The organism is Pirellulales bacterium, assembly GCA_036490175.1.
GTDB lineage: Bacteria > Planctomycetota > Planctomycetia > Pirellulales > JACPPG01 > JACPPG01.
Genome location: DASXEJ010000071.1, coordinates 1 through 43,489, shown reverse-complemented (window position 1 = coordinate 43,489; position 43,489 = coordinate 1). Strand labels below are relative to the sequence as shown.

The following is a 43,489-nucleotide window of genomic DNA, read 5'->3' as shown; positions in this document are numbered from 1 at the left end:
AGAAGCGGGCGAGACGCTGGCTTTCAACCAGGATACTCCGGACCAGATTCAGCACACGGCGAACGCCGATAGTCTGCTGTTTGGTTACGGGCCGGAATGGCGCGACGGCTGGTCCAGCAACCGACAGACGGATCAACTGATCGACGTGCCGCCGTTTGACATCGACACTATACGCCATGCCGTCGATAGCTAGCAGCTTGAGGCGCCCGTCAGGCAGCACAACGCCGGCGAGATCGCGCTGCCAGACCGACAATTCACCCACTTCATTAAATGGCCCCGCCCACGTTTGCACGCGAGCGGAGCTTTTTTGTTTGCGCTCAACTCTGCGGCTCCATCGTTCTTGGCTCGGCGCCAGTACATTCATACCGATGGTTCACTGATCCGCTTTGTCGACGGTACTTTCCCGTTTCTCTCGCTCTTCGGCCTCGCGAGCTTTGCGTGCGGCAATCTCGGCGGCCATCTTGCGTTTATACTCACCGGTATCTCTCGACCAGGTGCTCCACCTGTCCAGGTCCTTTTGTGCTTCCGAAAAGGACTCTCCGTGAGCTTCGAGCCACCGAACGACGGCATCGTAGTCCGCTCTGAGTTGCGGCGTCCAGCTAGCTACGTCATCTGTGTGTGTTTTCCAGACAAGTATCATATGCGTCAACCTGGCGCTGCCACGCTTGTTGTAAACCATGTGGTCAGCACCTGCCTCCAGCAGCATCAGCACAAGGTCAAATTGACTAAACCCAACGGCGTGCATCATTGCTGTTTCGCCGCTGCCGTCTAAATGGTTGATGTCCGCCCCTTTTTCGAGCAAGAATTGGATCTTCTCTTTCTTATTGGGAACAGGCGACATAACAACCGTGAAAATCGGCGTGTCGCCTCGCCCCAATGCTTTTGTCTTCTGCTCAAGATTCGGATCGCCGCCATGAGCGAAGACCGCATCGAAATAGCCGGGAAACGTGGTCTCCGTCGCCATATGGGTTATGGACGTGCCTGACAAGATCTGCCCGCGCGTGCCAAAATCGCTCTCCACGATGACGTTCGGATTCGCTCCATGCTCCAATAATCGCTTGAAACGTTCTAAGTGATTGCCGGGAAAGGCCCACAAGAGCGGCGTCATCTTCCCTTTGCCTTGGGCGTTCACGTCCGCGCCGGCGGCGACTAGCCGATCAATCTCCGCAAGGTCATTCGCCTCGATTGCATCGCATAAGGCGACCACTTTCGGATCGTCGAAGTAATCTTTTGCCTTCCAGCCGAATTTCTGATGCCACGATGATGTGGGCAGCACGTTTACCACCTGCTGGCAGCCGCCGAACGCGACAATTAGGAAAGAAAACAACCATCTGCTTGTAAAGGCCATTGAATTGTCCACGCTATCATGTTCCCTAAGGATTTAAGTCTGACGAAAAATAGCTGTATCCCAATGCGTCTACGATGAATCCACCGAAGCCGTTTTCCCTGACCAGGAGGCCATAAAGCACACTCGTCATGCTATGAGCCTTGGCTTCGATAACAGCCTTAACCGCAAACCCAGCTGGGATTGCCCAGGGCTGCCCAATTATGATCGCCCCCGCTGCAGTTACTGCGATGCCCTCATCAAATGCACCATCGCGCTTGATTCGAGTACCAATCGCATCGGGGAGACTTGTTCCATCCTGGATATCGCTAAGTAAATCCCAATCGACGTAATAGGCATTGATCGTCGATGCCGCATTATTATACCGAGCGATAGATCCTGGATATAATTCGAGAATCGCGCCAGTGAGATTATTAGTTATCGGATCTTTATTAACGTCAAACTGGTATAGCGTGCTAATAGCCAAACCAGCGGCATTGAACGTGTCCGCCCGGAATCCTCCTACGACTGCGGCTGCGCTGGCCAATCCGCCGCCGAGTGAATGTCCGGTCACTATCAAGCTTTGGCCTTGGAAGGCCGGGACGCGCCCAAGCGCATCACCAATTTGCATGGCCGCTTTGTATTCCGGCCCAGCAAATCCGAACGGTTGTAAGACGTTAGTAGTCCAATCATTCCACTCATTTCTCCAGATATCGTCGTCGGTACCGGCGAATGCCAAAATGTACCGATTCTCACCAGCGGTATAGTCTCGATATATTGCGGCCGTAAAGCCGTCCACACCGTTGTCAGCGCTAGGTCCAAGTAGAGTCGCGATGGCGGCAGGTACGTCAAGGTCTTCCAGATCCTCTACACTGAGCAGCTTCAACCCATAGTCCTTCAAGTCCGTAGTATTTGTGTACACGCCTTGCGACGCCATCGCGTCACGAACGGCTTGTTGCGTCGCCAGTTGATAGAGGAACGAATTGCGGTCGGTAACAATGTACTGGACTGAGTCGGAGCCCACCTCGTTCCCATTGACGATCACTTTCGCCGTCAGTGATGCGGTGGGACGACCCGATTGGACGATCCCCGCCAGGGTGTCGACGATCGTGCTTTTGACGTCCCCGTCCGCGTAGACCAATATCTGGCCGGTCTGCGCATTATAATTCAGGTCCTTAAGCGAGTATTGGGTGTTGGGATAAATGCGGTTGCCGCCGGGTTGGTCGACAGCCGCCGCATTCCGGCTGGCATCAGACGCATTCGTGTCCCAGAGCGAGATCGATCCCGCGGGGTTGTTACCTGGTGTCCAGTCAAATTCGACATCGGTTGTGGCATCATTGGGATCGAGGCCAGCCGGCAAAGTCAAGACTACGGGAGTGACAGGCGTGGTGGAGGAATCCACCATGATCATCTTGCCCAGCCCGTAGGGGTTGTTCTCAAGCGTGTTCTCCCAGTTCGAGTTGTCAGGTGGCCCGAACGAATCGTTATTGTCAGAATCTATATTCAAGTCCACGCTCATCACGATCACATTGATCTTGTCGAGGACGACACGTGAGTCCGGTCGATCGTCGTCCGTGCTGAGCGCGACAAGCTTTATTTGAACGCCTGGATCGTCTTGAGAGAACGCATAGAGAAGTGGATCGCTAGTTTCAACGCCCTCGACGTATACTGTCTGCGCTGCCGACCCGTCGAGCAATGTGACGTCCGACTCAATGGGAGTCGTCTTGGCGCGATCCTTCCACACGTGAATTTTGTCCTCGGGAAACTCCAGAACGAAGCCCGGGGGCCACGAACCCGATGGAACAGGGAGAATGGAGCCAATGTTCAACTGAACAAGGTCCGGATCACCGCCGGAGATATTAGTCTCGTCTAAATCCGGAATTCCGTCTTGATTGTCGTCATCATTGTTGAGCGGCACGCCGATCGCATTGATCTTCGCATCAGAATCCGGCATTTGCGTGCCGTCAGGACGAACCACGTTCAGGGCAGCGCTTGCGACCGTTAGGTGCAACGTGTCAGTAGTTGCTGTATAGGACGAAATATCCTGTACAAATGTAGCGGATAATGACGTATCGCCGGGGCTTACGCTCGCGGACACTCCTTCAATTGAGATGGTAAGGCCGGAAAAGAAGTTAAACCAGTAGGTCGTACCGCTAAATATTTGTTGACCGCTAGCAAGAGCCTGAAATCCAGGATACGTGGCTAACGCGTACTGGGCCGAGGTATTAAATAGCCGTATGTTGTCGCTAAATGTGAACGTGATGCGGCCTGATGTCTGATTGCCAGATAATGATGGTATGCCGACGACATAAAGTGTCGCACTGCTGGTTGCAGGACCAGCGCTTAGATTAAGATCGTAGTTGCCACCAGCGTTTGGACTCAGGTTCGGCACAGGGTCTCCCAACGCGTTACGGTTGCCCTCCTCATATCCAGTGTCCAGAGGAATGACCAAGCCCGCCGGGCCGTCATACTCGTTATGTGCGCCAGCTTCCATCTCGAGGGAGTAGGTGTAGCCAATATTGTTATAAAGAGGTGTAAGGATGGGAGCAGGTAGACCGTAATACGGAGCGCCTGTTGGGTCGAGTTGAACGCCGAGCCGATACTCGTACAAAGTTCCGCTATTTACGTTGGTGTCAGTGTAAGAGGATGTCGTGACAGGCAACTGCGCAATCACATGCCATGGTGAGGAAGGACTGTCACGGCGCTCTATGTACCATTGATTCCATCCACGCTCTTGATAGTAGTTGCCATTGCCAGCATTCCCAGTGATATGTACGGCATTGCTCTGCGTTAACGTCAGGTACGGCGTTCCCGCCAGGCCGCCACCAACTGTCACTGTAATTGGGTCTGAAAATGCCGAAGGCTGTCCGGACAACGATACGGCTGCGACGCGTAATTCCTCAACAACCGGACCGACCGGTGAAAGATCTAGATTGCTAAGGGTTGAGGGTGACGTCTCGACGGTATGCCAATCTCCAGGGAGAGTACGTTCTTGAAGAATGTAACTAGCGACTGGCGAAGCCTCCTCCCAAGTGAGCTGATAAATGGCGGGCTGATAGATTAGGTCATGCGGAACCTCGACCCCATTGAAGGCCGTCACAGAGACTTGCTCGGTCGAATCGAGCGGTGCGGAGCCATCGTCGGCGACCCCAATCGTCATATTGTACGCGTGCGTCTCCTGCATCGTCGGAGTCCACGAAAAGACTCCGGTCGTCGGATCGATGGTTGCTCCATCTGGCACGTCGCCGTCGAGAAAGTAAGTCAATTGCTGGCCGGCGTCCGGGTCGGATGCAGACACCTGGAACGTCAGTGTCGTCCCGACCGAGCCAAATTGCGGGCTTACGTAGTTGATTTGCGGCGCGTGGTTTATTTGACCATCAGGCCCAGTGAAACCAGCGTCCTGGCCGGGATCGTAAATTTCGTCGGGCTGATTGTAGTCTTCTGACGAAGCCGGATACGTATCATTGCCATTGCCGCCCTCAAGTATGTCAGCGCCGCCGCCGCCAATCAAAGTGTCATCGCCATTACCGCCATTCAAGCGATCGTCTCCAGGCCCACCCATCAGACTGTCATTGCCGGAACCGCCGTTAAGGGTGTCGTTACCGTCCTGGCCATCAAGCTGACTACCTGACGGATTGGCGGTCAATGTATCGTCGTATTGCGTGCCGACAACATTCTGGATCGATGATTCAAGATTGCTGAGAGTCAACTGGCGTCCGTCGCTTGCGAGAATAACCTGCTGTGCATTATTCGTACTGAGGTCGACAACCACGCCGAGCCCTAAATCCAGCTTCGAGAAGTCGAGCGTATTTGAGCCGGACGGATCAGAGATGGTTTCGACCCCTTGGTCACTTGTCCCAGCGTATGTATACGTGTCATTGCCGACCGCGCCCTGAAGGGAATCAGTACCTGCATCCCCTTCGAGAACATCGTCACCATCCCCGCCTTGAAGCGTGTCGTTGCCGTCGCCGCCGTACAGTGCATCATCGGCCGCTCCACCTTGAAGCACATCATTCCCGGTCCCGCCGAGGGCGAGGACCGGTACGGAAAGTGTCTGGGTCGTCGTGAGGTTGTCGTTGCCTCCATGCAAGCGTGCGGCGATGCCGGTCGTGCTGCTCAGGGCGAAGGAGTAAAGAACCCCGTCGTCGAGAATCTGAATTGTATGAGGCGTCGGGTCATTTTCCGCAATCAGATTGTCGTCGAGTCCGTTGGCTATACCGTCATTGTTTAGATCACCCCCCCACGGCCCGGTATGCGTCGCCCAAGTGCTGAAATCAAGTCCGTTCACTATCCCGTCGAAGTTCGCATCTCCTGCCCAGCGCACGGTGATATTATTGACGGCATCGGTTCCTTGCACGTGAATCGTGCCGGCGGGCGTGATGAAAGCGCCGCCTTGGAATAGCATCTCGTTGTTTGACTCGTTTGACTCTGCTATTTGATGGCCATCGTCGAGCACGGCTCGTAGATAATAGTCGTCAGTGGTGTCATTCGCGTCGTATGACGAATCGGGTGCGAACTTTGCCGTGTGGGGCCCAGGCGTCAAGAGACTCGGGTCGCTCACCGAAAAGCTGGTCATCACTTGGTCATCAGCTGTACCATCTGTTGACCGGTAGACAGCGATTGAGAACGGGTCGACCGAATCTCCCGTCGGACTTGGCTTTACGACATAGCTGACATTGAAATTGTTGTTGGCGTCGGTTGTGAAACCTGTGATTGCTAGGTCGGCGAGCTGCGTTACGGATAGACTGGGCCAGTTGGCGGATGTTGCATCGTTAGTCGAGGAGAACGTTGCGGTGCCTGTCGAGCCGCTTTCGGCGGATATTCGTAACGTGAGCTGCGGAGCAACGGCATTGCCAGTGCAGGTGGCCATATATTTTCCGGCAACCATATTCAAATCCACCCCGTTGACGACGCCGTCCAGGTTGGCGTCACCATTTTCGTAGGTCCGTCCTGTGGCCAACCAGTTTCCGGCAATCGTATTGATTTCGAGACCATTGACAACATGATCGAAATTCAGGTCGCCCTGTAGTTCGCCATGCAGCGCGAGAAACGGCCCGACGTCTGCCGAAGTGACCGCGCCATCAAAATTGGCGTCGTTGCGATAGAGGATATCATTAGTGATCGTGGTCAGCGACCCATACTGGGCGTTGTAGGCCGACGGGTTCTGGAGCAATTCTTGAAAAGCGTCGAATTCCGTCTTCGCATTATCCACGTCCCCACTGAAATCAGCGTCTCCCACGCGCACTGCCTCACGAACTGCCTCGGTCACGTCAACCGTGTTGGTTCCTGTTTGAGCCTGGAACGTCGACACGGAATTTCCCGATGCGACGAATGAATTGTCGCCGTTGACCGTAGTACCGGTGACAGTCGACACCCAACTGGTATTTGGAACGGCCCGCGCGTCCAGCCACGGCGCGACCGAACTGACGGACGTTCCGTTGAGAGTTAGGGTCGCGCTGTCGACTTGCTGCGATGTAATACCCATCGAAGCGAGATTAAAGCGAATCAATGAGTCCTGCTGGAGTCCAGTGGCTTTGGAGACGTCCAGAGTCGTGTCACTGTTGTGAGCCATCGTACCCGATGGCAAATCAACGTACGTGTCAGCGGCTGGCCCACTGGTGGTGATCAACGCCGAGGCGGTGTTGCTGGTCGCCATCATGCCGAGATAATCTTGCGGCACCGAGACAGTGACGAGCGCTGGCCTGCCTAGATTGACGGCAAACTGATTGATGAGCTGCACCTGTCCCGATTCATAGAACGCCGAATACTGGTCTTGCTGATCGACCGTTTGCTGAAAGACGTCTGAGTTGATGTCCTTGCCCGACCACACGCTAAAATACGAATCGCTTTGCGAGACGGCCGCGTCGTACGCCTGCTTGGCTGCGGCGGCGAGCGTGGTGTCGGAGCTGGCCATGTCTGCCTGGATTTGATCGGCCAGCGTATACAGCGTCGCTCCCAGTTGATGTGCTTCGTCCTGTGATGGATCTGCAGCCAGGTCGCTGGCAACCTGGTCTATGCCGGCATAGACGTTCAGACGGTCCTGGACGTCAGCGTCGGTTTGTGTGGCCATGCTCGACAGCACGTCGAGCTTTGTGCCGACGTCGGTCACGGCGACGGGCGGCATCGCCAGTGGACTGGGAATATCGCTTAAGCTCTGGCCGAAATGGAGCACGGTCGCGACCATCATCGGGTGTTCGGTGACGTCACCTTGCGAGTCCACGGTTGCGCCGACTGGGGCATCCACGTCAGCGATGACCGACTGCGCTTCCTGCGTATGTTCGGTTGCCAAATCCGAGACCATCTGCGCGCCGGGCAGCACGACCTGGACGTCGTAGGTGGCCGTGTCCTGACCGTCGACATTCAGAACGACATCGAATTCGTAGAGCGTCTGCAAAGTGGTCGGGGCGGTTGGCGACATCTGCAGCACGGCTTCCAGGCCGTTCTGTGGATCGTTCACTGTCTGCACAGTGAAAACCTGCTGGGCCACGCTATCGGTGATCCGGAAACGCGCAGACGAATCGAGCGTGACTTGTGTGGGAGCCGGGATGGCGCCCAGAGACGTGTCGACCGTCATCAGCAGTCGCGACTCTAGCTCTTCAAGCCGCAGCCGCTTCGTACCGATCGGCCGACGCCCCTTGCGCCGATAGCCGGCCGTTTCCAGGGAGCGGAACCAACTCGTTGGTCTGATGAGCACGAATCTCTCCTGCAAAGAGGGCCCAATCGGGCACCCAATGCAGGAATGCGCGCATCGCCACAGACTGCGAATGTCGCATTTGTGAATCCTGCCCGAACGGCGAATAGAGAACCGCCCGCTCGCCGCATGAGGCCCGCTTACGTATCTGCAAGGTTATAGCGAGTCGACGGTCTGAAGGCAAGGAATAACTTGTGCAGATTACCTGATCGAACGCACGTGTTGGCCTTAGACGGGTCGCGCGCGGCAATCGCTAGGCTGTTCATTGAAAATGGCTGCGCGAATCCCACACGAAAGCTCTCCTGTACCTTCAGTAGCAGAACGCTGGTCAGGCCGTGACCGATAGATCGCTTCACGGGCGACCACGAACCGGCAGGTATATTTTGTACCCAGTGGTCGATTGAATGCGCTGGCCATCGGCAGCGAGCACGCCGGGTCCTGGTCGGCATGCCCCCTATGTGAAAACCTGCGAATAAATTCGCATTTGGGGCCAAACGGTCCCGGGTGTCGTGGTGTAGAGAGTTCACCCCGCCTACCCCCCGATGCATGCGTTCGCAGCTAGGGGCACGCCGATCCGGCAGGGTGCGCACGTTTTGATAATGGGGAAAGACATCCCCGACTACGGCGAGTTTTTTGGCAGAACCGCTTGAATCGCGGCTGCCGGATCGGATTGCCATGATTCTCGCCCGTGTTGGGCAAAAGGATTGGCCGCTCTGCGCTTTTTTGAAGGAGATGAAGGGCGGGGTCGATATTTGCGCAGGGGAGACATGGCAAGAACCCGATAATTGCGCAAAATGCCATCACTTGCTCAACGAAAAAAACGACGGTTTATTCGCAGTCGCGTGACACAACTTGAGGGAGGGCCGACGCCCCATCTGCAGGACCATACCGCGAATGTGCAGAAAGGTTCGCACGGCCTCACCGCGCTTGAAATCGAAGCAATTCACGAAGCTTTAGCGCGTACAAACCCGTGGTGGCGCGGAAGTCTTACGCAGCTGCACCTTAAAGCGATCCAGGATGAATGCGCACAGCTCTCCCCGTCCGAAGCCGCATTGATTCGTGTGGCATTGCGGGAGATTCCATCGGCGTGTTTGACGGTCAAGCGTGTTGAAGGCGACTGGCTTGAACCGCTTTGGCGCTTCTTCTCTAACCTGTCCGGTAGCGGAACCGATGTTATTCCGTCGAGGACGGTCGGTGATTTGCTCGTCGAATTTGACATCCTGAAACATTGCGCAAACGTCGACACGTCGGAGGAACGTTTTGCTGCGCTGCACGCCGCTGGTGACCGGAACGGTTTGATCCTGGCTGTAATGCCGCGCCTAAAGGGGTGGGTCAAAGAAGCAGCCAAAATCCCGCTAAAAAAAAAGCCTGAGCTATTCGGCGCTCTGGTGTCCCATTCATTATTACCGCTTACCGTAGCCGCTGGCACCGTAATCGCAGAGACGATGAATGATGGCGCGCACGTTTGGCGTTATCTACGCCGTGCCGTTGAACGTTCTGTGTATGACTTCTTTAACTTTTTGCGACCTCCAAACAGGCCGGACGTACGTACGTGCCAGAAGCGTATAGAGGCTCTGAAAGACGGGAACGAACCCAGACCAGCATCGGACATACGTCCCGATGACATGTCTCCGACCGTCAAGGACGATTACAACGGTTGCAAGCCCTGGGAACAGGGTTCGAGAATTGACTATTGTTCCGAAAAAAATGCCGATCTGTTTGTCGACACCAGCACAGATTATCGCGAGAAACGTTGGTGGCTTTCGCAAAAAGTCACTGAGGCGGCTCAGCTTCTTGCTCGTGACAACGTCGCCGTGGCCATCGACCATTTCTTGAAAAAAGGTTGTTGGACGGAGACCGCTGCGCATCTGAACATGCCAGAAAGCACCCTTCGAGATCACATTAAGAAGCTCGCACCCGATATTGAACGCTATTTAGCAGAAAACGACAGTTATGCCGTCGCGCGACTTAGAAACTACTGCCAAATGACGACTGCGTCCCAAAAAAGGCCGGCAGCCAAGCAAACGCCGAAATCAAGCAAACGGTCAGTCAATGGCAGATCGCAAACATCTTTAGAAAAATCCGCTTTGACGTCCGTGAAAATCGGAAAAGGGCGCATATCTTATATGGCGGGCAGCGGTAATACCTCTCGGACAGGCAAAATGGCCAGAGCCGGCAATACTGGTTCAAAGGCAACGGCTAGTAAGAATCAACAACCCACCAAATTGCCGGCGGGAAGTCGACAAGACGGCGCGAGTGGCATCCCCAAGCCAAAGTTCCGGGGCGTACCGTTGCCGTCAGCCGTCGTGCCTAGTGACGCAATCTGACGTCATGGTCCGTCGAACTTTCGCCAACAATACGGGGCCCGTGGGTTGACGTCGTAAATGCTTATTTTAAGGGCATTTACAGAGCCTTTTAACTTCATGTCAAGGGTGTCAACCCTTTAACAGACTTAGTTTCTAACCAACACATATAACTGCCAGTTGCTAACAGGCCGGTATGTATGTCGTTGTCTGTTGTCGTTTTACCCTTGCCAGGGTTGACGGCGGCATTTTCTTCCCCCTCTAAGTCATTGCACCGCCGTTACTTCCTTTCGTCACCCTTGCGTGACCATTGGCATGACGGCGGCGTGACGAAGGGACGACGGGCTCTCTGCCCGCATCGGAAGGGCAATTCTGCGCGGGGCAACGATCGTCTCGAAGGGGCAACGCGTTTCGTTCACATCTACCAGTTAGTCGTCGGAGCACAACATGAAGGTCTCAGAGGCAATTGGCACTCACCTAACGCAATGCGAATTTCCCGGGCAGGACCTACGGGAGCGCTGGACGCCGCAGATGGAAACGCAGGTTAACGTCCAGCCCGGCACAGCCGTCGAGGGGCGTCGAAACACCTATACCGATGGCGTCGAGACATGGCACCACCTGCGGATACCAAAGAACGCTGCCACCGAGCCGAGCTGGACCGATTACGATCTGCGGTTCAATTTAGCACAGCACTGCCAGGCCATCGGCATGACCGGCTGGCAGTACGTCGACCGCGTGAGCAAATTCGTCGGTTTTGACTTCGACGCTGTGGCAGGCCACGCGGCCGGCCTTTCTCCGGAAAGCTTAGCGGAAGTGACGGCCAAAGCACGCGACCTTGACTACGTGGAAGTCCGCCGCAGCACAAGTGGAAAGGGTTTGCATCTCTACGTTCTGCTCGACGACATCCCGACCGCCAATCATAGCGAGCATGCCGCGCTTGGCCGCGCCATCCTCAGCATGATGGGCAGCGACTGCGGTTTTGACTTCACTGCACGTGTCGACGTCTGTGGCGGCAATATGTGGATATGGCACGAGAAGCAAACCGGCACCAACGGACTAGAGCTAATCAAGCCGTCTGCACGGACGCTCAAACTAGCCGATCTGCCGTCCGACTGGCGAAACCATATCCCGATCCAGCAGCGCGCACGGGTCGCAATTGCGAACCTACCCGAGGGCGAGCTAGACGCCTTTGACCGGGTTTGCAGGTCGCAGCAACCAGTCTCACTCGATCAAACACACCACGCGACAATTGAAGAGCTAGCCAACAGCGGCTATTCCGCTGAATGGGTGCCTGAACACCACTGCCTGCACACGCATACGCTGGCTTTTGCCAAAGTATTCGACCCCGCGAAACACAGAGGCGTGTTCAAGACTGATTCATCTGGGTCGACAGCGATCAATTGCTTCGCATTCCCCTTGGAGGGGGGCGGTTGGAAAGTGGTGCGCTTCGGCAACCGAGTGCGCGAAGCCAACACATGGTCGCATGACGACTGGACGAGCTGTCTTTTTAATGCACCGTGTAGCCTGGAAACCGCAGCACGATACGCAGGCGGTGCCGAGCTACCCAAAGCGGGCGGCTACCAATTTTCCAACGCAACGGCCTTTACGGAAGCCCTCGCCGCGTTAGGTGAAGCACAGGACATACCCCAAGCCGTAGCTAACCGGCCGATTAATCTGCGGCGGAACTGTGACGGGCGACTGGTTGTCGAAGTTACAAGGCACGGCGACGGCGATCGGGCTAACGGCCAAATGAACGGTTGGGTGACGCAAAAGACCAAATGGCAACGTGTGTTTGGCGAACCGGCAGGGGAGAGCGCCGAAACGATTGTCCGTGAGTTGCTTGGGGAAAGCCTTGAAGGTCGGGCGTTTAATGATCCGCTGATCCTTGCAAAAATCCACCTGAAGAAGTGGGCAACAGACAAAGGAGAACAGACGCTCGCGTATTTTTGCGGTCAAACATACCGCTACGACTTGGTTGAGGGCTGGGAAGTTGTTAAGCCTGGTGAACTCGACCCCTGGATTCGTCAGACGGTTCAAGAAGTATTCGATCAAGTGGCAAAACAACGGGGAGTGACGCCATCCAAGGTTACCCGCGAACTAGTCACTGACGTGTTCAAGGCGATGCAAAGTTTGTGCGCATGCGAAATTTCGAAAACGGTGCAAGCGCCGTTCTGGCTACAGCCACACGACTGGCGCCCGGACGACGTACTTGTTTTCAAAAACGGCTTTCTAAATGTGCGCCGCTACATCGAAGGTCGCACGGACTATTTCATGCCCAAAACGCCAAAGCTGTTTTTCGAGCACGCGGCAAACTTTGATTTTCAACCAAATGGCCCCGCGCCGGTCGAATGGCACAGGTTTCTCGGCACGCTTAAGCAAGACGAGAATTGGTGCCTATGCCTGCAACAAATCTTCGGCTATTGCTTGTGGCGAGGCTACGACTTGCAGAAGTTCTTCATGCTCGTCGGACCACCACGGTCGGGCAAAGGGACGATTACAGGCGTGCTCAAAAACTTGCTTGGCGGCCAACCGGCGATCTGTAGCCCTGGACTAGAGGACCTGGTGAAAGATTTCGGCCTTGAACAGGCGCTTGGCAAGCGCTTGGCGATTGTTCCCGAAGTTACCCTTCCGCGACAGACCGCTGCAATCGTCGCAAATCTGAAAGCCTGGACGGGCGGCGATTCGATAACCATCAATCGCAAGTATCAAAAGAACGTGGGTTATTGTCTGAAGGGCACGCGCATCATTATGCAATCGAATGATTTTGTCCCACTCCCGGACAACTCGGGCGCATTGAATGCGCGGCTGATCCCTTTGAAACTGACCGAATCATACTGCGACAAAGAACGGATCGACTTAGCCGAAGCACTGGTACCGGAATACCCTGCAATCTTGCGATGGGCACTGGAAGGGCTGAAGCGTTTGTACGAGGCAGGCAAATTCACGCTGCCTGAATCGAGCAAAGAGTTATGTGACGACTTTCGTTCAGCGTCGTCACCGATTAAAGCGTTTGTCGGGGAATGTTGCGAGCTTGGAGAATATGCGGTTCAGAAGCCTGCTTTGCATAAGCTTTATCAACGATGGAAGTCAACGCGCGAAGATGCACTGGACCTTGATGACGGTCAGTTCGCCGTGCATCTACGCTCGGCCGTCGGGACAGTTACCACCACGAGGCAAAGCGCAGCAGACAAAAAACACGTGAAGGAAAACATTCCTATTACCGAGACACCCTACGATACAAAAACTCGCGCAAACGTATGGATCGGTATCCGGCCAAGACCGGCCTGGCTGGAAGAAACGTTTCTCGCGACGTGCGCGTAGGGCGCTTCCAGCGCGTCTGAGGACCAGTTGAGCTGGCTTCTACTCGTGCGCGTCACGGTTGCTAACCAATCGTCGGTCGCGCAAAAATGGCCCATTGCCAAAAGGTGGCACGGGGCCAATCACAAGGGGCAGTTTACGCCAGAACCAATCGGCGCCGCAGTGCGCGCCGAACTTTACCTAACACCTGAGGGGACAAATGATTTTGCACAATTCTGGAACACTTTCGGCGGCCGCGGTTGAACCAAACGCAGTTACGCGCATTGCAGGTTACGCGGCCGTCTTTAACAGCTACAGCAGCGACTTGGGCGGCTTTAAAGAGATAATCCGTCCCGGGGCTTTCAAACAGAGCCTAGCCGGCGGCGTCGACGTTCGCGCGCTTTGGAACCACAACAACGACTTGGTGCTTGGTCGGCTGTCGGCAGGAACGTTGCGTCTGCGCGAAGATTCAAAGGGACTGTTTTTTGACCTTTCGCCTCCGGACACGCAGGCGGGCCGCGATGCCATCGAAAGCATCCGTCGCGGGGATGTAACTGGCTGCTCGTTTGGCTTCAGAGTCCCGCGAAAAGGCGATTCCTGGCGATTGATGGACGGCGAGCGCATTCGAGAGATTCACGACGCGGACATTTTTGAATTGTCGATCTGCGCTTTTCCAGCCTATCAGCGTACCGAAGTGGGGATACGAATGGCCTCGCCACAAATGGAAACTGCGGCCTGTCGGCTGCGACTTTTAGAAAGTGATGACTGATTTCCCAAATGGGGCCGTTGCGTGGACCTGCGCTAATTCACGCACGGCAATTGAAACTGGCGCAAAAGGGGGCAGACATATGCCAACTAAGAAAACGACAGAGACAACTACGGAGCACGCAACAAGCCAGCCTACCGCTGGCGGCGTGCAGAGCATGGTTAGGACTTTGGCCGATTGGCTCGGCCTTCGTCCGCATGCGTCCTTGCATGATGACGAAGGTTACGCTGCGGCATGGCAAAAGCTTCAAGACCTAAATCAGCAAGCTGATAAAGTTCAAAGCGATTTGCAAGGGGCCTATGCGGTTCAGCGTCAAGCAACGACGTTCGTCGACAGCGAGGTTGCCGCTTTGCTGGCCGACAACACATTTACGCAGATGCCGGAATCCAATGACCAGAAGATAAAGACCCTTGAGCACCAGCTGCGCGTATTTCGAAAGGCGGTTGAACTGCAATCCCAAATCGTCACGAAGGCTGAATATGATGCAGGCCGCCGTTTGGTGGAAAAATACGGCCTGCGTACCAAGTACGAAGAGTCACTTCGGGATATCCACCGATGTTTAATCGCATTGGAGGCGGCTTGCCAAAATGAAACTGCCGTCAGGGAATCTGTGCATGCGATCAGTGGCGGCGCATATTGCCCGCCACAACCCTATCGCTGGCGGCCAGAACCGCTAGATGACATCAACGGACGGGGTTCGATCTGGCTGGCGCAAGCCCGCGAATGTGGATACACCATCTGAAGCATTTTCCATGTGCGCCGGGCGGCAGCGTTGCCGCCTGTGCGCGTGTGGCAAGAAAGGATCACATGAAAGACAAAGAATATACAGTTATCAGCAGCAACAATCGCGTTTTGCGTATGCTCGGCAGTTCCCGCGTTGAATGCAGCATCCAAGACCTGGAAAACGAACTGGCTTCAATGCGAGCTAAAGAACGCCGCAGCGCCGAAGTGTCCGATCGCATTGCGCAAGTCAATCAACAGCTAGCTGAATACCGAGGCATTTGTGAATTGCTTCGAAAGCTGGAAGCGCGGCAACGCACTGAACGAAAGGAAGCCTTTGAATGGCGATAAGATCATTGGTTAGTCAGCGGGCGCCAAAATTTAATCCGGAAGCCTTACGGGCCATTGCGTATACGGATGAACGTTCATGGGTCGTGCGCAACACTTACAATCCTGGCGTTCATCTTTGGTGGCGTACAAGTATGAACATTGTCGACCAACGCATGGCTGATGCCGGCCTCAGGTCCAAGAGCGCGCGTTCGGCGGCCAGGCAGGAGCTACGGGCCAACCCTGTACCAGCTGCGTCGTTGGACTTAGACAACTGGGACAAACTTGATGTGGTATGGCCGACGAGAATCCCCGCCATCGAAGGGGCTAGGTGAGGGTCTCCGATTGCTCGCTGTTGAACGTTGCTGTGCCAGTTCGGCGGCGCCGACGAGTTGGTTGATCTTCTCGCGCCCGCCTAAAGCGATCGCGCAAACTATAACTGGGAAACGTCGCATCAATGCGACAGAAAAGGACATTTCAATGATAGCCGCGGAAGGTGTACTGCTCACTGTGGGCGATCTTTCAACGAAGCTACAGGTTTCCCCTCGCCAAATCTACCGGCTCACGGACGGCGGAAAACTTCCCGCACCTGTCAAGGTCGGGGCCATGAACCGTTGGCGATCGGCAGAAATTGATACCTGGATCGCGAAGGGCTGCGCACCTGTTCGGTAGTCGCAAGCTTGACTTCAGGTGCGCTACGTGTGATAAAAAGCACATGACGCGCTCATCACAGATGTCGGACCTGTTACGACAAACTATCTGCGAAAGCGGAATTCCACTGCTGCAAATTGCGAATCAGACTGGCATATCCCGTGCTAGTCTGATTCGTTTTGCACGTGGTGATACTTCTCTACGCCTCGACATTGCGGACAAGCTAGCCGACTACTTCGGCCTTGTGCTCGTCCGCCAAAGCACAAAGGGTTTATTTCGTGGGAAACGTTCGACGAAAAAGCTATAGCAAACCGCTTCCGACTGGGGCTGTTGTGGAACTGCGGGACGAGAAGCGCGTGGCGCGTTGGCGCGATAGCAAAGGCAAGCTTCGCGCTGCTCCGGTAATAAAAGGTAACGACGGCCTCGATCGCGTGCTGTTGCGTGCGAACACTTACACGGCACAGTACCGCGACGCCACCGGGAATGTCCGCGAAGTACCTACTGGCTGCCGAGATGCGGCAATGGCGAGGCAGGTCCTAGGCAATCTCACCAAGCGTGTTGAAAATGTTCGGGCCGGTATTCACACGCCAGCAGAGGATGCCGTTATCGATCATCAGAAGGTCAGCATTGCAAGACATTTTGATGCCTACTCGAAATCGCAGACGGCCAAGGGACGGCATGCCGGGCGAATCAAAACAACGACCGCGCGTCTAAACCGGATCGCGAGCGATTGCAAGTTTGCGCGACTTGTCGATCTTGATGCCGTCGCGTTCGAGGCGTGGTTAGACGTCAGGGCAGGGGAGGGCATGTCTGCGGGAAACCGTAACGAATTCCGGCAAGCTATGCTTGGGTTCTGCAATTGGTGCATGAAGCCCACGGTACGGCGGTTGACCTTGAATCCATTCGCTGCCGTTGCAGTTGCGGACGCCCGTCTTGACCAGCGACGAAAACGACGCGCCATGACAGAGGTCGAATTGTCTAGGTTGCTAGAAATAGCCCGAGCAAGGCCGCTCCATGATGCTTTGACCGTACGTCGCGGTAAGCACAAAGGCGAGCAAGCAGCAAAGCTCTCAGAGGCATCCCGCGACCGATTGGAACGGATCGGTTGGGAGCGCACATTGATCTACAAAACCTTGCTCCTGACGGGACTACGTAAGGGCGAGCTAACGTCGATTACCCTTGGGCAAGTCGATCTAGGCGCAGCCCTCTTGAATCTGAACCCCGGCGACGAAAAGAACCGCGAAGGCAATGTGATTCCACTGCGTGGCGACCTTGTTGCTGATCTACGACTATGGGTCGACGACATGCGCCAGCATGGTTTGACCGCGGCTAGCACCCCGCTATTCACGGTCCCTGCCGGCCTGTTACGAATCCTCGACCGCGACCTGGTCGCAGCCGGCCTGGCTAGGGCGTACAAAGATCCGCAGACCGGCAAGACGAAGATCGACAAGCGCGATGAACGTGGGCGGACGATCGATATCCATGCTCTTCGGCACACGTTCGTCACGAACCTAAGCAAAGGGGGCGTGGCACCGCGAGTGGCTCAAGCCGCAGCTAGGCATAGCGATATCGGCCTGACGATGAACGTCTACACCGATCCCAAGCAGTTAGACGTGGTGGCCGCGCTGGCTACTCTGCCGTCACTCGAAGTGAAGCCGCACACGTCTGCGGCTAGTGACGAAAGCGCGCTTGTCACCGTGCTTGCCACGACTATTGTCCCTGCCTGCGTAACGGTGGCAAACAGTGTCAAAGAGGCGGTTGAGGCAGCTTCGCAGCACGTGGCGTCTACCGACGATGTAAGTGTAATCCCTGTCAACGAAAACAGCCCGCTGACAACAATTGTCAACGGGCTGCAAGAATGGAGCGGAAGGGAGTCGAACCCTCGACCTCTGCATTGCGAACGCAGCGCTCTCCCAACTGAGCTACCGCCCCCTCTGTCGGTCATGGGGCGGGCCACACCGACGGGACACTGGAACGGCTGAATTCTAGGTTTGGCGTCGCGCCTTGTCAAAAGCCCCTGCGCTGCCGGTATCCGGCGACGTCTACCAGGACGAAATCATGCGATCGGCACTCGCCACGACGAGAGAAAGGGCACGCGATTTCCATGGAACTCGACGCCACGCATCGTCAACGCCTGTGGGTTGTCGCAGCGATGGCGCGCAATGACTTGGGCGAGACGCGCAAAAACATGAACCTGTCGCCGTCAGCAAGTTATTGAGCTTTTCTTGCCAGGACCGATGGAGCGGGCGCAGGTTCTCGTTCCGCAGCGGGGGGCAACAGGTCCGCCAGTGTGATGCGGCTCAGTTCGGCACGCTCGGCTGCGGCCACGTCATTCAATGCGTCTTGTAGCTTGGCGAGCGTCTGCTCGGAAAGGGCAGGGCTCGAGGGCACACTGCCCACAAGAGGGCCTTCGATCGCCTCGATCAGGTCCAAGAGCGAAACTGCCTCGGGCCGGCGGTGCAACATATAACCGCCGACAACGCCCCGCGTCGACGTCAGAATGCCATGCGTTACCAAGTTGCGCAGAATTTGCAGCAAGAACCGCTCAGGCATCGAACTGGTTGCCGCCAACTGACTGCAGGGCACTGGCCCACCGGTTTTGGATTGCGCCAATTGCAGTGTGGCCTGGATGGCGTATTCCACAGTGCGCGAGAGCTTCATAATTGTGGCTCCCTGATTGCTAGTTTTTCAACGCACATGGGAACAGAACACGGTAACATCCGACCCTGCCTGAAACTGCCCCGACAGTTCGGCTGAGTTGTGTTTTTTTCTGTGTCTGCCCATTCACAAACGCGATTCGCACGATCTATCCGATCCTCCCCGCTCATGTGATACCCATTTCACATGGTCGAAAGCAATGTCGACCGCAGGGGAATTCTGGGAATTTGCTGTCGGGGCGGCATTAGGCCTGGCGACCGGCAGCCTCGGTTCGGGGCCCGCTGGCGGGGGTGGCCTGCGTTAGTGCGTGCCATACCAGCAGCGCTCCTCCGCACACCAGCAGGCTATCCGCAATGTTAAAGTTCGGCCAAACCCAGGGAGGCCATTGAAACAAGATCCAATCTCGGACGGCATTCATGCGCAATTGGGGGGCATCAGGCACTGGCCATAGGCCAAGTCGGTCGTGCAAATTGCCTAGCACGCCCCCCATAACAGTCGCTAATGCGATCGTCAGCAACCAATCCCGTGCCGCGCCGATGACAAACAGCCAATAACAAATTGCCAGAATGGCGATGAATGATGCAGCTGCAAACAGCCACACCATGCCTTGCCCCATGCCGAACAGGGCACCTTCATTGGTGCTGGTCTGCAGTCCGAAGTACGGCTCCCAAATCCACCAGACGTTAAACCGGTTGGCGTCCGGCATTCCCAGCCAGTGAAAAACCGAGCGCTTCGTCGCCAGATCGATTAAGCAACCCGTTATAGCAATGGCCGCGAACGCCAGATGTCGATTAATTGGCACCGCCGTCATGGTAGTTTCCTTACCAGAGGGGGACTAAAGTGCGTCAGTCGGGGGGAGAGACGCTGACCATCGAGATTCCGGCATTCCCTGCCATGACCTTAGGCCCGTTGCCTTGATTGCGTCAAGATCGCAACGAGTAGGAAAGCGTCGCCGCCATGACTCGTCCGTGGTCCGCCGACAATCTAGTGGGTCTCGCCCGAAACCCCTGCTAGCAAATAAGTGCGCAATCTCATGGGGGCCAAGAAACTGCCCTCGGTCAACATGCCACTCACGACTTACCGACGTTCAAGCTGCTGAGCGCATTTGACGCACAGGGGAGCATAGGGAATGGCGTTGAGACGCAATTTCGGAATTTTCACGCCGCATTCTTCGCACTGGCCATAGGTCCCTTCCTCAATGCGTTCCAAGGCGGACTCGATGGACAGAAGAGTGTCTTCTTCGTTCTCCATCAACGACAACGTGAATTCCTGCTCGAAATTGTCACTGCCCAGATCCGCCATGTGGATGGGCATGGTCGATTGATCACCTGCCCCGTCCGGCCGGTTCTTCTTTAATGCGGCGTTTGCCAGTTGGTTGACTTCACCCCGCAGCCGGGCACGTAGCGCCAAGAGGCGTTCTTTATAGACTTTCGACTCGACCTTCTTCATTTCGCGATATCTCCGGCAGAAAACTCCCCCTGAACTACCGGCGAGGAGTTCATAGACTCACCATTGTAAAATGGGCCAAATCGACTGTCAAACCGCGCATTTGGCCGATCGTATCGACCGCATGGGCCCGCCCATTCGGACACTCGTGCTATGGACGTCAAGTAGACCGTGGCAAGGTTAGCTTGATGGTCTGCTAGTACCGGCGTAGACTGAGCTGTTCCCCCGTCGTGGGGTGCGGCAAATCGCGGGAGGCACGAGCAATTAGCGTGGTAGCCAAGACCGATCTCGCCTTCCAAAAGTGCATCTCCCCGCGCTGTGGGACGACCTATGGAATCGACGAGGTACGGGTCCAGTGCGCGGTATGCGGCGATCTGCTCGACGTCGTCTATGACTGGGATCGGGCTCGTCCCCCCCAGTCGCTATCGCAATTCGAGCAGAAATGGTCACGCCGCTACGACCGGCTGTGCTTCAGCGGGGTGTGGCGTTTCTACGAGCTGCTGCCGTTCGCCCCGCCCTCGCAAATCGTCACGATCGGCGAGGGGCAGACTCTGCTGCAGCCCGCTCCGAACGTAGCTCGTTTTGTTGGCGTCGAGCCCGACGGTCTGTTTCTGCAGTATGAGGGCATGAACCCTTCGGGCAGCTTCAAAGACAATGGCATGTCGGCCGCCTTCACCCACGCACGTACGATCGGCGCCAGTCGCGCAGCCTGTGCATCGACCGGCAACACGAGTGCCTCTCTGGCTGCCTATTGCTCGGTCACTCGGCTGATGAAGGCTGTGATCTTTGTCGGGTCGGGCAAAATCTCGTACGGCAAGCTTTCGCAGGCGCTTGACTATGGCGCGCTGACCGTGCAGATCGCCGGCGATTTCGACGATGCGATGGCCCGTGTCAAGGAAGTGTCGCAAGAGCTGGGAATCTACCTGGTCAACAGCGTCAATCCGTTCCGCCTCGAGGGGCAGAAGACGATCATGTACCGCGTCCTTGAGGCACTGCGGTGGGAAGTGCCCGACTGGATCGTGGTGCCCGGCGGGAACCTCGGCAATTCGAGTGCCTTCGGCAAGGCCTTCGCCGAGCTGCGCGAAATCGGCCTGATTGATCGCATTCCGCGGCTCGCTGTGATCAATGCCGCCGGTGCCAATACGCTGTATGAACTGTACGAGCGGCGCGGTCTGCGTTGGAACAGTGGATCTCCCAATCTGGAATCGGCCGGGCGTTATTACGGCGAACTCGACCATGCGGGGCGACGTGCTTCAACCATTGCCAGCGCTATCGAGATCAATCGACCGGTGAATCTTAACAAGTGCCTGAGGGCACTCGAAACCTGCGACGGAGTAGTGCGCGAGGTGACCGACCAGGAGATCATGGATGCCAAGGCCCAAGTTGGCGCCGGGGGACTGGGGTGTGAACCAGCCAGCGCCGCCAGCGTCGCCGGCGCGCGGCTGCTGCGGCACGAGGGAATTATCGGCACGGCCGAGCGAGTAGTGTGCATCCTAACCGGCCATCAACTAAAGGACCCGACCGCCACTGTCGCATATCACACCACGGATCAGGACAAGTTCAACGAAGTACTTGGCAGCCGAGGTGTGCAACGCGCGGCCTACGCCAATCGCGCCGTAGCGGTGCCCAACGACCTCAACGAGATCGTCAAGGCGATTCAGTTATACAGTTAGCGGCGAGGGCAGCCCCCATAAGAGATGACGAACGTCGATAGACGAAGCGCTTTGGCCATGCGGATTTCTTTCGGCATTTGTGCTTCGACATCAGACATTCTCACCCAACGCCCTCGCCTCGACACTTCGCAACAACCAAAGAAATAGTCCCACAGCCCCCTCGCACGCATGTCCTCCACAAAACTCGCTATCCATGGTGCTGCCGGTCGGATGGGTCAGCGATTGATAGCGCTCGCAGCTTTAGACCACAATTTCACTATCGTCGCGGCAATCGAGCGAGCAGGTCACCCGAAGCTGGGCGAAGATGCCGGCCTGCTCGCCGGCGCTGGCAAGCTGGATGTTCCCTTGTCGGCCACACTCGATAGGGTGGCCGATGTAATCATCGATTTTTCCAGTCCGGCCGGAACGTTGGCCATCGTCAAGACATGCTGCGAACGAAAGGTGCCGCTGGTGGTTGCCACTACTGGCCTTGAGGCCGATCAGCTTCGCGAAGTCAAAGAGGCGGCCAGCGGGATGCCGCTCTTATGGTCTCCTAGCATGAGCCTGGCCGTGAATCTGGCCATGAAATTGTCGGCCGTGGCTGCCGGCGCGCTAAAGGATCATCCCACCGGAGCCGACGTCGAGATCATCGAACGGCATCATCGCTTCAAGGAAGATGCCCCCAGCGGCACGGCGCTTCGATTCGGCGAGATCATTGCCGCCGAGATGGGCCAAAGCAATCAGCAGCACGGTCGCCACGGTCGGCCGGGTCAGCGCCCGCATAATGAGATCGGCTATCACGCGGTCCGCACGGGAGATAACCCGGGCGAACATACGATCATCTTCAGCCTGCTGGGCGAAACTCTGGAACTGACCGTGCGCGCGACGAACCGAGATTGCTATGCGCACGGCGCTCTATCCGCCGCCAGATTCCTAGTCGGCAAACCGGCAGGTCTGTACGGCATAAGCGACGTCCTAGGGCTATAAGTCACGCTGGTTGCCAAATTCCGTTGATCGTACGGCATTCCGAATTCATCATGGTCGTTGTTTCATGGCGAAGTGCGAAGAAGGCTATCTGTGCGACGTGTGCGGCGGCGACGTCGAAGAAATCACCGATAGCGATCTATACCTTCGCTACGTGATTGGCATGATTGATCCCGAGACACTTCACACCACGGCTGAGCGCCATGTGCGCTGCAATCCGGCGCTCGCGCAGTTTGTCGTCGACAACGAATTCGCGCCTGTGGTAGTCGAGGGGCCCTTTGACAAGCGCTCACTTGATCGTATTTACGTCAAGGAACGCGAGACCTTGGTCACCCGCGGCTGGCGACGATTGCGCGAGCTGGCAGGGCAGGAGGGGCTGGCCATCATCGACTATCCTTTGCCGGAAGTCCGATCGAGGAACGAGCAGCGCGCACTTTGATAGCGCGATAAGCCGCGGCGATTGCTGACACGTCCGGTCAGTCTGATTACGGATTCTCGAATGTTCCGCGACGAATTTGCCAACGATCGTAACGCTGCCGGCGGCCGTTTTTGGCCATTCGGATTTCGCTCAGTAGTGCGTCATTCGTCCTTTGACATTTGGCGTTATATTATCCGCGTTCGCCGCCAGCGCCAGGGCCCCATGCACGACCATTTCTTCGCCGAGCTGCGCCGGCATTATCCGGTAGGTGCCACGAAATGGCGGAAAGACATAGCGCTCGACCTCACGGCACACGGGAACGAAGAACAGCTCTTCTCCCATTAGGGATACGCCGCCACCGATCAACACGGCCGCTGGCGCAAGAATTGTGATCATTTGGGCGATAGCCCAGCCAAGCACGCGCAGCGATTCTTGCAGGCTTACCATTGCGAGCTGGTTTCCAGCTGAGGCCGCCTCACCCACAATCTTGGCCGTAAGCAATTCCAAGTTTCCTCCACAGCGGGCCACCAGATCGCGCGCATTGCGATCGTCGGTCGAGGGCAATTGCGCCAACCGCCGGCGCATCGTCGCCGCGATGCCAGGCCCAGCAGCATGCGATTCGAGCGTGTCGTGAGGATCCGTCGCCTTGACGCCGGGGCGCAAGTGACCGAGTTCGGCCGCGCCGTGCCCGCCACCTCGGTAGACGTGTCGATCGACGATAAAGCCACCGCCGATGCCGGTGCCAACGGTGATGTAGAAGATCGGGTTGTAATTCCTGCCGGCTCCGTAATGCGCTTCGGCCAGGCCTCCTAGATCGGCGTCATTTCCGAGCACGGCCGGCAGGCCCAACTCGCGTTGACACCACTCGGCCAGAGGGAAATCATCCCAGCCGTTGACCTGGTGGCTCTTCACCGTGCGCAAGCCAGTAGCGTCGATCGGACCACCAAAGCCGAAGCCAACGCGGTTGACGGCGTGTTTTACGATCAATGCTCGCGCCGCCGTACGAATTTGCGCTAGAATTCCTTGCGCGCCGTCGGCGCCTATTACGTCGAGCCGTACCAATTCGATTAGCGGGGGCCCAGAGCCATCGCCAACGCCTAGCTGCAACTTCGTTCCACCAATTTCAACGCCCAAGAACATGGAGCCGGCCGTCCAGTTGGAATGATGCTATGTGATCAAGCCTTTGTGGCTTCGGCCGAAGCAGTCCTGCAAGATCAAACCCTGTGGCATCGTTTAAAAGCCCGCGTTTAATCGGTCGCGCTAATCCACGGGCAACGCACTACACTAAAAAGCAGTACGCACTAAAAATTCGTTGTGGCCCGTGGACGACGTCATTTGCTGGCGGCAGTAGGTACACTGCCCGCCGAATGGCGACCTTCGTGGTTGATGCGGGCAAAGACGTCGTTCAGAACCCAATGAAATACGCACAGATGAATGCTCTCGACCATGCCCATATCGTCGAGCGGGACCTGCAATCCGGCCTGTGCCATGCCGCGCAGTTTGCCGCCAGCGAAACCGGTTAGCCCAAATGTCTTCAGTCCGTGCCGGTTGGCCCAGTCGACCGCGGCCAACACATTGGGGCTGTTGCCCGATCCGCTGATCGCGAGCACCACGTCCCCCTTGCTGCCGTAGTTCATCAATTGCTGTACGAAAATCTGGTCGTAGCCCACATCATTGCCGACGGCCATAATCCAGCCCAGGTTGTCAGTCAAGCTGAGCACCTTGAGTCGTTTCTTGGATTCATCTTTCAAATGGTGCTCATGCAGGCTGCTCTTGCCGAGGTCTTCGGCGAAGTGCGAGGCAGTAGTGCCCGAGCCACCATTGCCGAAAATAAAGACGAATTTTCCGTCTTGCCAGGCTCCGTAAATCAGGTCCGCCATCTGGCGGATTTCCGCGTGGTCGACGCGGTCGATCTCGGCGTGCAGGCGATCAAGGTACGGACCGACGTCGAGTTTGGCACCTAGCATGAGCAATCATTCTCCGGGCACTGGTGTTTCGTGCTGCCAGAAGAGCCAGCAGCGAACAACGCTAGTTTAATGTGCCGGCCGCAGACGGACCAGCGGCGCGTATTGGCTCGTCACAGCCCCTGTCCGGTGACGCCTGTGGCTATGTATCTTCCAAGGCCCGGCGATGCCCTTCGGCGACGTTGACAAACCAAGCCAGTCCGCCGCCCACGACGAAGAATACCAGCAAGCTCAAGATGGCCAGGTGCGGCTGGCCGGTCCACGCCAGGATCGAACTGAATAGGATCGGACCGGCGAAGCTGGTCGCTTTGCTCGACAAATTAAAGAAGCCAAAGAACTCGCCGCTTCGACTGGCCGGAGTCATCAGCCCCATGATGGCACGGCTGACACTTTGAATGCCCCCCATTACCAGCGCCAAGACGGCCCCCATGATCCAGAATTGCAAGCGCGTGTTGATGAAAAACGCGGCCAGCAACCAACCAATATAAACCACGATGCACATCATCAGGGTCTGCTTCTCGCCAAGTTTACCCGAAAGCCAACCGACGAATAGTGCGCCCGGCATCGAAACGAATTGAATCATTAGCACCACAAAAACCAATTCGCCGGCACCGATATGCAGTACTTCCTTGGCAAACACCGTGGATTGCGTGATGATCGTCGCGACGCCGTCGTTGTAAATCAGAAAGGCGATCAAAAACAAAAATAAAACGCGGAAATGACGCACCCCGCTGAGGGTTTTGCTCACTTCGCGCACGGCCCGAGCGGCCGTGGCGGCAAGCGATTCGCGCCCCGCGCGGGGCTTGACACGATCGCGCAGAATCAACAACGTAGGCAGGCTAAACAAGCCCCACCAAAGCCCCATGATCAGCAGTCCTAGTTTCAAGCGGGGGACCATCACGGCATCGCGCGATTCGAGCGGCTGCCCCTCTACCGGGCGCAGACCGAAAGAAATCTCCTCAGGTAGATCCTTTTCCGGGATAGCTTTGCTCTTCGCTGTCAGTGCGGCGCGATTGTAACTTTTGAACTCGTCCTCGCTCGTGACCCAGATCGAGCCTGCCTGTGCGGCAGAGTCCGCGGTGCCGAAGTCGAACAAGAGCGGTCTAGACAACGGCCCTCCCGAAATGCCAACGCCGGCCAAAGCGGCTTGTTCGATAGTCCCGGGTCCGGTTAGTTGCAGCGATAACTTGTCACCAGTGAGGGTAACCGGGTAGTCATAGGCCAGAACTTCGCCGCGCGTTGTGCGTACAGTCTCGACACGCTTTCCATTTAGTGACACGTCTATGGGGCCGTGCGCTTCGCGCAGATCTCCCACCGTGATGGTGACCGAGTAATCGCCAGGCGGCAGCGCCACGTCGAAATCGATCTCGTGGCCGATGGCGCAATCCCCTGCCAGATTCGAGGGCAGTCCCAGCACATCGCCGTACTGCACTACTAGCACGCCGATTAGCAGGGCCAGTCCGCCGCCGACATAGCCCATTGCAAAGCCGTAGGCCGAGACGCGATTCATCGATTTTTCGTCAGCAATCTCAGGCAGGAACGCATTGTACAGTCCCCACGCCAGCTCGAAGCTCAGACTGGTAACGAAGAACAGACCGACGAACGCCCATGACATTTCCACGGGCAGAAAGTACATCGCCACACTGGCGAGGGCGCCCGCCAAGGTCATCACACACAGCCAGAATCGTTTGCTGGCATGCGCGTCGGCTACGGCTCCCAGAATGGGCGAGAGCACAGCCGCGAACAACGTCGAGATGCCGATACCATACCCATACGCAATTTGGCCCGGCGCGCCCGGCAGCACGACCTGCTGCAAGTACAACATCAAGATCGTGATCTGGAACGTGGAGTACGCGCTATTCGCCCAGTCGTACATCGTCCAGGCGAAGACTTCGATTCCCTTCACCGGGCTGGCTGATTGCGATGCGTCGGGGTGGCTCAAAGCGCGAACCTGCGGATGGTGCGAAAAGATGAGGTGGAACCGCCGCATTATGCGACACTACCGCCAACTGGAGCAAGCCGGGTTTGTAATTGTCAGTGCGGATTTACCGCAGAGACAAGGAGGCACGGACCAAATTTACAGGCTAGGAGCAGATTAAATTCTTCGATCGTCGCTGAACATGGAATTGCCGAACGCTCCGCGCCAACCGATGAGTAAAACGTTGCAGGTTGCGGCATCCACCATTCGACTCATCATTTACGTCTTGGAATTCATTATGTCCCGGCATAGCGATCAAGCGCCTCGCGGTTCAATTCAATTCCAAGACCTGGGCCCGTGGGGATGCGTAACATTCCGTCAGCATCCAGAGCAAATGGGGGTGAAACGATTTCTTCGACGTAAGGCACCCCAACCTGAAACTCGACCCAGCGCGCAATCGGCAACGCCGCCACTAGTGCTAGATCCGCTGCCACCCCCACACCCGTGTTCCAACCGTGGGGCACAAGTAGTACGCCGTGATCGTAGGCCAGCCAACCGAGTCGCCGCGTCTCGCTCAGACCGCCGCATTTGGTTATGTCGGGCTGAATGATGTCCAGCGCCCGGCCGGTGATGAAGGGCACGAAAGCCTGCCGTCGTGTGAGCACTTCGCCACTGGCAATTAGCACGGGCGAAGTTGTGCGCAGCTCGCGAAAACCCTCCACGTCATCGGGACGCAAGGCCTCTTCGAACCACACGATGCCGTAGTCGCCTAGCATGCGCGCCGTCTCTCGCGCCCATGTCACGCCGTGCGGCCAGAACTGCTCACTGCCGCCGGCGTCGACCATTAGCTCGACGTCGTTGCCTACGGCGTCGCGTGCCGTCTTGATCAACACTTCGTCCATCTGCCGGCTGACGCGGCCAAACGGGCGCCAGCCCATTTTGATGGCACGAAAACCGCGAGCTCGCTGTTCGAGCAGCTTATCGCGCAACTGCGGTGGATCGTCGAATAGGATCGAAGCATATGGTTTGATTCGATCGCGATAGTTCCCACCGAGTAAGCGCGAGACAGGTTGACCGAGGGCCTTGCCGCATAAGTCCCACAAGGCGATATCCAGACCGCTAATCGTATGCTCAACCGAACCTCCGCGGCCGAGCCAGAACATGGATTGCCGCAGCTTCTCGGCCACACGATCCGGTTCCAGCCCGCTCTCGCCGATGAGGTGGGGCCGCAATAGATCGAGCGAACCCTCGACCAGAGCCCGCGTGGTATAGCAACTACCCAGACCGGCGATGCCCTCATCCGTGCGGAGTTCGACCAGCGTATTGTACTGTACGTTGGGGTCGGTTCCCCCTGGCCAGCCGTGATCGTGCGTTGCACCGCAGAGTGGAATGGTAATGACTTCGGTAATTTTCATATTTGTCATTCAGCGGGGGCGGCGCGTCGTCGGTATTCGCAAGCGCGTTGAAACACTTGCGAATGCCGAGCATACTCAGGGCGCCTTGGTGACTGCAAGTTGTTCGAGCCGACAGGGAATCAAATGACCAGCCGCGCCGCCACGGAATATCGCTACGAGAAACTGACCTGGCCCGAGGTCAACGACGCCGTCGATCTGGGCAAAGTATGCATCCTGCCGTGCGGTGCCGTCGAGCAGCACGGGCCGCATTTGCCGCTGGATGTCGACCTGATCTGTCCGACGCAGATTGCACTGGGGGCGGGCCGAGAGGTGCCGGCCAAGATCCTGGTGCTTCCGATCGTGGCCTATGGCTACACCGGACACGTGATGGATTTTCCCGGCACGATCAATAACGATTTCGAGCACTTCATGCACCATGTGCTCGATATAACCAAATCGCTCGCCTACCACGGATTCAAAAAGATCGTGCTCCTCAACGGGCATGGCTCGAACATGCCAAACCTCGATCTGGTCGCGCGGCGCACGAACCTCGAAACCGACGCGGAATGCATCTTGGCCGCCTGGTGGAATCTGCTAACAGTTGACAAGCAGTTTCTGCCGCGCTGGCGCCAGAGCAAATTCCCCGGTGGCTGCGCGCACGCCTGCGAACTCGAGACGTCGATGTATTTGTACCTCGATGGCGACAACGTCCGCAAAGACCGTATTGCCGACGGCACGATCAGCTTTAACGAGGAAAACAGCCCGTTCAATTGGGTTGATCTCTTCGCCGCTGGTCCGGCTCCGCTCATCTCATGGACTAGCAGCTACTCAGAGACGGGCGTTTTGGGTGCGGCGAAGCTCGCGACCGCTGAAAAGGGACGCGAAGCGTACGAAGAAGCAGTCAAGCAACTCGTGCAATTCGTGAACTATTTCCACGGACGCCCAGCCGATCGACGTCGGGATCACCATCGTCACCGTCCGACCATGCCGATGCCCTGGGGGCAGCGGCCGATAAAGTGATCCGTGTTTTCTGCCGGATGTTCTTGACGGTTCCGTGTCAGCCATGCGTTAACGCAGGAGGCCGCGCGCTCGGCGATCGTCTCAGCATTCTTTGAATTTGCCATAACGAGTTCCTATTTGAACGCGTCACCGAGTCAGCGCCGGTCTGTCGCAGACGTGGTCACTCGTCCGCGTACACTCGCGTGCTCTCTTCCTTGGTGACGGGCTTGCGAATTTCTTCGGTAATAATTTGCACGCGGACGCGCACGTCGCCTGGGCCACGTCCCTGGGCTTTGACGCGATAGGTCGTGTCGGCCTTGGGGGCCAGTTGTGCAAGTGGTTCGAATAGCACTCGCTGGCCATCGATTGTGTAGCGCGCCGGGCCCTCGCCGCCAATCGGTTTGAGCTCTTCGGGCAATAATGCCACGACTTGCACGTTGGTAGCCGTTTTTGTGCCCTGGTTGACCACGCGCACCTCGTAAGCTGTTTCGCCCCCCACTTCGATCGGATCGGCGACGTCGACTACTTCGAAGTTGATCGCGGCCACGCCTTCGACCAGGATTTTCTTTTCCTCCTGTGCCGAGAGGCCGCGCTCGGCGGTACTCTCGATGCGTACCAGTTGCTCGCCAATCTCAATGGGAACAGTCGTCAACGTCACGCTGCCCGTTTCATTCGCAGGCAGTTCATCCAACAACCATTGCACGGCGCGTGTACGCGGATCGTATTGGCCGGCATTGTTAGCTTCGACAAATTTGAGGCCGGCCGGCAAATGCGTAATCAGCGAGATTTCCTTGGCTGGCGCGGTGCCGGGATTCGACACGCTCACGGTATAGGTTGCCTGGCGATCGAGATATCGGCGGCCAGGACCTTCCATTTTCAACGCCAAGGCCGGAGCGATCACTTCGAGATCCGCCTGTTGATCGACGCGCAGGCTCCCTTCGCCAATCGCGCTGAGCATATTCTGCACGCGGCCAGCCTTGACCGCGTGCATTACCAGGTCCAACTCACGCGATTCGCCTGGCTTCAGCGTGCCGATGTCGTACTCCACCTCTGTCCCAGCTGGATGTTGCAGCAAATCAGGCACGGCCTCGCGTATTAGCACGCCCGTCGCCGCGCCTGTTCCAGTATTGGTGAGCTTAATCGCCATCTTCAAGTCTTCGCCCAGCAACACCTCGTGGGCCGCCTTTACGTCGAGCATTAGGACAGGCTTGGTGACCATGGTCCGCACGGACGATTCGGCCGCGAAGTGAACCGTAGCGACGCTCCCAACTTCACCTTCAGCGACCGGCATCAATTCCAATTCGACGCTGATTTCCTCACCCGGCTTGAGCGCGCCGAGCGACCACACGACCTCGCCTGAATTAGGCTCGGCGGCGCGGGGCGTCGTGCTCATGAGTTGAGTTCCCTTGGGAACCTGATCGTGAACCTCGACGTGGGCCGCGGCAACCTGGCCGGTGTTGCGAACCTTCAGCACAAATACTGCCGGTTTGCCAACCTGGATCTCGGGGGGCGCGATTTTTTCAACAGTTAGATGAGGCGTCTGCTGCCCTTCAAGATGCTTGCCACCGGGGCGGCCGGCCCCTTCTGAAGGCGCATCAGTTTGCGTCTGACGGGGCGAGGCGAAAGCGTCGCTGTCGCGCGGTGCAAAGTTATTATCGACCGGCGGCGCAAAGTTGTTCGTCGGCGCGAGCGACTGTCGGTCGTCTAGCGGCTCGTCCGGCAACAGCGCCGGCTCCCGCGATTTGACCGGCGTCGCCGATTGTCGATAACGATCCTCGGCCAGAGGCTCGCCGCGCAGAGAATTTCGCGGTGCGTCGTCTTGAATCTGATTGTCCGTTGTCTCAGGCATCAACGCACCCGTGGGCGGCTCGGCAGGTAAGTTTGCATCAGCCTCGGTAATATCGGTTTGGGTGGCCATTTGATCACCGCGACTTCTTGGTGCAGCGAGGGTCGGCTCGTTGCGGTCCGCCGCAGGTGGGAAAGGAGCGCCTTCGTCAGCGCTGGCGTCACCGGCATCATCGGGCGATTGGCCGGCGGTGGGCGCCTCGTCGTATCCCAGTGAGCGGATATTGGCGCGGCCCTCGGCCTGCTGCCGAGATGCTCCGTAGCGGCGCATCGCTTCGGCAGCCGTGGGAATAGTCTGTGAATCGGACGGTGGAACCATCGAGTTGCCAGCATCCGCCAGCGGCATATCGCGGCCCGCCGCGGCCTGTGCTGCAAATGGATCGGTGGCGGGCGCCGCGGTTTGCGTGTCGAGCGGAGCATAGCGATCCGACTGCGTGTACAACTCGGTCGGCTGCGGCATTGGCTTGACGGCCCGCTCGTCGACGTTCAGCCGCGCGGGCTCGTCAGACGCCACCTCGGCTTCTGTCGGACGCGTGCTGCGTTGCGCCTGCACCACGGCAAACGTGCCTAGAGAGAGTACGGCCGTTAGTGCCGACAGACGGATCATCATCCGCTTCATGACTTGAGTCTCCCGCGAATTTCCGATGTGAGCCAAACGCCCAGGCAATCCACCGCAGCCGCGTCTTTAAGATGGGAACGTTGACGCCGCGCGCACAAAACCACCGCAGCCATTGACCGCACTGTGCGAAGTTACGCACCGTTGGCCCAGCGGCTGCCAGGTTTGGAAAGGGGATTCGACGGGGGTGAAATACCAAATGCCGTCGGGCGCGCAAAGGGCAATTGTGCTAGCAAAAGTGGAACCGAGTCGAGGAGGCGAGGCCAAGCGTGCATCCAGAGAAAAGCCACTTTGGAGAGATAGGCAGGCTGCGTATGGATGTCGCCTGCTGGACGACAGTGACTGACGGATATACCGTGGCAGACTCCCTTCGTAAGACCTCTCGAGGATCCCTTATGAGCACTCGTGCCAACTATTACGTTGTAAATCGGCCTGCGGCCGATGCTCTCTCCGCGGTCAATACGCACATTACGAGCATCGACCCCAAGTTGCGGACGCTTGTGGAGTTGCGGATTTCACAAATCAATGGGTGCGTCTATTGCGTCAATATGCACTCGAACCAGGCCCGCGAGCATGGCGAATCGCAGCAGCGACTCGATTGCCTAGCGGCCTGGTATGAGTGCAAATTCTTCGACGATGCAGAGCATGCCGCATTGGCCTGGGCCGAGGCCCTTACCGACATATCGCATACACACGCGCCCGACAACGTGTACGACGCGTTGACGCAACACTATTCGGAGCAGCAGATTGTAGACTTGACACTGATCATTTCCATGATGAACGCCTGGAATCGCATCGCGATTGCCCACCGCGCGCATCCGTCTAAAAGTTAGTTTGTGAACGATCGAGTTGATCTTGTTGGTGCGGTCAGCAAGCTCGCCACATCGTCTTTACGATCGCTGTTGCGCCGTGGCGTCGGCAACGCTTCCAACCATCGCGCAACGTGCCCATCCCATTGATCGTGCTCATAGAGGTCCCTTTTACGAATCGTCGTCGATACAGAGATGATTGTCCCGGCCTGGATACTCGCATTCACCGTTGCGGATTCCACCTTAACTGTTTGTCCAGAAACTCAAACGTTCCCACGCCGTGAATCGTATGTGGGCCGTCGAAGAATTCGATCGTCGTGCGTTCGGGGATTTTTAAGTCCGCATATAATTGTCGCACCTTGGCGTACTCGTAGGCCACCCATTCGTCGGGCGCAACACCATCGCGGTGACCACGTTCGACCATGAACGGTCGCGGCGCGATCAGGCTCGCCATGTCGGAATAGTTAAACGTATTTCCCAGGTCGAACTCGAACATCTCGTACTCAGGCGTGTGCAAGTAGCTATAGGGACTGTGCGCAGAGACGTTTTTCCAGATCCATTCATTGAAATCAGCCGAGCAAATCGACAGGCAGTACTTCTCGACGATTGCCGGAACACGCATGGCCGTCTTGCCGCCGTAAGACAAGCCATAAAAGGCGATCCGCGCGGGATCGACAAATTCAAGCGATGCCAGCCAATCGACCGTCTGCTCGTGCTGCGGCACGATGATCGAGAAAAGCGTTTTACCAAGTGGGTTGGCCTTACGTTGCAACGTGCGGAAACGATCTTCGAAGATGTACGGATTCTGAGGCGCGTAGGTCACGTAGCCACGTTTGACGAGTTGCACGGCATATTGGTTGTAGTGGTGGTCATTCACCGTCGGGTCGGCCACGAATTGCGGGCGACCCTCCAGCCCATGCTGACAAACCACCACGGGCCGCCGTTCGCCAGACCGGATGTCTTTTGGTACAAGCAGAATGCCATATGCGAATACGTCCGCGAATACATCCAATACCACTTCGTAGCCTGTAAACTCCGCCTCGTCGAATACCCGGCGGGTGCGAACGTTGAGAGGTAACTTCTTGACGTCGAAGCGGCCGATGACTTCGTCGTAAAAGTATTTGCGGTAGGAGGCGGTCGACTCCTGCCATTTTTCGATCGAGCGCGATTGCCGGTCGGCCCGGGCCCAAAAGGCGCGCCGCGTGGTGTCAGAATCGGCCAGCAGATGCTGCGTGTAGTCGACCAGCTGGTCGAATTGCCGCTTCAGCCGTAATGGATCGGCCGGACGATGGACGATCGGATCGGGGCCGAGGGGGGCGAGTGCCGCGTCGTCGCGCAGGTATTTCAGGAACGTAGCGAGCGTCTCAAGGTCGCCCGGCGGACCGGAGCCGCCTTCGCTATTGATTTGCGCTACTTTCCAAGCCAGTCCAGCAAGACTGCCGGCGCGGACAATTTCCTTGGAAATCTTGATCTTAGCGTCGGGCGTCGTAAGCTTGCCGGGAGCCGCTCCGCCGCTGATACCGGGACCTGGCTTGGGTGGACCAGAGACGTCCGGCGCGCGCGCGGCCTCGATCACCAAGGCTCGCGGCGCCACGAGCGAGGCCAGTTCAGCGTCGCCGAATTCGCTCAACAGCGAAAATACGTTGCGGTAGATTGGCTCTTCCCACAGATGCTCGCGCGGCGCGAAGTAGCCGCTGACGCAGGTCGCTTCGAGGCGCGTATCGAGCGCTGCAGCGTACAGTGCTATCAATCCTCCTTCGGCATAGCCCAAAATGCCGATGGGTCGCTTCTGCTTCGTGCGAGTGGCGTCGGCAGCGAAGAAATCGACCAGCGCTAGCATCTTTTGCACTTCGTAGCCGATAATATGACGCCCCATCTCATATGCCTGGCGATAGATGAACTCGCGATGCGGCTGATTCGTTGGTCGCGCGCCGCCGGCTCCGACAGAGTACTTGTTGTCGCGATCGATCAGCACCGGCACTACGACGCGGCAGCCGCTCTCGGCCAAGCGGCGGGCAATCTGTTGTTTGGCCGGCAGCGCCCGATCCCCCGATTCCAAGCCAGCGAGCATTTCGGGCGCCTGATCGGCGTCAGGAATAACAATCACATCTGCTACGGGATTGTCGTGTGTCGGGTGCAGTAGCAATCCTTCGCCATAAACGCCGCGCAGCGTGGGCCAACGAATTTGCATGGCTTCGAATTTTTGGGAACCGCCGACAAGCGTCGGCAGGTTCGTCGTCGCGATGATCTCCAAACCTTCGAAAGGAACACGAGCATCGGTGGCGCCAATGATCTTTGCCAGCCGCGCGCGATTCGGTTGGACCGATTCGTTGTACTTCTCGGGCGACGAACTGTCGCGGTGCCAATACGTGGTCCGGGCCGCGATGGATTCGTCGATTTTGCGCAACAGAAACGTGTCGATGCCGTTGACCATTTGCAGGGCGAAATCTCCCGTTGCAGTGAGCGGCTGGGTGCCGGCCAGCGATTCCTCAGCCGCACCGCTTGCAGTTGCCGTAAACATCGAGGCGCAGAATACGCCGGCTGCGATCGTACGAAGGATTGCCATCGAAGTGCACTCGGCATGGGTGACGTTAATTAGTTGATGGATGCAGGCAGAGGATCAAGTCAGCAATAGACGGTCGGCGGGAACCAACATTATCTCCAACATCAGCAGGTACTGAATCGGCGCGAGCGGTGGTTGCTGGCCGACCAACCGACGAATATTATGGCAGGCAGCCAATAATTGGCAGTCGCGCCCAACGCGCTTGTAGGGTATTTCGGCCAGCCCCACTATATTTGGTTCAGACGGAGGAGCAAGAATGAAGGCCCACGATCAACCTGGCCGGCGCGACTTTCTCAAGATTTCGGCTGTCGCCGGATTGGCGGCCGCAAACGCAGCGCCGATGTGGCATACGGTCGCAGCCGCCGCCGATTCTCAGACAAAGCAGCTGAAGAAGGCTGTAAAATACGGCATGATTCAGGCCGGTAATTCCGTGAAGGAAAAGTTTCAACTGCTCAAGGAGTTAGGCTTTGACGGCGTCGAAATGGACAGCCCTAGTAAGCTCGACTCGAATGAAGTTTTGCGAGCGCGCGATGAAGTGGGCTTGCCAATTCACGGGGTGGTGGATTCGGTCCACTGGCGCGACACTCTATCCGATCCCGACCCCACGGTTCGTGCGCGTGGATTGGAAGGGCTAAAGATAGCACTGCATGATGCGAAGCAGTACGGCGGAACTACGGTACTGCTGGTGCCGGCGGTAGTGAATAAGGAAGTCTCGTACGCCGATGCTTACACGCGCTCGCAGGTCGAGATTCGCAAGGCGATCCCATTGGCAAACGAGTTGGGAATCAAGATTGCCCTCGAGAACGTTTGGAACAATTTTCTGCTCAGCCCGCTGGAAGAGGCACGTTACATTGACGAGTTCGATTCGCCTTTGGTGGGAGCCTATTTTGACGTGGGCAATGTGCTCCGCTATGGCTGGCCCGAGCATTGGATCACGACCCTTGGCCCGCGCATCATGAAGCTCGACATCAAGGAGTTCAGCCGCAAGAAGCAAAACGAAGAAGGGTTGGGGAAGGGATTCGACGTCGAGCTGTTGCAAGGTGATTGCGACTGGCCCGCTGTCATGGCAGCCCTGCGTACGATTAAATACAGTGGCTGGGCGACAGCCGAAATCCCCGGCGGCGGACACGATCGATTGCAGACGATTGCTGCCAATATGGACCGAATCTTTGCCAGTTGAGCCGTGTTATCAGCGGGCGGAAATGCCGGAACTTCGCACAGCCGGTGGGGTAGCTCAGAATGGATGGCCGGCGCCGCCAAACCGGGATGAAACCGGCTTGCGTTCGCGGGGGTAATGTGGGAGAGGATTACCCATCGCCGCCAGGGTAGGCAGCACTAAGAGGGGCAAGTTGCTCAGAGAACAGATAAGAGGTTGATTCGGTATGCGCAAGTTCCCTGCTCTGTTCATCCTAGGCTTGCTCACAATAGGTTCGCATTCGGCGTGGGCCGGCGATACGGAACGTCGGGAGAGCATTGTCGGGCAGAAATCTCCCGAGTTTTCTTTGCGCGACCAATATGGCAAGCCCCACGCGCTTTCCGACTATGCCGGGCGGAAGCTTCTCGTGCTGGCATTTCTCGGCAACGAGTGCCCCCTCGCCAAACTCTATGCCGGACGGCTAGAGCATGTTGCCCAAGAATACGGCCCGCAGGGGGTGACGGTGCTGGGGATCAATTCCAACCGTCAGGACACACTTACCGAGATCAGGGCATTTGCCCGCCAGCATAGCCTCACGTTTCCGATTCTGAAGGATGTGGGCAATTCGCTGGCCGATGGTTTGGGTGCCGTCCGGACGCCGCAAGTCTTTGTTCTGGACGGCGACCGTGTAGTTCGTTACGCCGGTCGAATCGATGATCAGTACGGTGTGGGGTTTCAACGCCCCACCCCGACACGGCGCGACCTGGCTTCAGCCGTCGACGAATTGTTGGCAGGCCGCGACGTTAGCCAGCCCGTGACCCAGGCCGGTGGCTGCCTAATTGGTCGCGTGGCCAAAACCGAGCCGCAAGGACCCGTTACGTACAGCAACCAAATATCTCGACTCCTTAACGAACGTTGTGTCAACTGCCACCACGCCGGGGATATCGCGCCGTTTCCTCTGACTAGCTACGAAGAGGCTGTCGGTTGGGCTCCGACGGTGCGCGAAGTCGTTCAGGAAGGACGTATGCCTCCCTGGTTTGCCAACCCCGCGCACGGCAAGTTTGCCAACGACGCACGCCTCGGCGACGTCGAACGGCAACTGATCTACGATTGGGTCGACAATGGTTGTCCGGAAGGGGATCTCAAGGACCTGCCCGAGTCGCCGAAGTTCGTCGAAGGCTGGCAGATCCCCGAGCCGGACAAGGTGGTTTACATCCAAGAGAAGCCCGTAAAGGTGGCCGCCCAGGGAACATTGCCATACCGCTACTTTCTGGTAGATCCGTTTTTCAAAGAGGATAAATGGATCAAGGCCATCGAAGCACGGCCGGGCAACAGGAGCGTGGTCCATCATATCATTGTAGGTTTTGTGCGGCCCAAGCAGCCCGCGCGCCTGGGGTTAGGCGGAGGAGCGCTTGTGGGTTACGCGCCAGGCATGCCGCCATCGAAGTATCCCGAAGGGGCGGCACTGCGAGTGCCGGCGGGCTCGAAGGTCGTATTCCAAATTCATTACACTCCCAATGGCATGCCGCAAGAAGACCGTAGTTGCGTGGGCCTGGTCTTTGCCGATCCCAGCGAAGTACGCGAGCGGATCGATGGCGACGAGGCTGCCAACACCAGGCTGCGGATTCCGGCGGGCGCCGACAATCATCAAGAGAGGTCGCACCATCGGTTCGGCGAGGATGTTCGCTTGGTGTCGATGACCCCTCACATGCACATGCGTGGCAAGGCGTTTCGATACGAGGCACGGTATCCCGATGGGCGCCAGGAAATCTTGCTCGACGTACCGAAGTACGACTTCAACTGGCAGATGCGTTACGACCTGGCCGAGCCAAAACTACTACCCCGAGGCACCGAGTTGCTCTGTACGGCCCACTATGACAACTCGGAGAGCAATCTGAGTAACCCGGACCCGATGCGGAACGTCGGTTGGGGTGAGCAAACCTGGGACGAAATGATGATTGGCTACTTCACTACATTGCCAGGCCAGCCTCCGTCGAAGTAATCGTCACTTTGCGCAGGGGCGGCCTGCAATACGGATACCGTCACCTCCCCATTTCCCCATGCCAGCCCGTTTCAGGTTTCGCCCCTGACTTCGCTCGCGGATCTGCGAAATGCACGGTCTCCGGCGGCAATCAGCCGCCTAGTGCATTCCTAACGGTATCCCAGCCCGCAGTGTTTGCGGCCGGCGGGCAGCTCCCAGCGGGCTGCCAGGCTGCTCTCGTCCGATTTTGGCGAAATGGGTAAAATCGCTGAAGCTTAACACCTAGCGACCGGCGATTGACTGGCCCATCAGGTCGACTATTGGGAGGCGGAGTGGAATCGAAACTGATCGTGGAGATGCTGACGCAGCCGGATGACTACACCTGCGGTCCCACATGTCTTCATTCGGTGTATCGCTATCACGGCGATGAGATCGACTTGGAGCAGGTGATCTCCGAGGTGCCGCGCGTGGCCGGCGGCGGGACGCTCGACGTACTGCTGGGATGTCATGCGTTGCGGCGCGGTTACGACGCAACCATCTTCACCTACAACTTGCAGCTGTTCGATCCTACCTGGTTTCGGTCCGAGCAAATCGACCTGGCACAAAATCTGCGCCGGCAGATGGAGTGCAAACCCGCTCCCATTTTGCGCGTGGCCACGCTTGCCTATTTGGAGTTTCTGGAACTCGGCGGGCAACTCCGCTTTGAAGATCTAACAGGCGCACTGATCCGAAAGTATCTCAACCGTTCGGTGCCCGTGCTGACCGGATTGAGCGCCACGTATTTGCACCGCACCGAGCGCGAATATGGCCCGCTGTGCGAGCCGGACAGCGTGCGCGGCGAGCCGACCGGGCATTTCGTCGTGCTCTGCGGCTACAACAAAGAAACGCGCGAAGTGCTGGTGGCGGATCCTCTAGAGACAAATCCTGTCTCGGGTGGCAATCGGTATGTCGTGAGTATCGATCGTGTGATCTGCGCCATCTTGCTGGGCATTATCACCTACGACGCGAATTTGCTGATTATTGAACCGCGCAAAGTGCGCAAACAAGGAAGTCATGCCGGTACTGATAGTCGTTAACAACGCCAGCGAGTGGCCGTTCCACATCCCAGGCGTAGCTGTAGTCGATGCCAAGAGCTATCTCACCAAGCCGGAATACGGTGAGCTGCGGAACGCAAAGGTCTTCAACCTCTGCCGGTCGTATCGTTATCAGAGTTTGGGTTACTACGTTACGCTGTTGGCTACGGCGCGCGGACATAAGCCGCTGCCCAACATCATGACGATCCAGGACATGAAATCGCAGACGGTCGTGCGGTTCGTGTCGGACGATCTGGACGACCTGATTCAAGACAGTCTGGCGCCGATCGAATCGGATAAGTTCACGCTAAGCATTTATTTTGGCCGGAATCTAGCACGGCGTTACGATCGATTAAGCCTACATCTATTTAATCTTTTTCAGGCGCCGCTATTGCGGGCTCAATTTACGCGCAATGGCAAATGGCAATTGCGACAGATTGGCCCTGTGCCCGTCGACGGCATTCCGTCTCAGCATCGTTCGTTTGTCGTGGACGTGGCGACCGAGCATTTTGCGGGGCGACGGACCGCGATTCGTCGGCGACATCCGCAGAAATACGATCTGGCGCTTTTGGTAAGTGCTGAGGATCCCCTCCCTCCGTCGGACGAAAAGGCCATCGAGCGTTTTGTCCGCGCGGGCGAGGTTTGTGGCTTGCACACAGACTTGATCGGCCGCGACGACTACGCCCGCCTGGCCGAGTTCGATGCCTTGTTCATTCGCGAGACCACGGCCGTAAGCCATCATACTTTCCGCTTTGCGCGGCGCGCGGCCATGGAGGGGCTCGTTGTAGTTGACGATCCAGAATCTATTTTGCGATGCTCGAACAAGGTATATCTGGCCGAGTTGCTCAGCCGGCACAAGGTCCGCATTCCGCGTACCGTCATTGTCAACAAGGACAATATCGATTCGGTCGGGAATGAATTGGGCTTTCCTTTCGTACTTAAGCAGCCCGACGCGGCCTTCTCGCTCGGCGTAGTCAAGGTTGAGAGCCAGGCGATGCTTGACGACTGTGCGGACAAGTTCTTGGCAAAGTCGGACCTGCTGATCGCGCAGGAGTTCCTTCCCACGATTTACGACTGGCGGGTAGGCATCTTCGATCGACAGCCGCTGTTCGCCTGCAAGTACCACATGGTTCCAGACCACTGGCAGATCATAAAGAACGAATCCTCGGGCAAGCGTCGTTATGGTCGCACCGAAACTTTTCCCGTGCAACAGGCGCCGCGCCAGGTGATCAATACTGCGCTGCGGGCTGCAAACCTCATTGGCGACGGCCTGTATGGCGTCGATATCAAGCAGAGCGGCCGAAATTGCTACGTCATCGAGATCAATGACAATCCAAATATCGATGCCGGCGTGGAAGACGCCTTTCTCAAGGCCGAGCTTTACACCCGCATGATGGAGGTTTTTCTCGAGCGCATCGAGGAAACCAAGGCTGGCAAGAGAATTCCATGAGTACTGCCCTGCGTTTGCGACTATTCCAGGCTTACGGCGTCGAGTTGGAGTACATGATCGTCGATGCCGCGTCGCTCGACGTTTGTCCCATCGCGGACGAGTTGCTGCGCGATGCCGCCGGAGGGGACGAGTACGTTGGCGAGATCGAAGCCGGAGATATCTCCTGGTCGAACGAGCTGGTGGCGCACGTCGTGGAGCTTAAAACCACGGATCCGGCCACGTCTCTCGTGCCGCTAGCTGGTACATTTCAGGCGCAGGTGCGCCGCATCAACGAACTTTTAGCGCGCCATGGCGCTCGACTATTGCCCGGCGGCATGCACCCCTGGATGGACCCGCTGCGAGAAACGAAGCTTTGGCCGCACGATTGCAATGAGATCTACGAAGGTTTCAACAAAATCTTCGACTGCCGCGGACATGGTTGGTCGAATTTGCAAAGCGTGCATTTGAATCTCCCGTTTGCCGACGACGAGGAGTTCGGGCGGCTACACGCTGCCATTCGCGTGGTACTGCCGATCTTACCGGCCATCGCCGCTAGCAGTCCGATCGTCGACGGCGTGGCGACTGGCACTCTGGATACCCGCCTGGACGTCTATCGGGGAAACAGTAAACGAATACCTTCGGTCACGGGCCACGTCGTGCCGGAGGCGGTGTTTAGCGAGGTGCATTACCGGGAGACCATTCTTGGTCGATTGTATGCGGACATCGCGCCACACGATCCGGCGGGAGTGCTACAACACGAATGGCTCAACGCTCGCGGTGCGATCGCTCGCTTCGAGCGCAATACGATCGAAATCCGAGTTCTCGACATTCAGGAATGCCCTGCGGCCGACCTGGCCGTGTGTGGACTGGCCGTCGGCGCGCTACGAGCACTCGTCGACGAACGGTTCGTTGGGCTTGCCGAGCAACAACAGTGGCCGGCCGAACGACTAGCCGAGGTCTTGCAGGCGGCCATCCGCGACGGCGAGCGAGCGATCATGCGCGACGCAGAATTCTTGCGACTATTCGGCGTCAAAGGGGCATCTTCTTCACTGGCGGATCTGTGGCAACACATTCACGAATCGGTCCCCGATCGTGCCGGCCGAACGGCCGAAACCGACCATGCACTCGGAGTAATTTTGCGGGAAGGGCCGCTCGCGCGGCGCATTCTGCAAGCCGTCGGGAGATCGACCGGGGCGATCGATCGGTCCAATCTGCACGAGGTCTACTCGCGGCTGTGCGCTTGCCTGGCGCGAGGCGAGATGTTTTCCACGAGCACCGGTTCCTAGCGTCGGCTTGGTTCGCAATCGATACTTGTGTTGAATTCTCACGGCCACAGGAAGGTGTATCGCACCATTGGTCCACGGGTCGGCTCTGACCTAGGCCGTTCGCTGGGGTGCCGGTATAATTCAGCTGTCCCCAATATTTTGAATTTGCGCCGTGCGGCTCGTTATGTGCGTGACTCATGCTGCACGGCCTCAGTTCCCGTTTGCCGCTGCTCAGCTGGCGCCACTGGATCCCTGCACTTTCGATTAAGCTGCCATAGGTGCGCCCGATGTGCCGCATGTACGGCCATATTGCTAGTACTCCGCTCGCTGCGGTCGGCATGTTAGTTGACGGCGCGCACTCGCTGATAACGCAGAGCTGCCGAGACTGGCGTGGGGAAACTCATCGCGATGGTTGGGGAATCGGCTACTACGAAGGCGAACAGCCGCGGACCGTTCGACGACCTACGGCGGCGCCGGATGATCCCGAGTTCGTGGCCGCGGCGGGGCGTATTGCTTCGCCCATGGTAATGGGTCATGTTCGTCAGGCGTCTGTAGGAGATCTGTGCCCGGCTAATGTCCATCCTTTCACGTGCGGACGATGGATGTTCGCGCACAACGGAACGGTCACCGGATATGACATACTGCGGCCCGTCCTGGTCGACGAGACAGATTTTGACCTGCGTCAACACGTGGGCGGGACCACCGATAGCGAACAGGTATTTTTTTGGATCTTGAGCCGATTGCGACGCGCGGGTCAAGCGATCCTGCAGCCGTGCGGCGACGTGAATCTGGTCGCGACCGAAATGGCCGCCGCGATTCGCCTGTTGGATGCTCGCAGCGCGTCCACAGGGCCGAGCGAGCCGACACGTCTGAACTTCCTGCTTACCGATGGAGTCGTGTTGTTGGCCTCGCGCTGGAAACACAGCTTATGGTGGACGAATCGAAATGGGCCGTTTGATAGGATAGTGGCGACGGCGGGCAACAGATCGCGAACGTCGCGGGGAGTAGCGGTGGCATCCGAGCCCATTGGCGACCAGGCTTGGGCCGAAGTACCCGACGGTCATGTGCTGAGCGTTGATGCAGACTTCATCGTGCGGTGGCTGCGCATTTGATTTCGTGCTTCTAAGTTCGACTTTTGCAGTTTTACGCCGCCATTGTGACGGTGTATTCCAGTAGTTGTCGTATTTTTCGCGAGCCCGGGCCGGCCAGGCGTAGTTCAAAAACCTTTTGTCGCAGACTGCGGCGGCGCAGGGTGGCGAGC

28 protein-coding genes and 1 tRNA gene are annotated in these 43,489 nt (G+C 57.4%); 17 read left to right on the top strand and 12 right to left on the bottom strand.

The window, feature by feature from the left end; genetic code table 11:
* A partial coding sequence (locus VGG64_04890) for a hypothetical protein (protein HEY1598914.1) occupies window positions 1-193 on the top strand: 193 nt, incomplete at its 5' end.
* 180 nt (window positions 194-373) lie between these two features.
* Here VGG64_04890 and VGG64_04885 read toward each other — a convergent pair.
* Window positions 374-1,360, bottom strand: a complete 987-nt coding sequence (locus VGG64_04885) for an ankyrin repeat domain-containing protein (protein HEY1598913.1) — start codon at window positions 1,358-1,360, stop codon at window positions 374-376.
* A 13-nt stretch (window positions 1,361-1,373) separates the two neighbouring features.
* Entirely contained in the window at window positions 1,374-8,018 is a 6,645-nt protein-coding gene (locus VGG64_04880; GenBank protein HEY1598912.1) for a putative Ig domain-containing protein, read from the bottom strand.
* Window positions 8,019-8,809: 791 nt separating this feature from the next.
* Between VGG64_04880 and VGG64_04875 the strand changes: the two genes are divergently transcribed.
* The 5 genes from VGG64_04875 (at window position 8,810) to VGG64_04855 (ending at window position 15,452) form a co-directional block, all read left to right on the top strand.
* On the top strand, window positions 8,810-10,342 hold the full coding sequence (locus tag VGG64_04875; protein HEY1598911.1) for a hypothetical protein: 1,533 nt from the start codon (window positions 8,810-8,812) through the stop codon (window positions 10,340-10,342).
* 423 nt (window positions 10,343-10,765) lie between these two features.
* Complete coding sequence (locus VGG64_04870) at window positions 10,766-13,639, top strand: phage/plasmid primase, P4 family (GenBank protein ID HEY1598910.1); 2,874 nt, start codon at window positions 10,766-10,768, stop codon at window positions 13,637-13,639.
* A 196-nt stretch (window positions 13,640-13,835) separates the two neighbouring features.
* Entirely contained in the window at window positions 13,836-14,384 is a 549-nt protein-coding gene (locus VGG64_04865) for an HK97 family phage prohead protease (protein HEY1598909.1), read from the top strand.
* Between the two features lie 79 nt (window positions 14,385-14,463).
* Window positions 14,464-15,123, top strand: coding sequence for a hypothetical protein (locus VGG64_04860; GenBank protein ID HEY1598908.1), 660 nt, complete (start codon window positions 14,464-14,466; stop codon window positions 15,121-15,123).
* 65 nt (window positions 15,124-15,188) lie between these two features.
* Window positions 15,189-15,452, top strand: coding sequence for a hypothetical protein (locus VGG64_04855; GenBank protein ID HEY1598907.1), 264 nt, complete (start codon window positions 15,189-15,191; stop codon window positions 15,450-15,452).
* Between the two features lie 2,486 nt (window positions 15,453-17,938).
* Here the strand turns inward: VGG64_04855 and VGG64_04850 are convergent.
* The 4 genes from VGG64_04850 to VGG64_04835 all read right to left on the bottom strand — a co-directional run bounded on the left by VGG64_04850 (window position 17,939) and on the right by VGG64_04835 (window position 20,186).
* A tRNA-Ala gene (locus tag VGG64_04850) sits at window positions 17,939-18,011 on the bottom strand.
* Window positions 18,012-18,290: 279 nt separating this feature from the next.
* A complete protein-coding gene (locus VGG64_04845) occupies window positions 18,291-18,740 on the bottom strand; it encodes an Rrf2 family transcriptional regulator (GenBank protein ID HEY1598906.1) in 450 nt (149 codons plus the stop codon).
* A 241-nt stretch (window positions 18,741-18,981) separates the two neighbouring features.
* Window positions 18,982-19,548, bottom strand: a complete 567-nt coding sequence (locus tag VGG64_04840) for a signal peptidase II (protein ID HEY1598905.1) — start codon at window positions 19,546-19,548, stop codon at window positions 18,982-18,984.
* A 266-nt stretch (window positions 19,549-19,814) separates the two neighbouring features.
* A complete protein-coding gene (locus VGG64_04835) occupies window positions 19,815-20,186 on the bottom strand; it encodes a TraR/DksA family transcriptional regulator (protein ID HEY1598904.1) in 372 nt (123 codons plus the stop codon).
* Between the two features lie 266 nt (window positions 20,187-20,452).
* Between VGG64_04835 and thrC the strand changes: the two genes are divergently transcribed.
* The 3 genes from thrC (at window position 20,453) to VGG64_04820 (ending at window position 23,258) form a co-directional block, all read left to right on the top strand.
* Window positions 20,453-21,856, top strand: a complete 1,404-nt coding sequence (gene thrC, locus VGG64_04830) for a threonine synthase (protein ID HEY1598903.1) — start codon at window positions 20,453-20,455, stop codon at window positions 21,854-21,856.
* 168 nt (window positions 21,857-22,024) lie between these two features.
* On the top strand, window positions 22,025-22,822 hold the full coding sequence (gene dapB, locus VGG64_04825; GenBank protein HEY1598902.1) for a 4-hydroxy-tetrahydrodipicolinate reductase: 798 nt from the start codon (window positions 22,025-22,027) through the stop codon (window positions 22,820-22,822).
* Window positions 22,823-22,886: 64 nt separating this feature from the next.
* Complete coding sequence (locus VGG64_04820; GenBank protein ID HEY1598901.1) at window positions 22,887-23,258, top strand: hypothetical protein; 372 nt, start codon at window positions 22,887-22,889, stop codon at window positions 23,256-23,258.
* 129 nt (window positions 23,259-23,387) lie between these two features.
* On the opposite strand, the gene VGG64_04815 is transcribed toward VGG64_04820, so the two are convergent.
* The 4 genes from VGG64_04815 to VGG64_04800 all read right to left on the bottom strand — a co-directional run bounded on the left by VGG64_04815 (window position 23,388) and on the right by VGG64_04800 (window position 28,534).
* Window positions 23,388-24,377, bottom strand: coding sequence for an ROK family protein (locus tag VGG64_04815; protein ID HEY1598900.1), 990 nt, complete (start codon window positions 24,375-24,377; stop codon window positions 23,388-23,390).
* Between the two features lie 191 nt (window positions 24,378-24,568).
* Complete coding sequence (locus tag VGG64_04810; GenBank protein ID HEY1598899.1) at window positions 24,569-25,204, bottom strand: SIS domain-containing protein; 636 nt, start codon at window positions 25,202-25,204, stop codon at window positions 24,569-24,571.
* A 139-nt stretch (window positions 25,205-25,343) separates the two neighbouring features.
* Window positions 25,344-27,191, bottom strand: a complete 1,848-nt coding sequence (locus VGG64_04805; protein ID HEY1598898.1) for an MFS transporter — start codon at window positions 27,189-27,191, stop codon at window positions 25,344-25,346.
* A gap of 224 nt (window positions 27,192-27,415) precedes the next feature.
* The gene (locus VGG64_04800; protein HEY1598897.1) at window positions 27,416-28,534 is read right to left on the bottom strand and encodes a mandelate racemase/muconate lactonizing enzyme family protein; all 1,119 of its coding nucleotides are present in this window, start codon (window positions 28,532-28,534) and stop codon (window positions 27,416-27,418) included.
* A 123-nt stretch (window positions 28,535-28,657) separates the two neighbouring features.
* Here VGG64_04800 and VGG64_04795 point away from each other — a divergent pair, with 123 nt between their 5' ends.
* Window positions 28,658-29,533, top strand: coding sequence for a creatininase family protein (locus tag VGG64_04795; protein HEY1598896.1), 876 nt, complete (start codon window positions 28,658-28,660; stop codon window positions 29,531-29,533).
* Window positions 29,534-29,693: 160 nt separating this feature from the next.
* Here the strand turns inward: VGG64_04795 and VGG64_04790 are convergent, their stop codons facing one another.
* Window positions 29,694-31,976 carry a hypothetical protein gene (locus VGG64_04790; protein ID HEY1598895.1) on the bottom strand — a complete coding sequence of 761 codons (2,283 nt, stop codon included), beginning with the start codon at window positions 31,974-31,976 and terminating at the stop codon, window positions 29,694-29,696.
* A 392-nt stretch (window positions 31,977-32,368) separates the two neighbouring features.
* Here VGG64_04790 and VGG64_04785 point away from each other — a divergent pair, with 392 nt between their 5' ends.
* Entirely contained in the window at window positions 32,369-32,806 is a 438-nt protein-coding gene (locus VGG64_04785; protein ID HEY1598894.1) for a carboxymuconolactone decarboxylase family protein, read from the top strand.
* A 199-nt stretch (window positions 32,807-33,005) separates the two neighbouring features.
* Here the strand turns inward: VGG64_04785 and VGG64_04780 are convergent, their stop codons facing one another.
* Entirely contained in the window at window positions 33,006-35,348 is a 2,343-nt protein-coding gene (locus VGG64_04780; protein HEY1598893.1) for a dienelactone hydrolase family protein, read from the bottom strand.
* A gap of 253 nt (window positions 35,349-35,601) precedes the next feature.
* Here VGG64_04780 and VGG64_04775 point away from each other — a divergent pair, with 253 nt between their 5' ends.
* The 6 genes from VGG64_04775 to VGG64_04750 all read left to right on the top strand — a co-directional run bounded on the left by VGG64_04775 (window position 35,602) and on the right by VGG64_04750 (window position 43,340).
* A complete protein-coding gene (locus tag VGG64_04775) occupies window positions 35,602-36,525 on the top strand; it encodes a sugar phosphate isomerase/epimerase family protein (GenBank protein HEY1598892.1) in 924 nt (307 codons plus the stop codon).
* A gap of 202 nt (window positions 36,526-36,727) precedes the next feature.
* Window positions 36,728-38,482, top strand: a complete 1,755-nt coding sequence (locus tag VGG64_04770) for a redoxin domain-containing protein (GenBank protein HEY1598891.1) — start codon at window positions 36,728-36,730, stop codon at window positions 38,480-38,482.
* 311 nt (window positions 38,483-38,793) lie between these two features.
* On the top strand, window positions 38,794-39,537 hold the full coding sequence (locus tag VGG64_04765) for a hypothetical protein (protein HEY1598890.1): 744 nt from the start codon (window positions 38,794-38,796) through the stop codon (window positions 39,535-39,537).
* Window positions 39,515-40,984: a RimK family protein gene (locus tag VGG64_04760; protein ID HEY1598889.1), complete on the top strand. Its 1,470-nt coding sequence runs from the start codon at window positions 39,515-39,517 to the stop codon at window positions 40,982-40,984. The genes VGG64_04765 and VGG64_04760 overlap by 23 nt, the downstream gene beginning before the upstream one ends.
* Window positions 40,981-42,249, top strand: coding sequence for a glutamate-cysteine ligase family protein (locus VGG64_04755; protein HEY1598888.1), 1,269 nt, complete (start codon window positions 40,981-40,983; stop codon window positions 42,247-42,249). Before VGG64_04760 ends, VGG64_04755 begins: the two co-directional genes overlap by 4 nt.
* A gap of 275 nt (window positions 42,250-42,524) precedes the next feature.
* Window positions 42,525-43,340, top strand: a complete 816-nt coding sequence (locus VGG64_04750; GenBank protein HEY1598887.1) for a class II glutamine amidotransferase — start codon at window positions 42,525-42,527, stop codon at window positions 43,338-43,340.
* Window positions 43,341-43,489 lie beyond the last annotated feature (149 nt).

Excerpts from the sequence above, each read along its gene's own strand:
- VGG64_04875 (HEY1598911.1), top strand. The coding sequence starts at position 8,810 with ATGCCATCACTTGCTCAACGAAAAAAACGACGGTTTATTCGCAGTCGC.
- VGG64_04870 (HEY1598910.1), top strand. The coding sequence starts at position 10,766 with ATGAAGGTCTCAGAGGCAATTGGCACTCACCTAACGCAATGCGAATTT.
- VGG64_04865 (HEY1598909.1), top strand. The coding sequence starts at position 13,836 with ATGATTTTGCACAATTCTGGAACACTTTCGGCGGCCGCGGTTGAACCA.
- VGG64_04860 (HEY1598908.1), top strand. The coding sequence starts at position 14,464 with ATGCCAACTAAGAAAACGACAGAGACAACTACGGAGCACGCAACAAGC.
- VGG64_04855 (HEY1598907.1), top strand. The coding sequence starts at position 15,189 with ATGAAAGACAAAGAATATACAGTTATCAGCAGCAACAATCGCGTTTTG.
- VGG64_04845 (HEY1598906.1), bottom strand. The coding sequence starts at position 18,740 with ATGAAGCTCTCGCGCACTGTGGAATACGCCATCCAGGCCACACTGCAA.
- VGG64_04840 (HEY1598905.1), bottom strand. The coding sequence starts at position 19,548 with ATGACGGCGGTGCCAATTAATCGACATCTGGCGTTCGCGGCCATTGCT.
- VGG64_04835 (HEY1598904.1), bottom strand. The coding sequence starts at position 20,186 with ATGAAGAAGGTCGAGTCGAAAGTCTATAAAGAACGCCTCTTGGCGCTA.
- dapB (HEY1598902.1), top strand. The coding sequence starts at position 22,025 with ATGTCCTCCACAAAACTCGCTATCCATGGTGCTGCCGGTCGGATGGGT.
- VGG64_04820 (HEY1598901.1), top strand. The coding sequence starts at position 22,887 with ATGGCGAAGTGCGAAGAAGGCTATCTGTGCGACGTGTGCGGCGGCGAC.
- VGG64_04815 (HEY1598900.1), bottom strand. The coding sequence starts at position 24,377 with ATGTTCTTGGGCGTTGAAATTGGTGGAACGAAGTTGCAGCTAGGCGTT.
- VGG64_04810 (HEY1598899.1), bottom strand. The coding sequence starts at position 25,204 with ATGCTAGGTGCCAAACTCGACGTCGGTCCGTACCTTGATCGCCTGCAC.
- VGG64_04805 (HEY1598898.1), bottom strand. The coding sequence starts at position 27,191 with ATGCGGCGGTTCCACCTCATCTTTTCGCACCATCCGCAGGTTCGCGCT.
- VGG64_04800 (HEY1598897.1), bottom strand. The coding sequence starts at position 28,534 with ATGAAAATTACCGAAGTCATTACCATTCCACTCTGCGGTGCAACGCAC.
- VGG64_04795 (HEY1598896.1), top strand. The coding sequence starts at position 28,658 with ATGACCAGCCGCGCCGCCACGGAATATCGCTACGAGAAACTGACCTGG.
- VGG64_04790 (HEY1598895.1), bottom strand. The coding sequence starts at position 31,976 with ATGAAGCGGATGATGATCCGTCTGTCGGCACTAACGGCCGTACTCTCT.
- VGG64_04785 (HEY1598894.1), top strand. The coding sequence starts at position 32,369 with ATGAGCACTCGTGCCAACTATTACGTTGTAAATCGGCCTGCGGCCGAT.
- VGG64_04780 (HEY1598893.1), bottom strand. The coding sequence starts at position 35,348 with ATGGCAATCCTTCGTACGATCGCAGCCGGCGTATTCTGCGCCTCGATG.
- VGG64_04775 (HEY1598892.1), top strand. The coding sequence starts at position 35,602 with ATGAAGGCCCACGATCAACCTGGCCGGCGCGACTTTCTCAAGATTTCG.
- VGG64_04770 (HEY1598891.1), top strand. The coding sequence starts at position 36,728 with ATGCGCAAGTTCCCTGCTCTGTTCATCCTAGGCTTGCTCACAATAGGT.
- VGG64_04760 (HEY1598889.1), top strand. The coding sequence starts at position 39,515 with ATGCCGGTACTGATAGTCGTTAACAACGCCAGCGAGTGGCCGTTCCAC.
- VGG64_04755 (HEY1598888.1), top strand. The coding sequence starts at position 40,981 with ATGAGTACTGCCCTGCGTTTGCGACTATTCCAGGCTTACGGCGTCGAG.
- VGG64_04750 (HEY1598887.1), top strand. The coding sequence starts at position 42,525 with ATGTACGGCCATATTGCTAGTACTCCGCTCGCTGCGGTCGGCATGTTA.